General features: G+C 74.2%; 49 protein-coding genes and 2 pseudogenes (1 of these 51 only partly in view). 28 read left to right on the forward strand and 23 right to left on the reverse strand.

The annotated features are described in order from the left end of the window. Window positions 1-61: 61 nt before the first annotated feature. From SM793_RS26450 to SM793_RS26460, 3 genes are read right to left on the reverse strand one after another with little or no spacing between them, the layout of a single operon-like run. Entirely contained in the window at window positions 62-1,279 is a 1,218-nt protein-coding gene (locus SM793_RS26450) for a dipeptidase (RefSeq protein ID WP_320440787.1), read from the reverse strand. Between the two features lie 35 nt (window positions 1,280-1,314). Then, window positions 1,315-1,851, reverse strand: a complete 537-nt coding sequence (purE, locus tag SM793_RS26455) for a 5-(carboxyamino)imidazole ribonucleotide mutase (RefSeq protein WP_320440788.1) — start codon at window positions 1,849-1,851, stop codon at window positions 1,315-1,317. Beyond that, on the reverse strand, window positions 1,848-3,005 hold the full coding sequence (locus SM793_RS26460; protein WP_320440789.1) for a 5-(carboxyamino)imidazole ribonucleotide synthase: 1,158 nt from the start codon (window positions 3,003-3,005) through the stop codon (window positions 1,848-1,850). Before SM793_RS26460 ends, purE begins: the two co-directional genes overlap by 4 nt. A 241-nt stretch (window positions 3,006-3,246) precedes the next feature. Between SM793_RS26460 and SM793_RS26465 the strand changes: the two genes are divergently transcribed. Continuing rightward, window positions 3,247-3,840: a GtrA family protein gene (locus SM793_RS26465; RefSeq protein WP_320440790.1), complete on the forward strand. Its 594-nt coding sequence runs from the start codon at window positions 3,247-3,249 to the stop codon at window positions 3,838-3,840. Between the two features lie 107 nt (window positions 3,841-3,947). Continuing rightward, window positions 3,948-4,238: pseudogene (locus SM793_RS26470) on the forward strand (ester cyclase); the annotation flags it as partial. Between the two features lie 27 nt (window positions 4,239-4,265). Here SM793_RS26470 and SM793_RS26475 read toward each other — a convergent pair. Continuing rightward, window positions 4,266-5,513 carry an ATP-binding protein gene (locus SM793_RS26475; protein WP_320440791.1) on the reverse strand — a complete coding sequence of 416 codons (1,248 nt, stop codon included), beginning with the start codon at window positions 5,511-5,513 and terminating at the stop codon, window positions 4,266-4,268. 51 nt (window positions 5,514-5,564) lie between these two features. Further along, window positions 5,565-6,239, reverse strand: a complete 675-nt coding sequence (locus SM793_RS26480; RefSeq protein WP_030300686.1) for a response regulator transcription factor — start codon at window positions 6,237-6,239, stop codon at window positions 5,565-5,567. A 330-nt stretch (window positions 6,240-6,569) separates the two neighbouring features. On the opposite strand from SM793_RS26480, the gene SM793_RS26485 reads away from it, so the two are divergent. Together SM793_RS26485 and SM793_RS26490 are read left to right on the forward strand one after the other, a co-directional pair. Then, window positions 6,570-8,078, forward strand: coding sequence for an oligopeptide:H+ symporter (locus SM793_RS26485; RefSeq protein WP_320440792.1), 1,509 nt, complete (start codon window positions 6,570-6,572; stop codon window positions 8,076-8,078). A gap of 119 nt (window positions 8,079-8,197) precedes the next feature. Continuing rightward, on the forward strand, window positions 8,198-10,321 hold the full coding sequence (locus tag SM793_RS26490) for a prolyl oligopeptidase family serine peptidase (RefSeq protein ID WP_320440793.1): 2,124 nt from the start codon (window positions 8,198-8,200) through the stop codon (window positions 10,319-10,321). A gap of 61 nt (window positions 10,322-10,382) precedes the next feature. Here SM793_RS26490 and hutI read toward each other — a convergent pair whose 3' ends face one another. The 4 genes from hutI to hutU all read right to left on the reverse strand — a co-directional run bounded on the left by hutI (window position 10,383) and on the right by hutU (window position 16,031). Further along, window positions 10,383-11,552 (reverse strand): imidazolonepropionase, encoded by a 1,170-nt coding sequence (gene hutI, locus SM793_RS26495; RefSeq protein WP_320440830.1) that lies wholly within the window; start codon window positions 11,550-11,552, stop codon window positions 10,383-10,385. A 158-nt stretch (window positions 11,553-11,710) separates the two neighbouring features. Next, window positions 11,711-13,135 carry a formimidoylglutamate deiminase gene (locus SM793_RS26500; RefSeq protein WP_413816035.1) on the reverse strand — a complete coding sequence of 475 codons (1,425 nt, stop codon included), beginning with the start codon at window positions 13,133-13,135 and terminating at the stop codon, window positions 11,711-11,713. Beyond that, complete coding sequence (locus SM793_RS26505) at window positions 13,132-14,316, reverse strand: allantoate amidohydrolase (protein ID WP_320440831.1); 1,185 nt, start codon at window positions 14,314-14,316, stop codon at window positions 13,132-13,134. Before SM793_RS26505 ends, SM793_RS26500 begins: the two co-directional genes overlap by 4 nt. A gap of 29 nt (window positions 14,317-14,345) precedes the next feature. Beyond that, window positions 14,346-16,031, reverse strand: coding sequence for a urocanate hydratase (gene hutU / locus SM793_RS26510; protein WP_320440795.1), 1,686 nt, complete (start codon window positions 16,029-16,031; stop codon window positions 14,346-14,348). Between the two features lie 182 nt (window positions 16,032-16,213). Here hutU and SM793_RS26515 point away from each other — a divergent pair, with 182 nt between their 5' ends. Further along, the gene (locus SM793_RS26515; protein ID WP_320440796.1) at window positions 16,214-16,789 is read left to right on the forward strand and encodes a Uma2 family endonuclease; all 576 of its coding nucleotides are present in this window, start codon (window positions 16,214-16,216) and stop codon (window positions 16,787-16,789) included. Window positions 16,790-16,796: 7 nt separating this feature from the next. Here the strand turns inward: SM793_RS26515 and SM793_RS26520 are convergent, their stop codons facing one another. Next, a complete protein-coding gene (locus SM793_RS26520) occupies window positions 16,797-17,153 on the reverse strand; it encodes a hypothetical protein (protein ID WP_320440797.1) in 357 nt (118 codons plus the stop codon). A gap of 178 nt (window positions 17,154-17,331) precedes the next feature. Then, on the reverse strand, window positions 17,332-18,201 hold the full coding sequence (locus tag SM793_RS26525; RefSeq protein ID WP_320440798.1) for a MurR/RpiR family transcriptional regulator: 870 nt from the start codon (window positions 18,199-18,201) through the stop codon (window positions 17,332-17,334). A gap of 229 nt (window positions 18,202-18,430) precedes the next feature. On the opposite strand from SM793_RS26525, the gene SM793_RS26530 reads away from it, so the two are divergent. Further along, on the forward strand, window positions 18,431-18,844 hold the full coding sequence (locus SM793_RS26530; RefSeq protein ID WP_320440799.1) for a hypothetical protein: 414 nt from the start codon (window positions 18,431-18,433) through the stop codon (window positions 18,842-18,844). A 66-nt stretch (window positions 18,845-18,910) separates the two neighbouring features. Here the strand turns inward: SM793_RS26530 and hutH are convergent, their stop codons facing one another. After that, window positions 18,911-20,494 (reverse strand): histidine ammonia-lyase, encoded by a 1,584-nt coding sequence (gene hutH, locus SM793_RS26535; RefSeq protein ID WP_413816036.1) that lies wholly within the window; start codon window positions 20,492-20,494, stop codon window positions 18,911-18,913. A 174-nt stretch (window positions 20,495-20,668) separates the two neighbouring features. On the opposite strand from hutH, the gene fdhD reads away from it, so the two are divergent. Next, window positions 20,669-21,493 (forward strand): formate dehydrogenase accessory sulfurtransferase FdhD, encoded by an 825-nt coding sequence (gene fdhD / locus SM793_RS26540; protein WP_320440801.1) that lies wholly within the window; start codon window positions 20,669-20,671, stop codon window positions 21,491-21,493. A gap of 66 nt (window positions 21,494-21,559) precedes the next feature. Here the strand turns inward: fdhD and SM793_RS26545 are convergent, their stop codons facing one another. After that, on the reverse strand, window positions 21,560-22,759 hold the full coding sequence (locus tag SM793_RS26545; protein WP_320440802.1) for a macrolide family glycosyltransferase: 1,200 nt from the start codon (window positions 22,757-22,759) through the stop codon (window positions 21,560-21,562). A gap of 172 nt (window positions 22,760-22,931) precedes the next feature. Here SM793_RS26545 and SM793_RS26550 point away from each other — a divergent pair, with 172 nt between their 5' ends. Beyond that, the gene (locus tag SM793_RS26550; RefSeq protein WP_320440803.1) at window positions 22,932-23,540 is read left to right on the forward strand and encodes a TetR/AcrR family transcriptional regulator; all 609 of its coding nucleotides are present in this window, start codon (window positions 22,932-22,934) and stop codon (window positions 23,538-23,540) included. A 12-nt stretch (window positions 23,541-23,552) separates the two neighbouring features. Here the strand turns inward: SM793_RS26550 and SM793_RS26555 are convergent, their stop codons facing one another. The 4 genes and pseudogenes from SM793_RS26555 to SM793_RS26570 all read right to left on the reverse strand — a co-directional run bounded on the left by SM793_RS26555 (window position 23,553) and on the right by SM793_RS26570 (window position 28,860). Continuing rightward, a complete protein-coding gene (locus SM793_RS26555) occupies window positions 23,553-23,948 on the reverse strand; it encodes a hypothetical protein (protein WP_320440804.1) in 396 nt (131 codons plus the stop codon). Between the two features lie 765 nt (window positions 23,949-24,713). Beyond that, window positions 24,714-25,850, reverse strand: a pseudogene (locus SM793_RS26560) (diguanylate cyclase domain-containing protein); the annotation flags it as partial. Between the two features lie 643 nt (window positions 25,851-26,493). Next, window positions 26,494-27,654 (reverse strand): adenylate/guanylate cyclase domain-containing protein, encoded by a 1,161-nt coding sequence (locus SM793_RS26565; protein WP_320440805.1) that lies wholly within the window; start codon window positions 27,652-27,654, stop codon window positions 26,494-26,496. Window positions 27,655-27,948: 294 nt separating this feature from the next. Then, window positions 27,949-28,860: a biotin--[acetyl-CoA-carboxylase] ligase gene (locus SM793_RS26570; protein ID WP_320440806.1), complete on the reverse strand. Its 912-nt coding sequence runs from the start codon at window positions 28,858-28,860 to the stop codon at window positions 27,949-27,951. A 259-nt stretch (window positions 28,861-29,119) separates the two neighbouring features. Here SM793_RS26570 and SM793_RS26575 point away from each other — a divergent pair, with 259 nt between their 5' ends. From SM793_RS26575 to SM793_RS26600, 6 genes are all read left to right on the forward strand, one after another. After that, window positions 29,120-30,709 carry an acyl-CoA carboxylase subunit beta gene (locus SM793_RS26575; protein ID WP_320440807.1) on the forward strand — a complete coding sequence of 530 codons (1,590 nt, stop codon included), beginning with the start codon at window positions 29,120-29,122 and terminating at the stop codon, window positions 30,707-30,709. 35 nt (window positions 30,710-30,744) lie between these two features. Beyond that, window positions 30,745-30,966: an acyl-CoA carboxylase subunit epsilon gene (locus SM793_RS26580; protein WP_320440808.1), complete on the forward strand. Its 222-nt coding sequence runs from the start codon at window positions 30,745-30,747 to the stop codon at window positions 30,964-30,966. A 248-nt stretch (window positions 30,967-31,214) separates the two neighbouring features. Beyond that, window positions 31,215-31,340, forward strand: a complete 126-nt coding sequence (gene mmpB / locus SM793_RS26585; RefSeq protein ID WP_255360215.1) for a morphogenic membrane protein MmpB — start codon at window positions 31,215-31,217, stop codon at window positions 31,338-31,340. Between the two features lie 44 nt (window positions 31,341-31,384). After that, a complete protein-coding gene (locus tag SM793_RS26590; RefSeq protein ID WP_320440809.1) occupies window positions 31,385-31,984 on the forward strand; it encodes a nucleoside triphosphate pyrophosphatase in 600 nt (199 codons plus the stop codon). 318 nt (window positions 31,985-32,302) lie between these two features. Beyond that, window positions 32,303-33,094 carry a hypothetical protein gene (locus tag SM793_RS26595; protein WP_320440810.1) on the forward strand — a complete coding sequence of 264 codons (792 nt, stop codon included), beginning with the start codon at window positions 32,303-32,305 and terminating at the stop codon, window positions 33,092-33,094. Between the two features lie 251 nt (window positions 33,095-33,345). Next, window positions 33,346-35,118, forward strand: a complete 1,773-nt coding sequence (locus SM793_RS26600; RefSeq protein WP_320440811.1) for an acetyl/propionyl/methylcrotonyl-CoA carboxylase subunit alpha — start codon at window positions 33,346-33,348, stop codon at window positions 35,116-35,118. Window positions 35,119-35,311: 193 nt separating this feature from the next. Here SM793_RS26600 and SM793_RS26605 read toward each other — a convergent pair whose 3' ends face one another. Both SM793_RS26605 and SM793_RS26610 read right to left on the reverse strand, forming a co-directional pair. Next, window positions 35,312-36,271, reverse strand: a complete 960-nt coding sequence (locus tag SM793_RS26605) for a DeoR/GlpR family DNA-binding transcription regulator (RefSeq protein ID WP_413816037.1) — start codon at window positions 36,269-36,271, stop codon at window positions 35,312-35,314. 236 nt (window positions 36,272-36,507) lie between these two features. After that, window positions 36,508-37,962, reverse strand: a complete 1,455-nt coding sequence (locus SM793_RS26610) for an NAD(P)H-quinone dehydrogenase (protein WP_320440813.1) — start codon at window positions 37,960-37,962, stop codon at window positions 36,508-36,510. Between the two features lie 78 nt (window positions 37,963-38,040). Here SM793_RS26610 and SM793_RS26615 point away from each other — a divergent pair, with 78 nt between their 5' ends. The 3 genes from SM793_RS26615 (at window position 38,041) to SM793_RS26625 (ending at window position 41,527) form a co-directional block, all read left to right on the forward strand. Beyond that, window positions 38,041-38,478 (forward strand): gamma-glutamylcyclotransferase, encoded by a 438-nt coding sequence (locus SM793_RS26615; RefSeq protein ID WP_030300634.1) that lies wholly within the window; start codon window positions 38,041-38,043, stop codon window positions 38,476-38,478. Window positions 38,479-38,618: 140 nt separating this feature from the next. After that, entirely contained in the window at window positions 38,619-39,440 is an 822-nt protein-coding gene (locus tag SM793_RS26620) for a purine-nucleoside phosphorylase (protein WP_320440814.1), read from the forward strand. A gap of 386 nt (window positions 39,441-39,826) precedes the next feature. Beyond that, on the forward strand, window positions 39,827-41,527 hold the full coding sequence (locus SM793_RS26625) for a phospho-sugar mutase (RefSeq protein ID WP_320440815.1): 1,701 nt from the start codon (window positions 39,827-39,829) through the stop codon (window positions 41,525-41,527). 66 nt (window positions 41,528-41,593) lie between these two features. Here SM793_RS26625 and SM793_RS26630 read toward each other — a convergent pair whose 3' ends face one another. Next, window positions 41,594-42,277: a PH domain-containing protein gene (locus SM793_RS26630; RefSeq protein WP_320440816.1), complete on the reverse strand. Its 684-nt coding sequence runs from the start codon at window positions 42,275-42,277 to the stop codon at window positions 41,594-41,596. Window positions 42,278-42,417: 140 nt separating this feature from the next. On the opposite strand from SM793_RS26630, the gene deoC reads away from it, so the two are divergent. The 5 genes from deoC to SM793_RS26655 all read left to right on the forward strand — a co-directional run bounded on the left by deoC (window position 42,418) and on the right by SM793_RS26655 (window position 47,257). Continuing rightward, window positions 42,418-43,404 (forward strand): deoxyribose-phosphate aldolase, encoded by a 987-nt coding sequence (deoC, locus tag SM793_RS26635; protein ID WP_266269793.1) that lies wholly within the window; start codon window positions 42,418-42,420, stop codon window positions 43,402-43,404. A gap of 5 nt (window positions 43,405-43,409) precedes the next feature. Beyond that, the gene (locus tag SM793_RS26640) at window positions 43,410-44,924 is read left to right on the forward strand and encodes an aldehyde dehydrogenase family protein (protein ID WP_320440817.1); all 1,515 of its coding nucleotides are present in this window, start codon (window positions 43,410-43,412) and stop codon (window positions 44,922-44,924) included. Next, window positions 44,917-45,819, forward strand: a complete 903-nt coding sequence (locus SM793_RS26645) for an aldehyde dehydrogenase family protein (RefSeq protein WP_320440818.1) — start codon at window positions 44,917-44,919, stop codon at window positions 45,817-45,819. The genes SM793_RS26640 and SM793_RS26645 overlap by 8 nt, the downstream gene beginning before the upstream one ends. 335 nt (window positions 45,820-46,154) lie before the next feature. Continuing rightward, entirely contained in the window at window positions 46,155-46,571 is a 417-nt protein-coding gene (locus SM793_RS26650) for a hypothetical protein (protein ID WP_320440819.1), read from the forward strand. A 47-nt stretch (window positions 46,572-46,618) separates the two neighbouring features. Beyond that, a complete protein-coding gene (locus tag SM793_RS26655) occupies window positions 46,619-47,257 on the forward strand; it encodes an ATP-binding protein (protein WP_320440820.1) in 639 nt (212 codons plus the stop codon). Between the two features lie 243 nt (window positions 47,258-47,500). Here the strand turns inward: SM793_RS26655 and SM793_RS26660 are convergent, their stop codons facing one another. Next, window positions 47,501-48,193, reverse strand: a complete 693-nt coding sequence (locus SM793_RS26660; RefSeq protein WP_413816038.1) for a SigE family RNA polymerase sigma factor — start codon at window positions 48,191-48,193, stop codon at window positions 47,501-47,503. A gap of 600 nt (window positions 48,194-48,793) precedes the next feature. Between SM793_RS26660 and SM793_RS26665 the strand changes: the two genes are divergently transcribed. The 4 genes from SM793_RS26665 (at window position 48,794) to SM793_RS26680 (ending at window position 52,388) form a co-directional block, all read left to right on the forward strand. Next, the gene (locus SM793_RS26665) at window positions 48,794-49,471 is read left to right on the forward strand and encodes a response regulator transcription factor (protein ID WP_045938110.1); all 678 of its coding nucleotides are present in this window, start codon (window positions 48,794-48,796) and stop codon (window positions 49,469-49,471) included. 89 nt (window positions 49,472-49,560) lie between these two features. Next, window positions 49,561-51,075 carry a HAMP domain-containing sensor histidine kinase gene (locus SM793_RS26670; RefSeq protein ID WP_320440821.1) on the forward strand — a complete coding sequence of 505 codons (1,515 nt, stop codon included), beginning with the start codon at window positions 49,561-49,563 and terminating at the stop codon, window positions 51,073-51,075. Beyond that, window positions 51,072-51,503 carry a hypothetical protein gene (locus SM793_RS26675; protein ID WP_320440822.1) on the forward strand — a complete coding sequence of 144 codons (432 nt, stop codon included), beginning with the start codon at window positions 51,072-51,074 and terminating at the stop codon, window positions 51,501-51,503. The genes SM793_RS26670 and SM793_RS26675 overlap by 4 nt, the downstream gene beginning before the upstream one ends. A 237-nt stretch (window positions 51,504-51,740) precedes the next feature. Continuing rightward, window positions 51,741-52,388, forward strand: coding sequence for a VanZ family protein (locus tag SM793_RS26680; RefSeq protein ID WP_320440823.1), 648 nt, complete (start codon window positions 51,741-51,743; stop codon window positions 52,386-52,388). Between the two features lie 95 nt (window positions 52,389-52,483). Here SM793_RS26680 and SM793_RS26685 read toward each other — a convergent pair whose 3' ends face one another. Both SM793_RS26685 and SM793_RS26690 read right to left on the reverse strand, forming a co-directional pair. Continuing rightward, window positions 52,484-53,131, reverse strand: a complete 648-nt coding sequence (locus SM793_RS26685; RefSeq protein ID WP_320440824.1) for a PhzF family phenazine biosynthesis protein — start codon at window positions 53,129-53,131, stop codon at window positions 52,484-52,486. Between the two features lie 7 nt (window positions 53,132-53,138). Further along, window positions 53,139-54,824, reverse strand: a complete 1,686-nt coding sequence (locus SM793_RS26690) for a hypothetical protein (protein WP_320440825.1) — start codon at window positions 54,822-54,824, stop codon at window positions 53,139-53,141. Between the two features lie 327 nt (window positions 54,825-55,151). Here SM793_RS26690 and SM793_RS26695 point away from each other — a divergent pair, with 327 nt between their 5' ends. Continuing rightward, window positions 55,152-55,652, forward strand: a complete 501-nt coding sequence (locus tag SM793_RS26695) for a hypothetical protein (RefSeq protein ID WP_320440826.1) — start codon at window positions 55,152-55,154, stop codon at window positions 55,650-55,652. A gap of 138 nt (window positions 55,653-55,790) precedes the next feature. Further along, window positions 55,791-56,370, forward strand: the 5' portion of a protein-coding gene (locus SM793_RS26700) for an FAD-dependent oxidoreductase (protein ID WP_320440827.1). 296 nt of this gene lie beyond the right edge of the window; 580 of the gene's 876 nt are visible here — the first part of the coding sequence; the start codon lies at window positions 55,791-55,793; its stop codon lies beyond the right edge, outside the window.

Here is a 56,370-nt window from a genome sequence, read left to right on the forward strand (position 1 = left end):
GGGGGGGGGGGGGGGGGGCGGGGGGGGGGCCCCCCCCCCCCCCCCCCCGGGCCCGGGGAGGTCAGCCGTCCAGGCCGGTGAGGGTGGCGATGGACGGGGCCCGGCCCCCGTCGCGGAGGCGGGCGGCGGCGGTCTCGGCGTCGCGCAGGACGCGCACCGCGTTGTGCCAGGTGAGCTTGGAGAGGTCGGTCTCGGACCAGCCGCGGCGCAGCAGTTCGGCGATCAGGTTGGGGTAGCCGGCGACGTCGTCGAGGCCGTCCGGGAGGAAGGCGGTGCCGTCGAAGTCGCCGCCGATGCCGATGTGGTCGATGCCGGCGACCTCGCGCATGTGGTCGAGGTGGTCGGCGACGGTGGCGACGGTGGCGACCGGGCGCGGGTTCGCCTCCTCGTAGGCGCGCTGGCAGGCCATCCCGGCGGGGGTGGTGTCGAGGTGGTCGAAGCCGTGGGCGCGCATGTTCTCGTCGGCGGCGGCGGTCCACTCGATCGCGGCGGGCAGGATGAACTTGGGCACGAAGGTGGCCATCGCGACGCCGCCGTTGCCGGCGAGGCGGGCGAGCACGTCGTCCGGGACGTTGCGCGGGTGGGCGCAGACCGCGCGGGACGAGGAGTGCGAGAACAGCACCGGGGCCTCGCTGACCCGCAGGGCGTCGCGCATGGTGTCGGCGGAGACGTGCGAGAGGTCGACCAGCATGCCGAGCCGGTTCATCTCCCGCACGACCTCCTCGCCGAAGGCGGTGAGGCCGCCGGCGGCGGGCTTGTCGGTGGCGGAGTCGGCCCACGGCGTGTTGTCGTTGTGGGTGAGCGTCATGTACCGGACGCCCAGCGCGTACAGGGCGCGCAGGGTGGCGAGCGAGCAGTCGATCGAGTGGCCGCCCTCGGCGCCGATCAGGGAGGCGATCCGGCCCTCGGCGCGGGCGGCCTCCAGGTCGTCGGCGGTGAGCGCGAGCCGCAGCCGCCCGGGGAAGCGGTCGACCAGGGCGTGGACGAAGTCGATCTGCTCGAGAGTGGCGCTGACGGCGTGGTCCCCGGCGAGCCGGCTGGGCACGTAGACGGACCAGAACTGCGCGCCGACCCCGCCCGCGGTGAGGCGGACGAGGTCGGTGTGCAGCAGGGCGCTCTGGTCGGCGGCCAGGTCGAGCGCGTCGAGGTCGTAGCCGACCTGCTCGCGCATCGCCCATGGGAGGTCGTTGTGGCCGTCCACCACGGGGGCGGTACGGAGGACGGCCCGGGCGCGCTCCAGCAGGGCGGCGGGGGTGGAATCCAGCAGCTCAGAGGTCATACGAGCTGTTGTATCCGACCAGACTGCTTTTATGACTACTTTCCGAAGCCGAAGGAGGCGGAACCCGCCACCTTGGCCCTGAGCTTCTTGCCCTTCTCGGTGGCCTGGCTGTTCAGCTCGGCCTGGAACTCGGTCATCCGCTCAGTGAGGTCCGGGTCGAAGGCGGCCAGCATCCGCACCGCGAGCAGGCCCGCGTTGCGCGCGCCCGCCACCGAGACGGTGGCCACCGGGACGCCGGCCGGCATCTGCACGATCGACAGCAGGCTGTCCATGCCGTCCAGGTAGCGCAGCGGCACCGGCACGCCGATCACCGGCAGCGGGGTGACGGAGGCGAGCATGCCCGGCAGGTGGGCGGCGCCGCCGGCGCCCGCGATGATCGCCTTCAGGCCGCGCTTGTGGGCGCTCTCCCCGTACGCGACCATCTCGCGCGGCATCCGGTGCGCGGAGACGACGTCGACCTCGTAGGGGATCTCGAACTCGTCGAGCGCCTGGGCGGCGGCCTCCATCACGGGCCAGTCGGAGTCCGAGCCCATGACGATGCCGACGACAGGGGAGGTGGTGGGGGCCGTCATTCGGTGATCGTTCCTCGCAGGTAGGCGGCCGCGTGGCGGGCGCGCTCACGGACGTCGTCGAGGTCGTCCCCGAAGACGTTGACGTGGCCGACCTTGCGGCCGGGCTTCACGTCCTTGCCGTACATGTGGATGCGCAGGCCCGGGTCGCGGGCCATGCAGTGCAGGAAGGCGTGGTACATGTCCGGGTAGTCGCCGCCGAGGACGTTGACCATCACGGTCCACCTGGCGCGCGGCCGGGGGTCGCCGAGCGGCAGGTCGAGGACGGCCCGCAGGTGGTTCTCGAACTGCGAGGTGACGGCGCCGTCCTGGCTCCAGTGCCCGGAGTTGTGCGGGCGCATGGCCAGCTCGTTGACCAGGATCCGGCCGTCCCGGGTCTGGAACAGCTCGACCGCGAGGTGGCCGGTGATGTCCAGCTCGCCGGCGATCCGCAGGGCCAGCTGCTGGGCCTCGTCGGACAGCGCGGGGTCGAGGTCGGGCGCGGGGGCGGTGACCTCGGCGCAGACGCCGTTCTCCTGGACGCTCTCCACCACCGGGTAGGCGACCGCCTGGCCGCTGGGCGAGCGGACCACGTTGGCGGCCAGCTCGCGGACGAAGTCGACCTTCTCCTCGGCGAGCACCGGGACGCCGGCCAGGAACGGGGCCGCGGCCGCCTCCTCGTCGCCGACCACCCAGACGCCCTTGCCGTCGTAGCCGCCGCGGACGGTCTTGAGGACGACCGGGTAGCCGGTGCCCTCGCCGGCGAACGCGGTCACGTCGGCCGGGTCGGCGACGATCCGGTGCCGGGGGCAGGGGACGCCGATGGAGTCGAGCCTGGCCCGCATCACGCCCTTGTCCTGGGCGTTGACCAGCGCGTCCGGCCCGGGCCGGACGGCGATGCCGTCGGCCTGCAGGGCCCGCAGGTGCTCGGTCGGCACGTGCTCGTGGTCGAAGGTGACCACGTCGCAGCCGGCCGCGAAGCGGCGCAGGGTGTCGAGGTCGCGGTAGTCGCCGAGGACGACGTCGGAGACGACCTGCGCGGCCGAGTCCTGGGGAGTGTCGGCGAGGAGCTTGAACCGGACTCCGAGCGGGATGCCCGCCTGGTGTGCCATGCGGGCAAGCTGCCCGCCGCCGATCATGCCCACCACTGGAAAATTCGCGTTGCCCGGGGAAGTCACCCCGCCAGGATATCCGGGCCGGTCGGAGGGTGTGGAACCACTCCCGCCGCTACCGCGTCCCTACTCCCGGGCTCCGTCCGGCCGTGCCCGGGGGGCTGAGCCGATCGGCGGAACCGGGTAGCCTGGTCGGCCAGGTCCTGTACGCGCGATCCGATCATGTGCGTGCACGCAGGGCTCAAGGGGACCGCGGCGCACCTGCCCCGGCGACCTTTCGTCCGCAGGCACATGGAGGCAGCCCGGTATGGCGACGACCACGGCGTCGGATCCCTCGCTGACGCAGAAGCTGCGCGGCCTGTCGGGCGAGGCGGTGAAGTTCGGCGTCGTCGGCCTCAGCGGTGTCGTGGTCAACTTCGCCGTCTTCTGGGTCTGCATCAACGGCCTGCACCTCGCCTCCCTGCGGTCCAACATCGCCGCGACGCTGATCGCGATCTTCACCAACTACCTGGGCTACCGCTACTGGCTGTACCGCGACCGGGACGCCGCCTCGCGCAAGCGCGAGATCACGCTGTTCCTGCTGTTCAGCGGTGCCGGCATGCTGATCGAGACCGGGGTGCTCGGCTTCTCGGTGTACCTGCTCGGGCTCGACTCGCACTTCGAGCAGCTCGCGGCGAAGGTCGGCGGCCTCGCGCTGGGCACGGTGTTCCGCTTCGTCTCGTACCGGACCTGGGTGTTCAAGGCCGTCCCGGAGCCGGCGGCCGAGATCCCGGCCCCCGCCGCCACCGAGGCCACCACCCCCACCGGGGCCACCGCCACCCCCACCGGGGCCGCCGCGGTGGTCGCCCAGGCCGAGCGGGTCCTGGCCGCCGAGCGGATCCGGCTCGCCAAGGCCGAGTAGAGCGACCCTTCGCCTTGCCGCCCCCGTCGCGGCAGGAGGAGAGTGGTGACCGGGAGCGGGCACGGCCGGCGAACGATCGAGGCCCGGGGGGACGCAGGAGGCTCGCCATGACCTTCGTCCAGATCATCGAATGCCGGACCGACCGGATCGACGAGCTCAACGGCCTGATGGACCGCTGGGCCGAGAAGACCGAGGGCCGGCGGACCGTCGACCACGCGCTGGTCGGCACCGACCGCTCGGACCCCCGGCACGTGGTGGAGATCGTCGAGTTCCCCTCGTACGAGGACGCCATGCGCAACTCGAACCTGCCGGAGACCGACCGGATCTACCGCGAGATGGTGGCGCTCTGCGACGCTCCGCCCACCTTCACGGACCTGGACGTGGTCCGCGACGAGCGGTTCTGACCGCGCCGCCCGGACGGAGCGCTACACCTCGCGCCGGCTGCGGCCGAGGAAGAGCGCGAACACCGCCGGCCGCAGCGAGAGCAGCTCCAGCCGCCCGCCGTCCGCCTCCGCGAGGTCGCGGGCGACGGCCAGTCCGATGCCGGTCGAGTTGCGGCCGCTGACCGCGCGCTCGAACACCCGGTTGCCCAGCTCGGGCGGGACCCCGGGGCCCTCGTCCTGCACCTCGACCACCACGGACGTCCCGGACGGCCGGACCCGCAGGGTGACCGTCCCGGCGCCGTGCATCAGCGAGTTCTCGATCAGGGTGGCCAGTACCTGGGCGACGGTGCCGGGGGTGCCGACGGCGGTGACCCCGCGCAGGCCCTCGACCTGGAGCACCCGCCCGGTGCCGCGCAGCGACGGCCCCCACTCCTCGACCTGCTGCTTGACCACGTGGTCGACGTCGAAGGCGACGGCGGTGGGGCTGCGCGGGTCGCGCTGGGTGGTCAGCAGCCGCTGGACGACGTCGGTGAGCCGCTCGACCTGCTGGAGGGCGATGGTGGCCTCCTCCTTGACCGTCTCCGGGTCCTCGGCCAGCGCGGTGATCTCCTCCAGCCGCATGGAGAGCGCGGTGAGCGGGGTGCGCAGCTGGTGCGAGGCGTCGGCGGCGAGCCGGCGCTCGGCGGTGAGCATCCGGGCGATCCGTTCGGCGCTGACGTCGAGCACCTCGGCGACCCGGTCGAGTTCGGGCACGCCGTAGCGGCGGTCGCGCGGGCGCGGGTCGCCGGAGCCGAGCCGCTCGGCGGTCTCGGCGAGGTCGGTGAGCGGCTGGGCGAGCCGTTTGGCCTGCCAGACGGCGAGGGCGACGGCGGCCTGCACGGCGAGCAGCGCGACCACGCCGAGCAGCAGCAGCATGTTGGCGATCTCGTGGTCGACCGCCGCGCGGGACTGCTCGACGGTGACGGTCTCGCCGCTGGCGCCGCGTTCGACCGCCTTGAGCACATGGTCGCCGTCGGGCCGCTGCCCGCTGGCGACGACCGCCCGGCCGGGGATGTCCACCTCGACGTACTGGCCCTCGGAGACCTGGTTGGCGAACTTGTCGTTGGTGACCGGCTCGTTGGCGGCGAGCCGGTTCTCCACCAGCGCGAGGACCCGGACGGCGGCGGCGTCCACCCGGTCCTGGGCGGAGCTGACGATGGTGCGCTTCTCCACCACCGCCAGCGGGACGCAGAACACCACGACCACCACCAGGACGACGCCCAGCAGCGAGTTGATCATTCGGCGTTTCACGCTGCCGCTCCCGACGGTGGTGGGCGCCCCCGGTCGGGGCGTCCGCTCGGGCTAATTCTTCTCGAAGCGGAAGCCCACCCCGCGCACGGTGGCGATGTAGCGGGGGTTGGCGGCGTCGTCGCCGAGCTTCTTGCGCAGCCAGGAGATGTGCATGTCCAGGGTCTTGGTGGAGGTCCACCAGGTGGTGTCCCAGACCTGCCGCATGATCTCCTCGCGGGTGACCACCCGGCCGGCGTCCCGGACCAGCACCCGGAGCAGCTCGAACTCCTTGGCGGAGAGGGTGAGCTCCTCCTCGCCGAGCCAGGCGCGGTGCGACTCGATGTCGATCTTGACGCCGTGCGCGCCGGTGGTCAGCTGGTCGACGTTGCCGCGCCGGAGCAGGGCCCGGACCCGGGCGAGCAGCTCGGCGAGCCGGAACGGCTTGGTGACGTAGTCGTCGGCGCCGGCGTCCAGGCCGACCACCGTGTCGACCTCGTCGGCGCGGGCGGTGAGCACCAGGACGGGGCAGCTGCGGCCGTCCGCGCGCAGTCGGCGGCACACCTCCAGCCCGTCCATCTCGGGCAGGCCCAGGTCGAGGACCACGAGGTCGACCTCCTCGCCGAGCCCGGCGGCCAGCGCGGACGGACCGTCCTCACGGACGAGCACCTCGTATCCCTCGCGGCGCAGCGCCCGGGCGAGCGGTTCGGAGATCGCGGGGTCGTCCTCGGCGAGCAGCACACAGGTCATGGGCTGATGGTAGTCCGCCGGGGTGCGGCCGTTGCCGCCGTGAGGTAGTTCACAGTGCGTGATCGTTATACGGGGGGTGGTCGAGCCCCAATCAACCCGCCCGGGCCGCGTGTTCGGCGAAGATTCTGCTTCTCAAGCTTGAAAGCGAAGGAATAATCACTGCTCCGCCATGGATAGCGTGGACTGATCTCGCGCGGACTTTGCCATTTCCATACCTGATGCACGGCTTTTGTCAGCTGATGCCGCCAAATATCGCCACGTAGAGTGGTTTGGTCCACGTCCGCCTCCACCCCCCTTGGCGGACGCTGTCAGGCAAGGAACCCACTACACATGGCGTCTACGACCCTGGAGTCCGGCGTTCAGTCGGCCTCTCCCAGCGGCAAGACCTTCCTCGGGCACCCCCGGGGCCTCGCCACCCTCTTCATGAGCGAGATGTGGGAGCGCTTCAGCTACTACGGCATGCGTGCCCTGCTGGTGCTCTACATGACCGCCTCCGTCACCGACGGCGGCCTCGGCATGAAGATGGCCGTCGCGAGCGCCGTCTACAGCGTCTACACGGCGATGGTCTACCTACTCGCCCTCCCGGGCGGCTGGATCGCCGACCGCTTCCTCGGCGCGCGCAAGACCGTCGCCGTCGGCGGCACGATCATCATGATCGGCCACTTCCTGCTGGCCCTGCCGGTCGGTGTGTCGTTCTTCGCCGGCCTCGCGCTGATCGCGATCGGCTCGGGCCTGCTCAAGGCCAACATCTCGACGATGGTCGGCCACCTCTACGACGGGCCCAACGACCCGCGCCGGGACGGCGGCTTCACCGTCTTCTACATGGGCATCAACCTCGGTGCCTTCGCCGCCCCGCTGGTCATCGGCACCGTCGGCCAGGAGGTCGACTGGCACCTGGGCTTCGCCCTCGCCGGCGTCGGCATGGCCCTGGGCCTCGCCCAGTTCCTGCTCGGCACCCGCCACCTGAGCGCCAAGAGCGACGTGGTGACCTCGCCGATCTCGGCCGCCGAGAAGAGCGCGATCTTCAAGAAGGCCGCCCTGTGGCTCGCCGCCGCCGTCGTCTTCTACGGGGTCGTCGCGCTGACCGGCCACTTCACCATCAACTGGGCGATCTGGCCGCTGTCCATCGCGGGCCTCGCGATCCCGGTCTTCGTCTTCGCCAAGGTGAAGCGCGACAAGGACCTCGACGAGACCGAGCAGTCCCGGATGAGCGGCTACATCTGGTTCTTCGTCGCCGCCGCCGTGTTCTGGATGATCTACGACCAGTCCGGCTCGACGCTGAACATCTTCGCGCAGGACAACACCGCGTCCACGCTGTTCGGCTTCGACTTCCCGTCCAGCTGGTTCCAGTCGCTCAACCCGCTGTACATCATGGCCCTGGCCCCGGTCTTCGCCTGGATCTGGGTGGCGCTCTCGCGCCGCTCCAAGAACCCCAGCACCACCGCGAAGTTCTCCTTCGGCCTGCTGATGATCGGCGCCTCGTTCATCGTCATGATGCTGGCGATGGCCGCCGCCTCCGGCGACACCAAGGTCACCCCGCTCTGGCTGGCCTCGGTCTACCTGATCCAGACCGTCGGCGAGCTGACCCTCTCCCCGGTCGGCCTGTCCGTCACCACCAAGCTGGCGCCGACCAAGTACGCCAGCCAGATGATGGGCGTGTGGTTCCTCGCGGTCACCGCGGGCGACTGCGTCGCCGCCATCTTCCAGCTCGTCCTCGGTGACGAGGTGGTCGGCTCCACCTGGTACTTCGCGGTCCAGGGCGGCATGGCGATCCTCGCCGGCGCGGCGCTGTACATGTACCGCCGCAACGTCGTGCGGCTGATGGGCGACGTCCACTGACGTCTGCCCGGACCGGCCACGGGGCCGCCGCGGATCCCTGGATCCGCGGCGGCCCCGGCCGTTCTCCCGCCCGGCCACCTCTCGACAGCACCCGAACGGATCTGCCTATGGTCCCGGGTATGCCGACCGACTCGCTCCCCCGCCAGCTCGCCCGCACCGGGCGCCTCACCCTCGGCGCGCCCGCCGCACCCACCGTCACCGCCGACGGCCGCACCGTGCTTTTCCTGCGCAGCGCCGACGGCGACGACCCGACCGGCCGGCTCTGGGCCCTCGACACCGACACCGGCGAGGAGCGCCTGATCGCCGACCCCGCCGCCCTCGGCGACACCGGCGACACCGGCGACCCCGCCGACCTCGGCGACACCGGCGGCGAGCTCCCCGAGGCCGAACGGATCCGGCGCGAACGCGCCCGCGTCCTCGGCCGCGGCATCACCGCGTACGCCACCGACGCCACCGGCCGGACCGCGGCCCTCGCCCTGTCCGGCACCCTGCTGCTCGCCGACACCGCCACCGGCGAGGTCCGCCGGGTGCCCACCGCCACCGAGGTCCACGACCCCCGCCCCGACCCCACCGGCCGCCGGATCGCCTACGCCGGCGGCGGCGCCCTGCGGGTCGTCGGGGCCGACGGCCGGGACGACCGCGCGCTCGCCGAACCCGAGCACGAGGAGGTCCGCTACGGCCTGCCCGAGCACGTCGCCGCCGAGTCCATGCACCGCCACCGCGCCCACTGGTGGTCCCCCGACGGCACCCGGCTGCTGGTCGCCCGGGTCGACGAACGCCCGCTGCGCCGCCTCCACCACGCCGACCCCGCCGACCCGGCCCGGCCGCCGCGCGCGCACCGCTACCCGCTGGCCGGCACCGACAACGCCGAGGTCACCCTCTGGCTGCTCGACCTCGACGGCGGACGCACCGAGGTCCGCTGGGACCGGGCCGGCTTCGAGTACCTGACCGCCGCCGGCTGGGACGCCCACGGCCCGTACGCCGCCGTGCAGAGCCGCGACCAGCGCACCGTGCTCACCCTCGCGGTCGACCCCGCCGACGGCGCCACCCGCGTCCTCGCCGAACGCCGCGACGAGCACTGGGTCGAACTCCTCCCCGGCCTGCCCGCCCGGACCGCCGCCGGCTCCCTCGTCGACGCCGCCGAGCACGGCGACACCCGCCACCTCACCGTCGACGGCGCCCCCGTCACCCCGCCCGGCCTCCAGCTGCGCGCCGTCCTCGGGACCGACGGCGAGCAGGTGCTGTTCACCGCCTCCGACGAACCGACCGAGACCCACCTCTGGTCCTGGGGCCCGGCCTCGGGCGCCGTCCGGCTCAGCCACGAGCCCGGCACGCACACCGGCGTGCGCCGCGCCGGCACGCTCGTCCACACCGCGCGCACACCCGGCGCGCCCACCGGCCGGACCACCGTCCACCGCGCCGGCCGACCCACCGCGACGCTCGTCTCCCACGCGCAGACGCCCGTCCTCACCGCCCGCCCCGAACTGCTCCGGCTCGGCCCGCGCGAACTGCGCGCCGCGCTCTTCCTCCCCACCGGCCACCGCCCCGGCGACGGCCCGCTGCCCGTCCTGCTCGACCCCTACGGCGGCCCCGCCATGGCCAAGGTCTCCGCCGCCCCGCACTGGTGGGACCTGACCTCCCAGTGGTTCGCCGACCAGGGCTTCGCCGTCCTGGCCGTCGACGGCCGGGGCACCCCCGGGCGCGGCCCGCGCTGGGAGAAGAGCGTCCACGCGGACATCGCCGACCCCGCGCTCGCCGACCAGGTCGACGCCCTGCACGCCACGGCCGCGCTCCGCCCCGGACTGCTCGACCTCGACCGGGTCGGCATCCGCGGCTGGTCCTTCGGCGGCTTCCTCGCCGCGCTCGCCGTCCTGCGCCGCCCCGACGTGTTCCACGCCGCCGTCGCCGGGGCCGCCCCCACCGACCACCGGCTCTACGACACCCACTGGAAGGAACGCTTCCTCGGCCACCCGGACGAGTACCCCGAGCGCTACGAGGCCGCCTCACTGTTCCCCGACGCCCCCGGGCTGCGCCGCCCGCTGCTGCTGATCCACGGCCTCGCCGACGACAACGTGCTGCCCGCCCACAGCCTGCGGCTCTCCGCCGCCCTGCTCGCCGCAGGCCGCCCGCACGAGTTCCTGCCCCTCCCCGGCGCGGGCCACTCACCGGCCGACCCCGGGGTGGCCGAGCACCTGCTGCACCACCAGCTCGACTTCCTGCGGCGGTCGCTGGGACTCGGCTGAGCACGACGGCGGGGCCGGGAGAGGCACACCCTCCCGGCCCCGCACACCGCCCGAAGCCCCGTCAGACCTCGCGCACGCCCGCCCGCCAGACCGCCGCCGTCAGCGGCACACCCGGCCGGTAGGCCAGGTGCACCGGCGAGGGCGCGTCCAGCAGCTGCAGGTCCGCCCGGGCCCCCACCCGCACCGTGCCGACGTCCGTACGCCGCAGCGCCCGCGCGCCGCCCGCCGTCGCGGCCCAGACCGCCTCGTCCGGCGTCATGCCCATCTCCCGCACCGCCACCGCGATGCAGAACGCCATCGAACTCGTGAAGCTGGAACCCGGGTTGCAGTCGGTGGACAGCGCCACCACCGCCCCCGCGTCCAGCAGCCGGCGCGCGTCCGGGTAGACCGCCCGGGTGGAGAACTCGGCCCCCGGCAGCAGCGTCGCCACCGTCGACGAGCCCGCCAGCGCGGCCACGTCCTCGTCCGTGAGGTGGGTGCAGTGGTCGGCCGAGGCCGCGCCCAGCTCCACCGCCAGCCGCACCCCCGGGCCGTAGGTCAGCTGGTTGGCGTGCACCCGGGGGATCAGCCCGCGCTCGATCCCCGCGGTGAGGATCGCCCGGGCCTGGTCGCCGTCGAAGGCGCCCTTCTCGCAGAACACGTCCACCCAGCGGGCGTACGGCGCGCAGGCGTCCAGCATCGGGCCGGTGACCAGCTCGACGTAGCCCGCCGGGTCGTCCGCGAACTCCGGGGCCACCACGTGCGCGCCCAGGTAGGTGGTCTCCGGCGTGTACGAGGAGGCGATCCGCAGCGCCCGCGACTCGTCCTCCACCGTGAGCCCGTACCCGGACTTGCACTCGACCAGCGTGGTGCCCTGGCGCAGCGCCTCCCGCACCAGCCGGGCCAGGTTGGCGTCGAGTTCGGCGTCGGCGGCGGCCCGGGTGGCGGCCACCGTGGTGCGGATGCCGCCGGCCGAGTAGGACTGCCCGGACATCCGGGCGTTGAACTCGGCGGTGCGGTCGCCGGCGAAGACCAGGTGGGCGTGCGAGTCCACCCAGCCGGGCAGTAGGGCGCGGCCCGCCGCGTCGAACCGCTCGTCGGCGGCGGGGGCCCCGGCCGCCGGGCCGACCCAGGCGACGGTGCCGCCGTCGATCACCACCGCCGCGTCGGTGAGCGTGCCGAGCGGCCCGGTCCCGTGCGCGGGGTCGTTGGTGACCAGGGTGCCGATCCCGGTGATCAGGGTGCTCGGCATGGTCGGGCTGCTGCTCGGGGTGCTGTTCGAGCTGCTCACGTCGGAACCTTTCGGGGAGCGGGGGCGGGAGCGGGAAACGGGGCGGAAACGGGGAACGGGGGCGGGGGCGGGCGGTCCGATTCCGCCCGCCCCCGGTCACCCACGGGAACGCCGAGGACTCACCGGCCGAGCGCGGCGATCGAGGACCGCAGCGCGCCCGGCACGTCCGGCACCAGGGTGTGCACGCCGTCCTTGACCACGTGCCGGCCGCCGACCACCACGTGCCGGACGTCCGCCGCGGCGGCCGCGAACACCGCGATCTCCGCGCCCAGCCGGGGCGCCGGACCGGCCGTGCGCACCGAGTCCAGGGCGATCACGGTGAAGTCGGCCAGCGAGCCGGCCTCGATCCGTCCCGCCTCGGGCCAGCCGAGCGAGGCGTGACCGTCCTCCGTACCGGCCCGGAGCAGCGCGTTCGCCGTCCAGTGGCCGCGGGTGCGGGTACGCAGCCGCTCGTCCAGCTCCAGCGCCCGGGCCTCCTCGAACGGGTCGATCACGGCGTGGCTGTCGCTGCCGAGGGTGATCGGGGACCCCCCGGAGGCCAGCTGCCGGGCCGGGCCGATGCCGTCCGCGAGGTCCCGCTCGGTGGTGGGGCACATGCAGACGGTGGTGGAGGAGCCGGTCAGCAGCTCGACGTCTTCCTCGGTGAGGTGGGTGGCGTGCACGACGGAGGTGCGCGGACCGAGCGCGCCGTGGTCGGCGAGCAGCCGGGTCGGGGTGACACCGTGCGCGGCGAGGCAGGCGTCGTTCTCGGCGGTCTGCTCGGACAGGTGGACGTGCAGCGGGGCCTCGCGCCGCGCCGCCCAGTGGGCGACGGTGCCGAGCTGCTCGGCGGGCACGGCGCGCACCGAGTGGATCGCGGCGCCGATCCGGGCGTGCTCGCGGGGCCGCAGGGCGTCGGCCCGCACGGCCCAGGCCTCGGCGTCGCCGTCGCTGAACCGGAGCTGCGGCCTGGTCGGCTCGGCACCGAAGCCGGCGGACAGGTAGCAGGTGTCGAGCAGGGTGATCCGGATGCCGGCCCGGGCGGCGGCCTCGATCAGCGCCTCGCCCATCGCGTTGGGATCGTCGTACCGGGCGCCGCCGGGCGCGTGGTGCAGGTAGTGGAACTCGCCGACGGCGGTGATCCCGGCGAGCGCCATCTCCGCGTAGACGGCGGTGGCGAGCGCCAGGTAGCGGTCCGGGTCGAGCGCGCCGGCGAACCGGTACATGGTGTCGCGCCAGGTCCAGAAGGTGCCGGAGCCGACCTGGACGTGGCCGCGCAGCGCCCGGTGGAAGGCGTGCGAGTGCGCGTTCGCCTGCCCCGGCAGCAGGAGGCCCTCCAGCCGGACGGCGCCGGGCGGGCAGGGCCCGCTGTCCGGCTGCACCCGGGCGATCCGGCCGCCGGACCCGGTGCTGATCAGCACGTCCTGCTCGACCACCGGCCCGTTGGCGTGCGGCAGCCAGGCGTACTGCGCCCAGTACGTCGTCGTCCGCGGGTCTTCGGCACGGCCTGTCGACGGCGCGTCTTCGGCACGGCCCGGCGTCCGCGCGTCTTCGGCACTGCTCACTGACACGCCAGGTCCTCCAGTACGTCGGCGAGGGCGGCGACGCCGGCCAGGCAGTCGGCCGGCTCGGCGTGCTCCGCCGGGGAGTGCGAGACACCGCTCGGGTTGCGCACGAACAGCATGGCGGTCGGGACCGCCGAAGCGAGGATCCCGGCATCGTGTCCCGCGCCGGTGGGCAGCACGGGGACGCCGCCCAGCCGGGCGGCGAGGCGGTCGCGCAGCGGGCCGTCGAAGTCCACCACCGGGGTGTAGGACTCGCGGGTCAGCCCGACCCGGACGCCGTCGCGCTCGCCGCGCTCGGCGGCGGCCCGGCCGATCTCCTCGACCAGCGCGGTGAGGGTGGCCTCGTCGGCCGCCCTGGAGTCCAGCCAGCCGCGCACCAGCGAGGCGATCGCGTTGGTGCCGTTGGGCTCCACGGCGACCTTGCCGAAGGTGGCCAGCGCGCCCGCGAGCTTCGCCTTCTTCCGCGCGGCGAGCACGGTGTTGGCGTAGGTCAGCATCGGGTCGCGGCGGTCCTCGATCCGGGTGGTGCCGGCGTGGTTGGCCTCGCCGTGGAAGTCGAACCGCCAGCGGCCGTGCGGCCAGATCGCGCTCGCCACGCCGACCGGGTGCTCCTCGGTCAGGTAGCGGCCCTGCTCGACGTGCAGTTCGACGAAGGCGCCGATCCGGGCCAGCCGGTCGCCGTCCGCGCCGATCGCGGTCGGGTCCTGCCCGGCCCGTTCCATCGCGTCGGGCAGCCGGACGCCGTCGGCGTCGCGCAGCTCGTACGCCTGCTCCTTGGCGAGCACCCCGGCGGTGAGCCGGGAGCCGATGCAGGCCACCCCGAACCGGGCGCCCTCCTCGTCGCCGAAGTTGACGACCGCCAGCGGCCGGGTGAGCGCGGTCCCCCGGTCGCGCAGTTCGTCGAGCGCCGCGAAGGAGGAGACCACGCCGAGCGGGCCGTCGAAGGCGCCGCCGTCCGGGACGGAGTCCAGGTGCGAGCCGGTGACCACCGCGCCCTCGCCGGCCGGGTCGCCGAGCCAGGCCCACTGGTTGCCGTTGCGGTCCAGCTCGTAGTGCAGGCCCCGGTCGCGGGCCTGCTGCTCGAACCAGGCCCGGCACTCGGCGTCGGCGCTGTTCCAGGCGAAGCGGCGGTAGCCGCCGGACGCGGCGGAGCGGCCCACGGGGAGCAGCTCCGCCCACATCCGTTCGAAGCTCGCGGAGCCCTGGTCGCTCACAGCTCGCCCGTCGAGCCGTGCTCGTTCATCGGGACGCGCACACCGCGCTCGGCGGCGACCTCGTCGGCCCGGTCGTAGCCGGCGTCGACGTGGCGGATGACGCCCATGCCCGGGTCGTTGGTGAGCACCCGGCGGATCTTCTCGCCGGCCAGCGCGGTGCCGTCGGCGACGGTGACCTGGCCGGCGTGGATCGAGCGGCCGATGCCGACGCCGCCGCCGTGGTGGATCGAGACCCAGGACGCGCCGGAGGCGACGTTGACCATGGCGTTGAGCAGCGGCCAGTCGGCGATCGCGTCGGAGCCGTCCAGCATCGCCTCGGTCTCCCGGTAGGGGGAGGCGACCGAGCCGCAGTCCAGGTGGTCGCGGCCGATGACGATCGGGGCGGACAGCTCGCCGGAGGCGACCATGTCGTTGAAGCGCTCGCCGGCCTTGTCGCGCTCGCCGTAGCCGAGCCAGCAGATCCGCGCGGGCAGGCCCTGGAAGTGCACCTTCTCCTGGGCCATCTTGATCCAGCGGTGCAGCGACTCGTTCTCCGGGAAGAGGTCGAGCACGGCCTTGTCGGTCTTGGCGATGTCCTGCGGGTCGCCGGACAGGGCGGCCCAGCGGAACGGGCCCTTGCCCTCGCAGAACAGCGGCCGGATGTACGCGGGGACGAAGCCGGGGAAGGCGAAGGCGCGGTCGTAGCCGGCCAGCTGGGCCTCGCCGCGGATCGAGTTGCCGTAGTCGAAGACCTCGGCGCCGCGGTCCTGGAAGCCGACCATCGCCTCGACGTGCCTGGCCATCGACTCGCGCGAGCGGGTGGTGAACTCGGCGGGCTTCTCGGCCGCGTAGGTCGCCATGTCGTCGAAGGAGACGCCGACCGGCAGGTAGCTCAGCGGGTCGTGGGCGCTGGTCTGGTCGGTGACGATGTCGATCGGCGCGTCCATCGCCAGCAGCTGCGGGAACAGCTCGGCGGCGTTGCCCAGCAGGCCGATGGAGAGCGGCTGCCTCTTGTCGCGGGCGGCGGTGGCGAGCTCCAGGGCGTGGGAGAGGTTCTTGGCCTCGACGTCCAGGTAGCGGTGCTCGATCCGGCGGGAGATCCGGGACGGGTCGCAGTCGATGCAGATCGCCACGCCGCCGTTCATGGTGACGGCCAGCGGCTGGGCGCCGCCCATGCCGCCGAGGCCGGCGGTGAGGGTGATGGTGCCTTCGAGGGTGCCGTCGAAGCGCTTGTTGGCGACGGCGGCGAAGGTCTCGTAGGTGCCCTGGAGGATGCCCTGGGTGCCGATGTAGATCCAGGAGCCGGCGGTCATCTGCCCGTACATGGTGAGCCCGAGGCTCTCCAGACGGCGGAACTCCTCCCAGTTGGCCCAGTCGCCGACCAGGTTGGAGTTGGCGATCAGCACCCGCGGCGCCCACTCGTGGGTCTGCATGACGCCGACCGGCCGGCCGGACTGGACCAGCATGGTCTCGTCCTGCTTCAGGCCCTCGAGCGTGCGCACCATGGCGTCGAAGGAGCGCCAGTCGCGCGCGGCCTTGCCGGTGCCGCCGTAGACGACCAGCTTCGAGGGGTGCTCGGCCACCTCGGGGTCGAGGTTGTTCATGAGCATCCGCAGGGCGGCCTCCTGCTGCCACCCCTGCGTGGTCAGCCCGGTCCCCCGTGCCGCCCGCACCTCACGCGGCCCACTCGCCTGCTGCACCATGTCACGGTCTCCTTGCGGATGAATTCATTCAGGCTCGACTTCGCTGAATATATCCAAACATTCAGCCTTCGGCCAGACCTGGGCACATCCGATCAGCGCCCGTGCGACCGGCACCCCCCGCGCTACGCTGAACCCGGCGAACACCAGCCAATCGGCCCAGGCGCCGACGAATGGAGGACGCGATGACGGCCATCACCGTGCGGCCGGGGAGACTCCGGGACGCGGCGGAGGAGATCGAGCGGAGCACCGGCCTCCGAGTTCAGATCATCGGAGGAACCCTGGTGATGTCCCCGACTCCTCGCGGCAAGCACGCGGGAACCGTGCAGGTCCTTCGCGACCAGCTCGTCCCCGCACTTCCCGGGAGCCACCGCGTCTATGAGGTCTCCTCGATCTGCATGCCGGACGACGAAGACGACTACGCAACCCCCGACCTGGTCGTTCTCCCGAAGGACTGGGGCACCGACGACGAGTGGCTGGCCGACCCGCGCGACGTCGCCCTCGCGCTGGAAGTCATCTCCAGCTCCGAACGCGCCAGCGGAATCGCCACCAAGACGGAGTGGTACGCCATCGCCGGCGTGACCACTCTGCTCACAGCCGATCCGCGCTACGGCACTTGGACGCTCCACACACATCCCCGTGACGGCGTCTACCAGGGCGTACTCCATGGCAAGTACGGCGAGCCCGTACCACTGACCGGCGCACCACTGCCGTCGGAGCTCCGGACTGGCGAACTGCCGTTGTACGGCCCCCGCCACTGACCCCTCCTCAGGCCGCCGCGTCGCCGTCCCAGTCGATGCCGATCTCGGCGAGCCAGCGGCGGTCGGCGTCGTCGGGGACGTCGGCGGCCCGGGCGCCGGACGGCACGGGCGGCGCGGGGGTCCGGGGTGGGCGGGGGATCTCCTGCACCGGGCCGAGGCCGTACTGCTCGGCGGCCGCGGCGGCACGGGCGTCGGGTTCGATGACGCCGACGTGGACGACGGTCTCGTCGCCCGGGTCGAGGACGGTGAGTTCGGGATCGGGCAGACGGCGCAGGGTGACGCGGCGTCCGCAGGTCGGGCAGGACCACTCGTCGGCTCCGGAGGCGAGCCGGCCGACGAACTTCATCTCGTGGATCACGCGCATGGCGGCACCCCCTGACCGGAATGATGCCCGTCCTGGGCGGTCCGCCAACCTGCGGGTACGGTCGCCGGGGCGGCGTTCCGGGCTACGGGCACGAACGGGGAGGCCGAAGGCGTCCGCCCGGGACGCGCGCCCGCTGCTCCTCCTCGAAGTCCGCCGCGCGGATCCCGCCCCCGGGGGACTACTCCAGGAACAGCCCCCGGGCCGCCGCCGACTGCTCGATGGCCTCCAACCGGGCCTCGGCGCCCGGGAGTTCGTCGCACATGGTCTGCAGCAGCACCCGGCCGAGCATCATCGGCGCGCAGGCGGTGTCGAAGACCAGCCCGGTGCCGACGGCGGCCGGCAGCATCAGGTCGGAGAGCTTGGCGACCGGCGCGAAGACGCTGTCGGCCACGGTGACGACGGTCAGTCCGCACTCCCGGGCCACCGCCAGGGCGTCCATCAGTTCACGCGGGTAGCGCGGCAGGGCGAAGCAGAGCAGCACGCTCGCGCCCGCGGCGGCGGCCTGCTCCAGCCGGTCGGCGAGCATGCTGCCGCCCTCGTCCAGCAGCCGGATGTCCGGGTGCACCTTGGCGGCGAAGTACGCGAAGCCGCGCGCCTGCGCGGAGGCGGCCCGCAGGCCGAGCACCGGCAGCGGGCGGGAGGCGGCGAGCAGCCGGGCGGCGCGGGCGATCGGCTCGGGGTCGGCGAGCAGCTCGGCCAGGTGGCGCAGGTGCTCGATCTCGGCGAGCACGGCCTGCTGGTGCTCGTTGCGGACGGCGTCGGCCGGGGTCTCGGGGGCGGCGGCCTCCCCGGCGCCGAGTTCGCGCAGCTGCTTGCGCAGCGCCGGGTAGCCGTCGTAGCCGAGGGCCACCGCGAATCGGGTCACCGAGGGCTGGCTGACGCCGGCGAGTTCGGCGACCTCGACGCTGGAGAGGAACGGTGCCTCGGTGGCGTGCCGGACCAGCGAGTGCGCGATCCGCCGCTGGGTGGGGGTGAGGCGGTGCCCCTCGAAGAGCTGGAGCAGCCGGGCGGAGGGACCGACCGGGCCGGCCTCGTCGGTGGCGGTCATGGCGGTACCTCCGGATGCGAGCTGTTCGGACGACTGTGCAGCAGTGGGCCGCCGCTGGCAAAGACGTCTCGCCCGACGGGACATCGGGCGAGACCCCCCGGAGCGGTCCCCGGGCCGGTGCGGAGGGGCGCGGGCCGTCTCGGGGTGACCCTGAATTCCCCCTGAGACCGCCCTGAATCCCCGTCGGACCGATGGACCGGTGGCCTCCGGAGGGAGGAAGCTGGTGCCCATGGACACTCGTCAGGACGATCTGCGGCGCGATCTGGACGCCTCGCTGCAGGCCCGCAAGGAGCTCGGCCCGGAGTACGAGTCGGAACTCGTGGACTCCTTCCTCGCCCGGCTCGACGCCCGCCTCGACGCCCGGGTGGAGCGCCGGGTGGCCGAGCGGCTCGGCCCGGCCGAGGCGTACGGCCGTCCGGGGTACGGGCCGCGCCGCTTCGGCCGCCGCTCGGCGACCAGGCTCCCGATCATCTCGCTGGTGCTGGGCATCCCGCTGTCCGCGATCGCCGCCGAGAGCAGCGGGTTCTGGGGCCTGCTGGTCTGCTGGGGCGGCATCGTCGGCGTCAACGTCTCCTCCTCGCTCGCCGAGCGAGTCCAGGAGCAGCGCGGCGCGGCGGCCCCGAAGAGCGACTGGGACCGGTGACCGGCGGCGTCACCGGCCACCGGTCACCCGTCCCACCCGCGTTACCCGTTCGGCGCGGCGCGGAGGTCAGGCCAGCGGGCCGGTGACCCGCTCGACGGCCCGCACCAGCTCGCCCGAGGCGACCAGCGCGGCGGCGGCCTCCAGGTCCGGCGAGAGGAAGCGGTCGCGCCCGGCGCCGCCGACCCCGGCGGCACGGGCGGCGGCCATCGCCGCGGCCGTGGCCGGCGCCGGTTCGGCGCCCGTTCCGGCCTGCTGACGGATCTCCAGCGCCCGGGCGGCGGCGGTGAGCTCGACGGCCAGGACGCGGCCGAGGTTCTCCACGGCCTGGCGCAGCTTGCGCGCCGCGGACCAGCCCATCGAGACGTGGTCCTCCTGCATGGCCGAGGAGGGGATCGAGTCGACCGAGGCCGGCACCGCGAGCCGCTTGTTCTCGCTGACCAGGGCGGCCTGGGTGTACTGGGCGATCATCAGGCCGGAGTCCACGCCCGGGTCGTCGGCCAGGAAGGCCGGCAGGCCGTGCGAGCGGGCCTTGTCGAGCAGCCGGTCGGTGCGGCGCTCGGAGATCGAGCCGAGGTCGGCGGCGGCGATGGCGAGGAAGTCCAGCACGTAGGCGACCGGGGCGCCGTGGAAGTTGCCGTTGGACTCGACCCGGCCGTCCGGCAGTACCACCGGGTTGTCGACCGAGGCGGCCAGCTCCCGGGAGGCGACCAGCTGGGCGTGGGCGAGGGTGTCGCGGCCGGCGCCGGCGACCTGCGGGGCGCAGCGGACCGAGTAGGCGTCCTGGACCCGCGGCGCGTCGTCCTGGTGGTGGCCGGTGAGGCCGGAGCCCTGGAGCACGGCCAGCATGTTGGCGGCGGCGGCCGCCTGGCCGGGGTGCGGGCGGATCGGGGCGTGCAGCTCGGGGGCGAGCACCTTGTCGCTGCCGAGCAGCGCCTCCAGGGTCATCGCGGCGGTGATGTCGGCCGTGGTGAACAGCCGCTGCAGGTCCGCGATGGCCATGACCAGCATGCCGAGCATGCCGTCGGTGCCGTTGATGAGGGCGAGGCCCTCCTTCTCCAGCAGCTCGACGGGCTCGATGCCGGCGGCGGCGAGCAGCTCGCCGGCGGGCTTCTCGACGCCGTCCGGGCCGGTGGCGACGCCCTCGCCCATGAGGACGAGCGCGCAGTGCGACAGCGGCGCGAGGTCGCCGGAACAGCCGAGCGAGCCGAACTCGCGGACCACCGGGGTGATCCCGGCGTTGAGGAGCGCGGCCATGGTCTGCGCGACCAGCGGGCGGACGCCGGTGCGACCGCTGGCGAGGGTCTTCATGCGCAGGAACATCAGCGCGCGGACGACCTCGCGCTCGACCACCGGGCCCATCCCGGCGGCGTGCGAGCGCACCAGCGAGCGCTGCAGCTGGGCGCGCAGCTCGGGGCTGATGTGCCGGACGGCGAGGGCGCCGAAGCCGGTCGAGACGCCGTAGACGGGGCGCGGTTCGGCGGCCAGGGCGTCGATCCGGGCGCGCGCGGTCGCCATCTCGGCGATCGCGTCGGGGCCGATCTCGACCCGGGCGTTGCCCCGGGCGACGGCCAGCACGTCCTCGGCGCCGACGTGGGCCTTGCCGACCTGGACGAGCGGCGTGTGGGCGGCCGCAGCACTGTGCATATCCATATGCATCATCTCAGCAGGTGAATGGAGATATGACAACCATCTCGGCCCAGTCGGAACCTCCCGACCCCGGACCGGCCGGTCACCAGGATTTTCGAATACCCGGGCCGGTGCCGCACGCTGTGGGGAGGCGGACGGCGCAACGCCGGGCGCGGCGGCGGGAAGGCGGGCGGCACGATGACGCGGGCGACGGCACGGCGGCGGGTACTCCGGCTGCGCGGGGACGGGCGCAGCACCCGGCCCGACGCGCTGGCCGCCGAGGAACCACTGGAGATCCGGCTCGGCGGCGAACCCCTCACCGTCACCATGCGCACCCCCGGCCAGGACTTCGACCTGGTGGCGGGCTTCCTGGTCGGCGAGGGCCTGGTCGCCACCGGCGAGGAGCTGACGGCACTGCGCTACTGCGCCGGAACCGACGCGGACGGCGCCAACACCTACAACGTGGTGGACGCGACGCTGCGCGACACCGGCCGCCCGCTGCCGCTCTCCGCCCACCGCAACCTGCTCACCACCAGCGCCTGCGGACTGTGCGGCCGCGACACCGTGGACGCCGTGCGCACCCACGTCCGGCACCCGGTCGGCGAGGACCCGCTGAGCGTCCCGCCCTCGCTGCTCTACGCCCTGCCGGACCGGCTGCGCGCCGTCCAGCGCACCTTCGACTCCACCGGCGGCCTGCACGCGGCCGGCCTGTTCGACGGCCGGACCGGCGAACTGCTGTGCGCCCGCGAGGACGTCGGCCGGCACAACGCGGTGGACAAGGTGGTCGGCTGGGCGCTGCGGGAGGGCCTGCTGCCGCTGACCGGCCAGGTGCTCCTGGTCAGCGGCCGGGCCTCGTTCGAACTGACCCAGAAGGCGGCGCTGGCCGGCGTGCCGCTGCTGGCCGCGGTCTCGGCGCCGTCCTCGCTGGCCGTGGACCTCGCCGAGGAGCTGGGCCTGACCCTGGTCGGCTTCCTGCGCGGCGAGGGCGCCAACGTCTACACCCGCCCCGACCGGATCGCCTGAGCCCGCGCGCGCCCCGCCCCGCGTCAGCTCGGCCTCACTCCAGCTCGGCCCCACGTCAGCTCGGCCTCACTCCAGCTCGGCCTCGACCAGGTCCGCCGCCCGCGCCGTGCCGCCCTCGGCCCGGGCCGCGGCGCGCTCCTCCGCGAGCCGCCCGGCCACCGCCGGGTCCCCGGTCAGCTCCAGCAGCGCGGAGCGGAGCGCCGCGGGGGTCGCGTCCTCGGTGTCCAGCCGCCGGGCCACCCCGAGCGCCACCAGCGAGTCCGCGTTGGCGAACTGGTCGACGGCCTGCGGCACCGCGATCATCGGCACCCCGTGGAAGAGTCCCTCGCTCGCGCCGCCGGTGCCGGCGTGGGTGACGAAGGCGTCCGCCTGCGCCAGCACGTCGAACTGCGGCACCCAGCGGTGCACCTCGACATTGGCCGGAACCTCGCCCAGCGCGGCCGGGTCGGTGTGCCGGCCGATCTGCAGCACGACGTGCCAGCCGGGCAGGCCGCCGAAGGCCTCCAGGCAGGCCCGGTAGAAGGCCGGGCGGTCGGTGAAAGCCGAGCCGAGCGAGACCAGCAGCACCTTGTCCGCCCCGGCGGGCCGCTGCCAGCGGCCCTGGTGCGAGCGGTCGCCGAAGCACTGGCCGACGAAGGTGATCCGGTCGGTGTCGACCCGGTCCGCGTGGGGCTGCAGGGCCCGCGGGATCAGCGCCAGCGCGCGGTCCGGGCGGTTCTTGAACCGCTCGACGTCCCGCTCGAGGTCCCGGACGGCGACGCCGTTGCCGGCCAGCCACTCGCCGAACCGCCGGTAGTGCTCGGGGCCGCCGGGCCCGGTGCGGAGCGCCTCGAACATCGGCGCCATGTCCTCCTCGATGCCCTCCCAGCCGACCATCGTGGGCGACAGCTGCACCGCCGGCACGCCGTGCCCCTCGGCCACCGCCCGGGCGGCGAAGGCGCCGATGTCGTACAGCACGAGGTCGGGCCGGTCCTCGGCGAAGAGCTTGCGCAGCACCGGGGTCATCGCGAGGGCGTCGTCGAGGAAGACGTCCTGGATGGCGACCGGGTCCTCGGGCCACCCGGCGGGGTCGCCGTCGAGCGGCAGCGCGGTGTCGTACGGGACGGGCGTGGCGCCGGTGGACGCGACCGTGTCGGCGAAGGACGGCGCGTTGACGTAGCTCACCCGGTGGCCCCGGGCGACGAGCTCGGTGATCAGGGCGAGACTCGGGTTGACGTGGCCGTGGGCCGGGATGGAGGCCATGGCGACATGGGCGGAGCGGGTCATCCTCGTGGTCCTCTCGGAGGCTGCGGAACGGGAGCTGCGAATCGGGAGCTGCACATCGGGAATCTATCGAGACGAGACGGTTCGTCTCGCTGACGTCCCACCAGAATGCACCGATGGGTCCGGGCTGTCAAGACGATACGGATCGTCTCGTCGTCTCGTTAGACTGGCGCCCATGACCGGACCGCAGACCGCCCCCGACCCGAGCCGCCGCAACGAGCAGAGCCGCGCGGCCATCCTCACCGCCGCCGCCGAACTCGTCGCCGAACTCGGCTTCGGCAAGCTGACCATCGAGAAGATCGCCGCCCGCGCCGGCGTCGGCAAGCAGACCATCTACCGCTGGTGGCCCTCCAAGGGCGCCGTCGTCTTCGACGCCTTCCTCGCCGCCAGCGAGAACCCCTCCGGCAGCCTCGCCCTCCCCGACACCGGCGACCTCGGCGAGGACCTGCGGACCGTCCTGCGGCTCACCGCCCTCGAACTCGCCGACCCCGCCTTCGACCGGACCGGGCGCGCCCTCACCGCCGAGGTGCTCACCGACCCCGCGCTGCTGCGCGACTACCGCGAACGCCTCCTCGACCCGCTGCTGACCGTCACCCGCGAACGCCTGCGGACCGCCCGCGAGGCCGGACAGCTGCGCGCCGACGCGGACCTCGACCTCGCGGTCGAACTCCTCTACGGCCCGCTGTACTACCGCTGGCTGCACGGCCTCGGCCCGCTCGACCCCGGCTACGCCGACCAGGTCGTCGCGGCCGTCCTGGGCGCGCTCGGCCCCACCCGGGACTGAGCACGCCCGGGCTCAGGACCGGTTGCGGCGGCGCAGCACCAGCACCACGACGACGATCACCGCGATCACCACCAGCACCACGCCGATGCCGATCACCAGTCCGATGATCTTGCCGAGGCCCTTCTTCTTCTTCTTTTTCTTCGACTTGTCCTTGGACACGGCCAGCTGCGCGGCGCCGTGGCGCTCCGCCACCGCCCCGGCCTGCGCGGCGCCCTGCCCCGCCGAAACCTGCCGGACGGCACCACCGCCGGCCGCCGGCCGCGACCCGGCATCGGCCCCCGAGGCCACCGGGGCCACCGAGACCGCCGGGCCGGCCGAGGCCGCCGAGGCAACCGGCGCGGCGGCCAACGCCGTCCCGCCGAACGCGAGCACCGCGGAGAGCACCAGCCCCATCACCCGAGCGCGCACAGGAATCAACCCCCGTCATCGATCCGGCGCGACCCCGACGGCCCGCCGACCGCCGACACCATCCCACGCCCGCCCCGCCCCGCCCACCCCCATGACCGGACCGCGACCCGCTCGGAACCAACCGGTCACCGAAGCACCACACTCCCCGCCCCGACGCCCCGACGGCCGGGCTCCGGGTCAGGTGCCGGGCGGGGAGGCGGGGCCGGCGAGGGCGACGGCGACGAGGGCGCGGAGGGCTGCGGCGACCTGGCCGAGCGGGAGGGTCGCGTCGTCGGCGAAGAGTTCGAGGAGCCAGCCGCCCGCCGGGTTCTGGCCACCGGCCGCGACCATGCCGCGGTAGCCGGAGACCACCAGCATGGCCTCCTCCGCCGGGTCGTTGCCCGCCGCTCCGGCGCGCAGCGCGAAGGCGCCGCCGCGCACGGCGGTCCGGGTCAGCGGGTAGTGGCGGAGGTCGAAGACGGCGTCCGGGGCCTCGATCTGGGCGCGCTGGGTCTCCGCCCGGGTACTGCTCGGCCCGCTGGTCATCCGGTAGACGGCGTGCCGCGCGGTGTGCATCAGCTGCGACCCGGGCGGCACGTAGGAGATCCACCAGCCGACCGCGTCCAGCAGCCGGGCCGTGGTCTCGGCGACGACGGCGAGCTTGCCCATGGTGTCGGCCGGGTGGACGGCGCGGGCGGTGCCCTGCCGGTCGAGCGCGGCGAGCACCGCCGTGAGCAGCTGCCCCGGGTCGGCGCTGTGCGCGGCGCCGCGGAACCGCCGGCGGTCGCCGGTACCGGCCCGGCCGCCGGGCCGGGGGCGCCCGTCGGCGCGGTACTGCGGGTCGGCGGCGTCCGCGAGCAGCACCGTCGGGTCGGGGGCGAAGCCGGGCCCGTGGCTGCGGCCGGCGACCACCGGGTGCGCGGCGCGGGCGGCCTTGGCCCGGTACTGGGCGGCGTCGGCGAGCCGGAAGAGCCGGTCGGGGGTGGTGACGGGGCCGATGGAGTCCCCGGTGGAGGCCACCCCGCAGGCGACGCCCTCGCCCTCGGCCAGGGCCAGCGCCCGCGCGCACAGCTCCTCGGCGACGGCGACCACCTCGTCCGCCTTGCGGCCCTCGACGAGCAGGCAGAACTCGTCGCCGCCGAGCCGGGCCGCGAGGCTCCCGGGGAGTTTCGCGGCGGCCAGGGACAGCTGGTGGGCGAAGCGCTCCAGCAGCCGGTCGCCCACCTCGTGCCCGAGCTGGTCGTTGACCCGTTTGAGGCCATTGACGTCGCACACCACCAGGGACACCACGGTGTTGTCCCGGTTGTGGGCGGCCAGCGCGCTCTCCAGCCGGGCGTCCACCGCGCGCCGGTTGGCGAGGCCGGTGAGCGGGTCGGAGAAGGCGAGCTTGCGCAGGTCGGCGAGGCGCTCGGTCTGGGCGAGACCGGCCGAGATCTGAGCGGCGAGCAGGGTCGCGTACTCGGCGTCGGCCTCGGTGAACTCGGCCGATCCGGCGCTCCGGGCCAGGTAGAGCTCGCCCCAGGCCTGCCCGTGCAGCACGATCGGGGCGACCACGCAGCAGGCCCGGCCGCGCCGGCGCAGCGCGGCGGCGCGTTCCTGGCAGTACGCGCCGGCGGTCGGGTGGGCGTGCCCGACGTGCGACTGGGAGTTGTCGGCGGTCTGCACCCAGGCGCGCGGCAGCCGGCCGGTGGTCCAGCGCTCCTCCAGGTACGTGACGATCTCGGGGAAGTCGGCGACCGGGTAGGACTCGTCCTCGGGCAGCTCCTCCTCCCCGGGGGAGAGTTCGCCGTGGTTGACCAGGACCCGCAGCCGGCCGGACTCGCGGTCCCAGACCGAGACGGCGGCCATGGCGGCGCCGAGCGCCCCGGTGGCGCGGGCGGCGGCGGCCCGGACGGCCTCCAGCGGGGTGAGGGCCCCCGCCATGTCCTGGGCGAGCTCGACCACGGCCGTCAGCCGCGCGTCGGTGGCCGCGCCGCCGACGGGCGCGCGGGGCACCCCGGGGGCGGGGGGCGCCGACGCGGCGGCGGCCGGCTGCCGCGTCCGGTCGCAGTCGCGGTCCGTCATGATCGCCTCACTGCTCACCGGCTCGCCTCGCTCCCTGTGCCCGGTCCTGCCGTGGTCGGCGGACGACCGCCGTGCCCGCACCGTCCGTGCCGGCGTGACCACCGAAGGCTCCCGAAGGTCCTACCCGTCCGACATCGGATACCCGCTCGACGGTTCGCCACTCCGGCCGCCCGGACCGGAGCGCCTCCACCAAGACTATGGCGGTTTCGTTCGGTTATGCCCCGTTTGGGAGTCGGATTCGCCGGACCGTGCACCGTTCAACCGTTCGGCGTGGCGCGACGGGCCACCCGTCGGAACGCGGCGGGGCGGTGGCAGGGCGCCGGCGGGGCGCCGCCCGGGCGGCGACAGAGCGGCGACAGAGCGGCGAAGGGCCGCGACCCGGGCGGTGGCGGGCTGTGACGGGGCCGCGGGCCCGGGAGGGTGACGGGGCGCCTGCGGCGGGGGGCGCGGAGCAGCGGCGGAACGGCTTGCGGGCGGCCGTGGGGCGCGCCCCGGCCGCGCGCTACTCGCCGTGCGGCCGCCGGGAGAGCAGCCACGGCTCGACCAGTCCGAGCCCCCGCACCGGGCGGCGCCACATCGGCTGCAGATTGAACCGGTGCCCCGCGTCCGGCAGCGGACCGTACGGCCCGTGCTGCCCGGCGGGCGGCAGCCCCGCGGCCAGCGACAGCGCGTCGGCCAGCCCCGACGCGTCCTCCCCGGCCGGCGCGACCCTGCCGTACTGCTCCAGCGCGGCCGCGAACTCGCCGTCGATCAGCACCGCGTCCTTGGGCGCGATCGAGGTGAGCCGGCTGGCCAGGTTCACCGTGGTGCCGAACACGTCGCCCATCCGTGAGGTGACCGTGCCGAAGGCCATCCCGACCCGCAGGGCGGGGATGCTGTCGTCCTCGGCCAGCGCCTCGATCAGGCTGAGCGCGATCCCGGCGGCGATCACCGGGTCCTCCGAGACGAAGAGGATCTCGTCGCCGAGCGTCTTGATCACCCGGCCGCCCCGGCCGACGATCAGGTCCGAACAGGTGTTCTCGAAGGTCTCGACCAGCTCGCCGAGCTCCTCCTCCTCCAGCCGCCGGGACAGCCGGGTGAAGCCGACCAGGTCGGCGAAGCCCACCGCGAGCCGGCCGCTGGTGATCTCGTTGTCCTCGGCGGCCTGCACCACCCGGCCGGTGACGGCGGCCAGCTGCCGCCGCCAGACGTACACCAGGAACTGCTCCAGCTCCGGCAGCAGCAGCTCGACCAGCGGATAGGCGACATCGGCGCGGGTGAGACCGGGCTCGACCGACTGGGTGAGGTTCTCCAGGAAGGTGTCCATCTGCCAGCCCGCGAGCCGGGCCGTGGTCTGCCCGGTGGAGCGGGCCACCTGGATCGCCATCGACTCGCTCAGCAGGCCCGACTCGACCAGGCCCGCGAGCCGGCGCAGGGCGATCACATCGCCGTCGGTCAGGGCCCGGGACTGGCCGATGTCCGGGAAGCCCATCGCCCGCCAGAAGCGGGTGGCCAGTTCCATCGGGACGTCGGCGGCCCGCGCGGCCTGGTACGGGGTGTAGCGGCGTGGCGCGTCGAGGATCAGGCGTTCGAGGTCGAGGGCGACGGTCTGGTCGTCGGAGCCCGCCGGGCCGCCGTTGCCGTCGGCGCCGTCGCCGCCGCCGTTGCTGCCGTCCTCTGCCACCGGTCCGTCCCCGTGCGGTCGCCGCACTCGCCTCGTGTCGTGCCAGTGCGGGCGCGGCCGCCCGTTCGGGCAGTGGCGCGCCTCACACTGCTGCCAGGTGGAATGTTCGCACGGAATCGCGCGATCCGGGGCATCCGCCCGAGTCAAGGGGAGGTAAGGGGAGGCACTGTGACCCGCCCGGCGCACGGCGCGCGACCCGTCCGGCGCAGGGCCCGGCGGCGGGCCCCGCGCACGCCCCCGCCGCCGTCGCACCGCGCCGCCCCGGCCGTACTGCCGGTCGTACCACCGGCCGTACTACCGCCCGAGCCACCGGCCGTCGCGCGGCTCCGGCCGCACATGGACGACGTCCCCCGCGCCGACCGCCTGCCGGCCACCGTCCGGGGTGCGGACCACCAGCCGCCCGGCCCCGTCCACCGCGACCGCCTCGCCGACCAGCTCACGGTCACCGGGCAGCAGCACCTTCACCGGCCGGCCCAGCGTGGTGCAGCGCTGCGCGTACGCGCGCAGTAGGCCGCTGGTGTGCGGGTCCCCGCCGGCGGCCGTCCACTCCCCGTAGAGCTCCGCGAACTCGCGCAGCAGCGCGCGCAGCAGGGTGGGCCGGTCGGTGACGGCGGCGCCGGCCAGGGCGAGCGAGGCGGCGGTGGGGACGGGCAGTTCGGCGGCCCGCAGCGACACGTTGAGGCCCAGTCCGGCGACCACCGCCCCGCCGCCCAGCTCCGTCAGGATCCCGCCGATCTTGCGCTCCGCGCCGTCGACCTCCACCTGCAGGTCATTGGGCCACTTCAGGCCGACCTCGACCTCGGCCACCCGGCTCAGGGTGCTCGCGGCGGCGACGCCGACCAGGATCGGCAACCAGCCGTACCGTTCGACGGGTACCTCGTCCGGGCGAAGCAGCAGGGAGAGGAAGAGGCCGGAGCGGGCGGGCGCGGTCCACTGCCGTTCCAGCCGGCCGCGGCCGGAGCTCTGCGACTCGGCGAGCAGCACCGCGCCCTGCGGGGCGCCCGCCCGGGCCCGGGCGGCGAGGTCGGTGTTGGTGGAGCCGGTCTCCTCGACGACGTCCAGCGAGGTCCAGAGCCCACCGGGGCGCACCAGGTCCCGGCGGAGCGTGGCGGCGTCCAGCGGCGGGCGGTCCAGGTCGGTCCACGGCGACGGTCCGGCGTGGCCGAGGCCGCGCAGTCCACTGCGGCGGGGAGTGTCGGAGGTCATGCAACTCACCCTAGAGTCCGTCGTCGAACCCGCGCCCGCGGACGGGAGGTCGCACGCCGTCCCATCGTCTCCCAGAACGGGCGCCGACGACACTGTGTCGCTGACCATAACCGCCGGACATTACGTCGGGCCCTCGGCCCTGGCTACGCTACCCAACGGTAGTTCGTTGTGCCGCCCTGCACCCCTCGTCCGCGCCGCCCCCACCCGGCCCGCGCCACCGAAAACAGGTCGCGGCCCAGGATCAGGGAGAGCCACCGGAATGACCGAGGCGTCGCACGACCCGCACACCACCGCCGGCAAGCTCGCCGACCTCCGGCGAAGGATCGACGAGGCGGTGCACTCCGGCTCCGCCAAGGCGGTCGAGAAGCAGCACGCCAAGGGCAAGCTGACGGCCCGCGAGCGCGTCGTCGAGCTGCTGGACGAGGACTCCTTCGTCGAGTTCGACGAGTTCGCGCGGCACCGTTCGATCAACTTCGGCCAGGAGAAGAACCGGCCGTACGGCGACGGCGTGGTCACCGGCTACGGCACCGTGGACGGCCGTCAGGTCGCGGTCTTCGCCCAGGACTTCACGGTCTTCGGCGGCTCGCTCGGCGAGGTCTTCGGCGAGAAGATCGTCAAGGTCATGGACTTCGCGCTGAAGACCGGCTGCCCGGTCATCGGCATCAACGACTCCGGTGGCGCCCGGATCCAGGAAGGCGTCGTCTCGCTCGGCCTGTACGGCGAGATCTTCCGCCGCAATGTGCACGCCTCCGGGGTGATCCCGCAGATCTCGCTGATCATGGGCCCCTGCGCGGGCGGCGCGGTCTACTCCCCCGCGATCACCGACTTCGTGGTGATGGCCGACCGGACCTCGCACATGTTCATCACCGGCCCCGACGTGATCAAGACCGTCACCGGCGAGGACGTCGGCATGGAGGAGCTGGGCGGCGCGCGCACCCACAACACCAAGTCCGGCAACGCGCACTACCTGGCGGCGGACGAGAAGGAGGCGATCGAGTACGTCAAGAGCCTGCTCTCGTACCTGCCCTCCAACAACCTCTCCGACCCGCCGGCCTTCCCGGAGGAGGCGGACCTGTCCGTCACCGACGAGGACCTCGAACTCGACACCCTGGTGCCGGACTCGGCGAACCAGCCGTACGACATGCACCACGTGATCGAGCACGTCCTCGACGACGGCGAGTTCCTGGAGACCCAGCCGCTCTACGCCGGCAACATCATCACCGGCTTCGGCCGGGTCGAGGGCCACCCGGTCGGCATCGTCGGCAACCAGCCGATGGACCTGGCGGGCTGCCTGGACATCGCCGCCAGCGAGAAGGCCGCGCGGTTCATCCGCACCTGCGACTCCTTCAACGTCCCCGTGATCACCTTCGTCGACGTGCCCGGCTTCCTGCCCGGTACCGAGCAGGAGTGGGACGGCATCATCCGCCGCGGCGCCAAGCTGATCTTCGCCTACGCCGAGGCGACCGTCCCGCTGATCACCGTGATCACCCGCAAGGCCTTCGGCGGCGCGTACGACGTCATGGGCTCCAAGCACCTCGGCGCCGACCTCAACCTGGCCTGGCCGACCGCGCAGATCGCCGTGATGGGCGCCCAGGGCGCGGTCAACATCCTCCACCGGCGGGAGATCGCCGAGGCCACCGCGGCCGGCCTCGCCGACGAGAAGCGGGCCGAGCTGATCGCCTCCTACGAGGACACCCTGCTCAACCCCTACCTGGCAGCCGAGCGCGGCTACGTGGACGCGGTCATCGCGCCCAGCGAGACCCGCCGGCACATCGTCCGCGGACTGCGCGCGCTGCGCGGCAAGCGCGAGGTGCTGCCCCCGAAGAAGCACGGCAACATCCCGCTGTAGTGGCTCCTCCCCGGAGGATCGCGAGAGGATTGAGCATGGCCCCGATCCATGTGCTGCACGGGCAGCCGACCCCCGAGGAGCTGGCCACCGTCCTGGCGGTGGTCCAGTCCCGGGCCGCCGCCGCGCAGGCCGCCGCCGAGGCGGCCCGCCGCGCGGGCGCCGGCCCGGACTCCGCCTGGAACGACCGCGCGCGCCGGCTGCGCGCGACCCCGCGCACCGGCGTCAACGCCTGGCGCACCTCCGGCTGGGCCGGTTAGGACCGCTCGGCCACTGCCGTCCCCCCGGTGCCGCCGCGTCGGCGCCGGGGGGACGGAGCGGGAACGGGAACGACCGCTCCCGGGCCGTTTCCCCCGTGGGCGCACTTCGCAAAGTCCCTGAGAACTTTGCAAAGTGGGCACTTTGCAAAGTGCGGCGGGAAGGAGCACCCCGAGCGGAGCCCGGATTGCCCGAAAGCTGAGTACGGATACTCAGGCGCCCCGCAGACCCGGGGGCGCACCCTGGAACGATGCTCTGGTCAGACCCCCGCGACGAGCCCTCCCCGGAAGCCCGGCGCATGCAGCGGCGGTTGCACCGGGCCGGTCATGTGCTCGCCGTCCTCGCCCTGGTCATCGCCGTCCTGCTGATGGTCTGACGACCGCGGAACGACCGCCCCGGGCCGCCCTCTACCCTGGTGGCATGACCGACCGTCGCTCCCTCGTGCTCGCCTCCGCCTCCCCCGCCCGGCTCGGGCTGCTGCGTCAGGCGGGCCTCGACCCGCACGTGGTGGTCAGCGGTGTCGACGAGGACGCCCTCACCGCCGCCACCCCCGCCGAACTCGCGCTCGTGCTCGCCGAGGCCAAGGCCAAGGCCGTCGCCGCCACCCTCACCGAGGGCGAGCTGGTCATCGGCTGCGACTCGGTGCTGGAACTGGACGGCCAGGCCCTGGGCAAGCCGGCCGACGAGGCCGAGGCGCTGGCCCGCTGGCAGGCCATGCGCGGCCGGTCCGGCGTGCTGCGCACCGGCCACTGCGTGATCGACACCGCGACCGGCCGGCAGGCCTCCTCCACCGCCTCCACCACCGTGCGCTTCGGCACCCCGGACGACGCCGAGATCGCCGCGTACATCGCGACCGGCGAGCCGCTGCACGTGGCCGGGGCGTTCACCCTGGACGGCCGTTCGGCCCCGTTCGTCGAGGGCATCGACGGCGACCCGGGCAATGTCATCGGGCTCTCGCTGCCGCTGCTGCGCGGGCTGCTCAGCGAACTCGGCGTGCGGATCACCGATCTCTGGGTCTGACGGGGCGACCGACCCGCGTCCGCGCGACGAACCCGCGCACGCCCCGGGCCCCGTACCCACACCGGGCCCCGCACCCACACCCGACCCTGCGCGTACGACAGGCCCGCGCGCACTGCGGGACCGGTCGCGGCGGGGCTCCGCCCACGCACCGGGAGCCGGCCACCGGAGCGCTGCAGAAGCGCCGCCGGGGCGTCGCCCACGCGCCAAAGAGCGGCACAATTGTCGCCATCCCGCCCGCCGGCAATCCGATCTGATGCACGCTAGAGGAGCGCCCGGACGGCGCCGACGCTCCAAAACGACGGGGGAGATGGCGAGCGGATGACCGACAGTCTGCTCAACGTCGTGCTGGGCCTGGTGGCCAGCGCGATCAGTGCCGTCCTCGGCTGGCTCGGTCAGAGCCTGCGCCGAAGACGCCGGCTGGAACGGACCAGGGACTTCCTCGGCCTGCCGGCCGGCAGCGAGTGCCTGATCGTGGTCAACCGCAGCATCGGCACCGGCGCGCACCCCCGGACGGTCACCCGGCGCGACGCCTACGCGCTGATGGAACTGGCCGCCCTGGTGAAGGAGTGCGGTGCGCACACCGACCTGGTCGCGCACGACGCCGCCCCGCGCGGCCTGGGCGCCAAGACCGAGTTCTGCTTCGGCGGCCCGGTCTCCAACGAGCGGATGGCCGCCCACCTCGCCTGGGGCCTGCCGGGGGTCGCGATCTCCAACGACCGGGCGGCGCCGGACAACACCATCACCGTCGGCGGCCGGTCGTACGCCGCCGACCTCCAGGCCGGGGAGTACGTCCTGCTCGCCCGGCTGGCCACGCCCGGGCCCGGCCGCCCGGTCTTCCTGATCTCCGGCCAGACCGGTGTCGCCAACCACGCCGGCGTCCGCCACCTGGTCGCCCACCACCGCCGGCTGGTCCGCCGGTACGGCACGGACGGCACCTTCGCCCTGCTGCTGAAGGTGGTCAACCCGGGCGCCTACGGCCCGGACGTGGTCGAGCAGATCGCCGACGTCACCGCCCTGGCCCTGGAGCGCGCGCCGACCCCGCCGGGCGGTCCGGACACCACCGCCGGAACCACTCCCGGCCCGGCCCCCGCGTCCGCCCCCATTCCTTGAACGGCACGCGCACCGACGGCCGGTGCCACCTGGCCCACCGGACCCACCGCGCCGCCACGCCGCCCCGTCACCGAGCGCAGTCGCCGCACCACCCAGGCCGCATGCGCCATCACCTGCACATACTCCCGTCGGGCCGCCCACCACCCGCCCGGGCGCATCACCCTCTGTGTGGGATAGTTCACAACCTGGGGCTACTCGCCGGTACTGCCCAGGAATCCATAAACTCAACGAGGTTCAAGAAGGGAGCCACAGTGCGCAAGGTGCTCATCGCCAACCGCGGGGAAATCGCTGTCCGCGTCGCCCGGGCCTGCTCGGACGCCGGTATCGCCAGCGTCGCCGTCTACGCCGAGCCGGACCGGGATGCGCTGCACGTCCGCGCGGCCGACGAGGCTTATGCGCTGGGCGGCGACACCCCCGGCACCAGCTACCTGGACATCGCCAAGGTCCTCCAGGCCGCCGCCGACTCGGGTGCGGACGCCGTCCACCCCGGCTACGGCTTCCTGTCGGAGAATGCCGAGTTCGCCCAGGCCGTCCTCGACGCGGGCCTCACCTGGATCGGCCCGCCCCCGCAGGCCATCCGCGACCTGGGTGACAAGGTGACCGCCCGGCACGTGGCGCAGCGCGCCGGTGCCCCGCTGGTCGCCGGCACGCCGGACCCGGTCACGGGTGCCGACGAGATCGTCGCCTTCGCCCGGGAGCACGGCCTGCCGGTCGCCATCAAGGCGGCCTTCGGCGGCGGCGGTCGCGGCCTGAAGGTCGCCCGCAACCTGGAGGAGATCCCGGAGCTGTACGACTCGGCGGTCCGGGAGGCGGTCGCCGCCTTCGGTCGCGGCGAGTGCTTCGTCGAGCGCTACCTGGACAACCCGCGGCACGTGGAGACGCAGTGCCTCGCGGACAAGCACGGCAACGTGGTGGTCGTGTCCACCCGTGACTGCTCGCTGCAGCGCCGGCACCAGAAGCTGGTCGAGGAGGCGCCCGCGCCGTTCCTGACCCCCGAGCAGAACGCCGAGCTGTACCGGGCGTCGAAGGCCATCCTCAAGGAGGCCGGCTACGAGGGTGCCGGCACCTGCGAGTTCCTGGTGGCGGTGGACGGCACGATCTCCTTCCTGGAGGTCAACACCCGTCTGCAGGTGGAGCACCCGGTCACCGAGGAGGTCACCGGGATCGACCTGGTCCGGGAGATGTTCCGGATCGCGGACGGCGAGGAGCTCGGTTACGGCGACCCGGAGGTGCGTGGCCACTCCTTCGAGTTCCGTATCAACGGCGAGGACCCGGGCCGCAACTTCCTGCCGGCGCCGGGCACGGTGACGCTGTTCGCGCCGCCGTCGGGTCCGGGTGTCCGGCTGGACTCGGGTGTGGAGACCGGTTCGGTCATCGGCCCCGCCTGGGACTCGCTGCTGGCCAAGCTGATCGTGTCCGGCCGGGACCGCAAGCAGGCGCTGGAGCGGGCGCGGCGCGCGCTGGCCGAGTTCAGGGTCGAGGGCATGGCGACGGCCATCCCGTTCCACCAGGCGGTCGTGACCGACCCGGCGTTCGCGCCCGAGGTGCACGGCGGCGAGGGGCCGTTCACGGTCTACACCCGGTGGATCGAGACCGACTTCGAGAACACGATTCCCGCGTTCGCCGGTGCGGCCGGCGAGGGCGAGGAGGCGGAGGGCCGGGAGACCGTGGTCGTCGAGGTCGGCGGCAAGCGGATCGAGGTCTCGCTGCCGTCCTCGCTGGGTGTCGCCGCCGCTCCGGCGGCCGGTTCGGGGGCCGCCAAGGCCAAGCGCCGGGTCGGCGCCAAGAAGGCCGGGTCGGCGGTCAGCGGTGACACGCTGGCCTCGCCGATGCAGGGCACCATCGTGAAGGTCGCGGTGGAGGAGGGTCAGGTCGTCGCCGAGGGCGAGCTGATCGTCGTCCTGGAGGCGATGAAGATGGAGCAGCCGCTGAACGCGCACAAGGCGGGCACGATCGTCGGCCTCAAGGCCGAGGTGGGTGCGAGCGTCTCCAGCGGCGCGGCGCTCTGCGAGATCAAGGACTGAGTCGGGGCCCCATCGGGCACTGACGGGTCCGCCGCCGGTCCGTACACCTCCGGGTGTGCGGACCGGTCACGTTTCGGCGGTGACGCGGTGCCGCGTCGGTGCGGAGACGCGGCGGTACGGCGACACGTTGGTACGGCGACGCGGCGCTACGGTGACACGGCGCCGCGCCGGTGCCGCCCCCGCCGCACGGGCCTCAGCGCCCGCGCGGCAGGCCCAGCTCGGCGAGCCTGGCCGGCAGCGGTCCACCGGGCCCGCCGGGACCGCCGTGGGTGCCGGGCCGACGCTGGCCGGGCAGCGGGGCCCCGCCGGGCGGCGGCGCGCTGCGGCGGGCCAGCGGGCCGGGCTGGGTCTGGTGGACGGGGCCGCTGCCGGTGCCGTGGACCGGGGCGTCCCCGGGCGGCGGGGCACCGAGCGGGGCGAGGTCGATCTGCACCCCGCAGTCGGCGAGCGCGTCCAGCTCGCGGGCGGTGGCGTCGTCCGCGGCGGCGTGCTCGTCGGTGACCAGCCGGGTGATGGTCTCGGTGGGGACGGTCTGGAACATGGTGTCCGCGCCGAGCTTGGTGTGGTCGGCGAGGATGATCACCTCGGCGGCCGACTGCACCAGTGCCCGGTCCACGCTCGCGGAGAGCATGTTCGTGGTCGAGAGTCCGCGTTCGGCGGTGAGCCCGCTGCCCGAGACGAAGGCCTTGGTGACCCGCAGCCCGTGCAGCGACTGCTCGGCACCGCTGCCGACCAGGGCGTAGTTGGAACCGCGCAGGGTGCCTCCGGTCATCACCACCTCGACCCGGTTGGCGTGCGCCAGTGCCTGGGCGACGAGGAGGGAGTTGGTGACCACCGTCAGCCCGGGCACCCGGGCGAGGCGGCGGGCGAGTTCCTGGGTGGTGGTGCCTGCGCCGACCACCACGGCGTCGCCTTCCTCCACCAGTCCGGCGGCGAGATCGGCGATGGCGCTCTTCTCGGCGGCGGAGAGGTGGGTCTTCTGCGGATAGCCGGGTTCGCGGCTGAAGCCGCCGGGGAGCACCGCGCCGCCGTGCCGGCGGTCGAGGAGCCCTTCTGCCTCCAGGGCCCGTACGTCGCGGCGTACGGTCACTTCGGAGGTCTGGACGACGCGGGCCAACTCCCGGAGCGAGACGGCTCCGTTGGCGCGCACCATTTCGAGGATCAACTGGCGACGTTCTGCTGCAAACACAGAACCGACGGTAACCTGCGTGACCGTCTGCTTTCAGGCGTTTGCTGCTAGTAGCGGGAATTGCTCACGCCGGAGCGGCGCGTGACCGTACAATTCGCGCCGCCGGTACGCCGGGACTGCGCCCGCCGTCCGAGTGACACTCCGGGACGCGCGAAGGGCGGCCGCCGATCGGCGACCGCCCTCAACTGGGCACCCGAGGCTCAGGATTCGCCCGCGTCGCGCTTGCGGATGTGGAGCTGGCGGGCGGCCTCGGCGGTGGAGCCGGAGACCGACGGGTAGACGGTGAAGGCGCTGGCCACCTGTTCGACCGTCAGATTGGCGTCCACCGCGAGCGCGATCGGGTGGATCAGTTCGCTGGCCCGCGGGGCGACGACCACACCGCCGACCACGATGCCGGTGCCGGGGCGGCAGAACAGCTTCACGAAGCCGTCCCGGATGCCCTGCATCTTGGCGCGCGGGTTGCCGCGCAGCGGGAGCTTGACCTCGACCGCGTCCATCTTGCCGCACTTCACGTCGGCCGCGGTGTAGCCGACGGTGGCGATCTCGGGGTCGGTGAAGACGTTGGAGGCCACGGTCTTGAGGTTCAGCGGCTGCACCGCGTCGCCGAGCGCGTGGTACATCGCGATCCGGCCCTGCATGGCGGCGACCGAGGCGAGCATGAAGACGCCGGTGCAGTCGCCGGCGGCGTAGACGCCGGGGGCGGTGGTGCGGGAGACCCGGTCGACCTGGATCTGGCCCCAGTCGTTGAGCTTGACCCCGGCCTCCTCCAGGCCCATCCCGGCGGTGTTCGGGATCGAGCCGACCGCCATCAGGCAGTGGGTGCCCTCGATCACCGTGCCGTCGGAGAGGGTGACCTCGACCGTGTCGCCGATCCGCTTGACCGTCTCGGCGCGGGAGCGGCTCATGACGTTCATGCCGCGGCGGCGGAAGACCTCCTCCAGCACCTCGGCGGCGTCCGGGTCCTCGCCCGGCAGCACCCGGTCGCGCGAGGAGACCAGGGTGACCTTGGAGCCGAGCGCCTGGTAGGCGCCGGCGAACTCGGCGCCGGTGACGCCGGAGCCGACGACGACCAGCTCGCGCGGCAGCTCGTCCAGGTCGTACACCTGGGTCCAGGTGAGGATCCGCTCGCCGTCCGGCTGGGCGTCCGGGAGTTCGCGCGGGTGGGCGCCGGTGGCGATCAGCACCGCGTCGGCGCGCACGGACTGCACGCTGCCGTCGGGGGCGTCGACCAGTACCTCGCGGGAGCCGTCCGCCGCCTGCCCGCCGGTGCCCAGCCGGCCGCGGCCGCGCAGCACGGTGACGCCGGCGCGGGTGACGGACTGGGTGATGTCGTGGGACTGCGCGATCGCGAGCCGCTTCACCCGGCGGTTGACCTTGCCGAGGTCGACGCCGACGACCCGGGCCGGGGAGTCGATGTGGGGGGTGTCGTCGGCGACGATGATGCCCAGCTCCTCGTACGAGCTGTCGAAGGTCGTCATCACCTCCGCCGTCGCGATCAGCGTCTTCGACGGCACGCAGTCCGTGAGCACCGCCGATCCGCCCAGGCCGTCGCGGTCGACGACGGTCACCTCCGCGCCGAGCTGGGCCGCGACGAGCGCCGCCTCGTAGCCGCCTGGTCCGCCACCGATGATCACGATCCGAGTCACGTCACCCATTGTCCCGCACGCCGGGAGGACTGCCACGCCGGGGTCGGGGCTTCTGTCGGATCGGCCGGTGAACGTAGGCTTCGCCCCATGCCCCTTTACGCCGCGTATGCCACCAACCTCGATGCCCGGCAGATGACCCGCCGCGCCCCGCACTCGCCACTGCGCGGCACGGGCTGGCTGTCCGGCTGGCGGCTGACCTTCGGCGGCGAGCACCTCGGCTGGGAGGGCTCGCTGGCCACCGTGGTGGAGGACGAGAAGGACCAGGTCTTCGTCTCGCTGTACGACGTGGCACCGATGGACGAGGAGGGTCTGGACCGCTGGGAGGGCGTCCAGCTCGGCATCTACCGCAAGACCAGGCTCCGGGCGCAGACCCTGGACGGCGACGTGCCGGTCTGGACGTACGTGCTCAACGACTACGAGGGCGGCCTGCCGGCGGCCCGCTACCTGGGCCTGATCGCGGACGCGGCGGAGAGCGCCGGGGCCCCGGACGACTACGTGCTGGACCTGCGCCGCCGTCCCTGCTGAGACCTCTTTGGAGGTTGCTCCGGGTCGCGGCGCGATTCCGCCGCCCCGGAGCTGTACGTTCACGCCATCCGGGTAACGATCCGGCACGTCGTACCAGGATTTTCTACGCGCGTAGCCATTTCCCGTCTATCCTCGGACGTGTGAACGCATCTCCTCAGTCGGTCGTCTCCGCCGACCCCTACGCCGCCGCCCAGGCCGCCGCCGAGCGCCTGCGCGAGCTGACCGGTGCCGAGCGCCACGACGTCGCCCTGGTGATGGGCTCCGGCTGGGTGCCGGCCGCCGACGCCCTCGGCGAGACCGTGGCGGAGTTCCCGGTCACCGACCTCCCGGGCTTCCCCGCCCCCGCCGTGGCCGGTCACGCCGGCACGATCCGCTCGGTGCGGATCGCTGAGAAGCGGGCCCTGATCTTCCTGGGCCGCAACCACTACTACGAGGGCCACGGCGTCGCGACCGTCGTCCACGGCGTGCGCACCGCCGCCGCGGCCGGCTGCGGGACCATCGTGCTGACCAACGGCTGCGGCGGTCTGCGCCCGACCTGGGTCCCCGGTCAGCCGGTCCTGATCAGCGACCACATCAACCTGACGGCGGACTCGCCGATCGTCGGCGCCAACTTCGTCGACCTCACCGACCTCTACTCCAAGCGGCTGCGCGAGCTCTGCCGCGAGGTGGACCCGACCCTCGACGAGGCCGTCTACGTCCAGTTCCGCGGCCCGCACTACGAGACCCCGGCCGAGGTGCACATGGCCCGGGTGATCGGCGGCGAGCTGGTCGGCATGTCCACCACCCTGGAGGCCATCGCCGCCCGCGAGGCCGGCGCCGAGGTGCTGGGCATCTCCCTGGTCACCAACCTGGCCGCCGGCATGACCGGCGAGCCGCTCAACCACGCCGAGGTGCTGGAGGCCGGCAAGGCCTCCGCCGAGCGGATGGGCGCGCTGCTGGCCAAGGTCCTCGAGCGGATCTGACGCCGGGGGCGACAGCGGTATGAACGACGGGGCCCGCGGACGGGCGTGATCCGGTGATCACAGCCGCCCGCGGGCCCCGTCCGCGTGCCCGGGCCCGACACGCCGCCGCCCGGGGGCGCCGGACGCCGCGTCCCGCCGCCGGCGGGCCGTACGTTTCGTCCCGCACCCCCCGCACCCTGCATCCCGCCCCCCTGCATCGCACCGCCCGCCCGTCCGTCCGATCCACCACGTCCCGTCCCGCGCCCGGCGTCCCCGTCCGAGGACGCCCCGCGGCACCCTCCGGCCACCGCCGGCCGGCCCGACCGAGACCCACCGGGCCCGGCCCGGCCCGGCCCGGAGCAACCTCCCGGCCGACCACCGACGCACTTCCCGATGGAGCTGCAGCCATGACGCAGGCAACCACCACCGACCTCCTCGCCCGGGCCCGCACCTGGCTCGCCGAGGACCCGGACCCGCAGACCCGCGAGGAGCTCGCCGCGCTGCTCGCCGACGCCGAGACCCCGGACGCCGACGCCAACGCCAAGCTCGCCTGGTCCGAGCTGGCCGACCGCTTCGCCGACCGCCTCCAGTTCGGCACCGCCGGCCTGCGCGGCGAGCTCGGCGCCGGGCCGATGCGGATGAACCGCGCCGTGGTGATCCGGGCCGCCGCCGGCCTGGTCGCCTACGTCAAGCGGCAGGGCCTCGGCGACCTGGTCGTGATCGGCTACGACGCCCGCCACAAGTCCTACGACTTCGCCCGCGACACCGCCGCCGTGGTGGTCGGCGCCGGCCTGCGCGCGCTGCTGTTCCCGCGCCCGCTGCCCACCCCGGTGCTCGCCTTCGCGGTCCGCCACCTCGGTGCCGCCGCCGGAGTGACCGTCACCGCCAGTCACAACCCGCCGCAGGACAACGGCTACAAGGTCTACCTGGGCGACGGCTCGCAGATCGTGCCGCCGGCGGACGCGGGCATCGCCGCCGAGATCGACGCGATCGGCTCCCTCACCGAGGTCCCGCTCGCCGCGGACGGCTGGGAGACGGTGGACGAGTCCGTCGTCGAGGCCTACCTCGACCGCGCCGCGTCGATCGTCGACCCGCACAGCCCGCGGGAACTCGACGTCGTCTACACCCCGATGCACGGCGTCGGGCGCGACACCTTCCTGGCCGCGATGGACCGGGCCGGCTTCCCGGCGCCCACCGTGGTCGCCGAGCAGGCCGAGCCGGACCCGGACTTCCCGACCGTCGCCTTCCCCAACCCGGAGGAGCCGGGGGCGATGGACCTCGCCTTCCGCACCGCCGCCGCGGCCGGCCCGGACCTCGTCATCGCCAACGACCCGGACGCCGACCGGTGCGCGGTGGCCGTCCCGGCCGACGGCGCGGACGGCTGGCGGATGCTGCGCGGCGACGAGGTCGGCGCGCTGCTGGGCGCGGCGCTGGTCTCCAAGCGGGCCGCCGGCACCTTCGCCACCACCATCGTCTCCTCCACCCTGCTCGGCCGGATCGCCGAGGCCGCCGGGCTCGGCTACACCGAGACCCTCACCGGCTTCAAGTGGATCTCCCGCGCCGAGGGCCTGCGCTACGGCTACGAGGAGGCGCTCGGCTACTGCGTCGACCCGCAGGGCGTTCGCGACAAGGACGGCATCACCGCCGCCCTGCTGGTCGCCGAACTCGCCGCCACCCTCAAGCGCTCCGGCCGCACCCTGGCCGACCTGCTGGACGACCTGGCGCTGGAGCACGGTCTGCACGCCACCGACCAGCTGTCCGTCCGGGTCGAGGACCTCTCGCTCATCGCCGACGCCATGCGCACCCTGCGCGAGCGGCCGCCGACGACCCTGGCCGGGCTCACCGTGACCCGCGCCGACGACCTCGCCGCCGGGTCCGCCGAGCTGCCGCCGACCGACGGCCTGCGCTACTACCTGGCGGGCGACGCCGTCCGCTCGGCGCGGATCGTGGTCCGCCCCTCGGGCACCGAGCCCAAGCTGAAGTGCTACCTGGAGGTCGTCCTCCCGGTCGCCTCGGCCGCCGACCTCGCGGACGCCCGCGTCCGGGCCGCCGGGCTGCTCGCCACGATCAAGCAGGACCTCGCGGCCGCCGCCGGCATCTCCGGCTGACAGCGGCGGGACGACACAGGGCCCGCCGGCGGTGCCGGCGGGCCCTGCTCGTGCGCCGGAAGCCGGTCAGACCGCGATCACGGTGATCAGGGCGATCAGGCCGGCCACGGTGGGGGCGATGATCCACCAGCACCAGCGGACCTCGACCGGCCCGGCCGCGCCGGGGCGGGAGGCGTTGCGCTCGGCCATGTCCTGGAGGACGCCGACCACCTGGTCGGACCAGGCCCGGTTCGGGTCCGTGGAGCCCTGGACCCCGGCCCCGGACGGGGTGCCGCCCGCGCCGAAGACCATGCCCAGCCGGGAGCTGTGCGTCTGGCCGCCGCGCTCGCGGGCCCGGGCGGCGCGCTTGCGCTGGCGCAGCGACACCGGCACCGCCCACACCTGGTACTTGTTGCCCTCGGCGAGGAGTTCGACCGAGTACCCGGCGCGCAGCGCGTCCACGGCGGCCCAGGGCGCGGTGATCGTGCGCAGCGGGTTGCGGACGACCAGGCGGCGCTCGTCGGCCCGGACGGCCGGGCGCAGGGTGTAGGCGATCACCGGGAGGACGAACACCGGGACGGCGGCGAGCGCCACCCAGGGTGTCTTGCCGCTGCCGTTGACGGCCGCGTCCCCGATCAGCCAGGCCGCGACGGCCAGCAACAGCACCCCGGAGATCACGCCGGGAACGGAGCGGTACACGCGGTCGGCGTACACGGGCTCCCCATCGGAACCGGCCGGGCCCGGTCGGGGCTCGCCGTGGGATTCGGTCATGTCGACGATTCTGCCCCATGGGCCGCGCGATCCACAGGGGTGACGGAGGGGGCGCCGGGGATCCGGAGATCTCGGTCCGGCATCGATGCGTGGCGCCCCTGGCGATTGACTACGCGCGTAGATATGCTGGTGTGGTGACTATGTCCACTCTTGCAGCCAATGCCCCCGGCGTCGCGGGCAGCGGTCTCGAGGACGTCGCGGCGTCCGAGGCCTCGCTCCGTCGCTTCCTGCACGGCCTGCCCGGTGTCGACCAGGTCGGCCTGGAGGCGCGTGCCGCCACTCTCGGTACTCGTTCGATCAAGACCACGGCCAAGGCGTACGCCATCGACCTGGCCATCTCGATGATCGACCTGACCACGCTCGAGGGCGCGGACACGGTCGGCAAGGTGCGCGCGCTGTGCACCAAGGGCAGGACCCCCGATCCCACCGACCCGACCACCCCCCGCGTCGCGGCGATCTGTGTCTACCCGGACATGGTCGCCACCGCGAAGGCGGCGCTCCGGGGCACCGACATCCAGGTCGCCTCCGTCGCCACCGCCTTCCCCGCCGGGCGCGCCGCGCTCCCGGTCAAGCTCGCCGACACCGCGGACGCGGTCGCCGCCGGCGCCGACGAGATCGACATGGTGATCGACCGGGGCGCGTTCCTCTCCGGCCGCTACCTGGACGTGTACAACGAGATCGTCGCCGTCAAGGAGGCCTGCCGCCGCCCCGACGGCAGCTCCGCCCACCTCAAGGTGATCTTCGAGACCGGCGAGCTGCAGACGTACGACAACGTGCGCCGCGTCTCCTGGCTGGCGATGCTGGCCGGCGCCGACTTCATCAAGACCTCGACCGGCAAGGTCGCCGTCAACGCGACCCCGCCCGTCACCCTGCTGATGCTGGAGGCGGTCCGCGACTTCCGCGCGGCCACCGGCGTCCAGGTCGGCGTGAAGCCCGCCGGCGGGATCAAGACCACCAAGGACGCGATGAAGTACCTGGTGATGGTCAACGAGACCCTCGGCGACGACTGGCTGAGCCCGCACTGGTTCCGCTTCGGTGCCTCCAGCCTGCTCAACGACCTGCTGATGCAGCGCCAGAAGTTGACCACCGGACGGTACTCCGGTCCCGACTACGTGACGGTGGACTGAGAATCATGGCCAAGAACACCAAGAAGACCGAAGCGCCCGCGGCCGCGCCGCAGGCCCCGGCCGAGCCGGCCGGCAAGCCGGCGGGTGGCCTCTTCGGGTACGCCCCGGCCCCCGAGTCGCCCGCCGCGGCCGGTGACATCGCCAGCTCCTACGGCCACTTCATCGGCGGCCGGTTCGTCGACTCCTCCGGCAGCGAGGCCCTGAAGACGGTCAACCCGGCCACCGAGCAGGTGCTCGCCGAGTTCGCCCGGGGCACCGCCGAGGACGTGGACCGCGCGGTCGCCGCCGCCCGGGCCGCCTTCGCCGACTGGTCGGCGCTGCCGGGCAGCGAGCGCGCCAAGTACCTGTTCCGGATCGCCCGGATCATCCAGGAGCGCAGCCGCGAGCTGGCCGTGCTGGAGTCGATCGACAACGGCAAGCCGATCCGCGAGACCCGCGACGTCGACCTGCCGCTGGTCGCCGCCCACTTCTTCTACTACGCGGGCTGGGCCGACAAGCTGGACTTCGCCGGCTACGGTCCGAACCCGAAGCCGCTGGGCGTGGCCGGCCAGGTCATCCCGTGGAACTTCCCGCTGCTGATGCTGGCGTGGAAGATCGCCCCGGCGCTGGCCACCGGCAACACGGTCGTGCTGAAGCCGGCCGAGACCACCCCGCTGACCGCGCTGCGCTTCGCCGAGATCTGCCGCCAGGCGGGCCTGCCGGACGGCGTCGTCAACATCGTCACCGGCGACGGCGGCACGGGCGCGGCGCTCACCGCGCACCCGGACGTCAACAAGGTCGCGTTCACCGGGTCCACCCCGGTCGGCCGGGCGATCGCCAAGCAGGTGGCCGGCACCCGCAAGAAGCTCTCGCTGGAGCTGGGCGGCAAGGCCGCCAACATCGTCTTCGACGACGCGCCGCTCGACCAGGCCGTCGAGGGCATCGTCAACGGCATCTTCTTCAACCAGGGCCACGTCTGCTGCGCGGGCTCGCGCCTGCTGGTCCAGGAATCGGTCCAGGACGAGCTGCTGGACGCGCTGAAGCGCCGGATGGGCACCCTGCGGGTCGGCGACCCGCTGGACAAGAACACCGACATCGGCGCGATCAACTCCGCCGAGCAGCTGGCCCGGATCACCGCGCTGACCGACGCCGGCGAGGCCGAGGGCGCCGAGCGCTGGTCGCCCGCGTGCGAGCTGCCGGGCACCGGCTTCTGGTTCAGGCCGACGCTGTTCACCGGCGTCAGCCAGGCCCACCGGATCGCCCAGGAGGAGATCTTCGGCCCGGTGCTGTCGGTGCTGACCTTCCGCACCCCCGAGGAGGCGGTCGCGAAGGCCAACAACACCCCGTACGGCCTCTCCGCCGGCATCTGGACGGAGAAGGGCTCGCGCATCCTCTGGACGGCGAGCAGGCTCAGGGCCGGCGTGGTCTGGGCCAACACCTTCAACAAGTTCGACCCGACCTCGCCGTTCGGCGGCTACAAGGAGTCGGGCTACGGCCGCGAGGGTGGCCGGCACGGTCTGGAGGCCTACCTCGATGTCTGATGTCGTGAGCCGTCTTGATGTCCTCAAGACCTACAAGCTGTACGTCGGCGGGAAGTTCCCGCGCTCCGAGAGCGGGCGGGTGTACGAGGTGACGGACGCGAAGGGCGAGTGGCTGGCCAACGCGCCGCTCGGTACCCGCAAGGACGCCCGCGACGCGGTCGTCGCCGCCCGCGCGGCGGTCAAGGGCTGGTCCGGCACCACCGCGTACAACCGCGGCCAGGTGCTGTACCGGGTCGCCGAGATGCTGCAGGGCCGGCGGGAGCAGTTCGCCGCCGAGGTGGCGCTCTCCGAGGGCGTCGGCGCGAAGAAGGCCGCCGCCCTGGTGGACGCCGCGATCGACCGCTGGGTCTGGTACGCGGGCTGGACCGACAAGGTGGCCCAGATCGCGGGCGGCGCCAACCCGGTCGCCGGTCCGTACTTCAACCTCTCCACCCCGGAGCCGACCGGCGTGGTCGGGATCGTCGCGCCGCAGGCCGGTTACGGTCACTCGCTGCTCGGCCTGGTCTCGGTGATCGCCCCGGCCGTCGCCACGGGCAACACCGTGGTGGTGGCGGCCGCGGCCGACGCGCCGCTGCCCGCGCTGTCCCTGGGCGAGGTGCTGGCCACCTCGGACGTCCCCGGCGGCGTGGTCAACATCCTGTCCGGCCGGACCGCCGACATCGCACCGACCCTGGCCTCGCACCAGGACGTCAACGCGCTGGACCTGACCGGCGCGATCGCCGCCGACGGTCCCGGCGCGGCGGGCGGCCTGGAGGCCCTGGCCGCGGATACGCTGAAGCGGGTGATTCGCCCGGAGCCGGACCCGTTCGCCCAGGACTGGACCAATGCTCCCGGAACGGACCGGCTACTCTCGTTCCTGGAGACGAAGACGGTCTGGCACCCGATGGGTATCTGACCAACGGATCCCCGGAGCTGCTACGCTCCGTGACCGCGAGTCGGTGACAACTCCACAGACTGGCCGTCCCCCGTGCCCTCACCCCCCCAGGGCCCGGACGGTCACAGGACGGACCCGCGCCTCTCCCCCCCTGGCGCGGGTCCGTCGTATTTCCCGGGCCCGTCCCGTTTCCTGGGCCCGTCCCGTTTCCTGGGCCCGTCCGAGGCCGCCGGGCCGACATCGGCAGCCTCGGCCCTCGACTTTCGTCGCGCCCGGTCGAGCCGTTCGACGCTGCCGGCGCCCGGGACGGCCCGCGCAGACTGGGGCGACACCGCGCACCGAGGGGGAGAAGGTCCATGGGAGAGCTGGCCGGCGAGCTGATGGCACTGGTCGCGGACGGGTTCCTGCGCACACTGCGGGTGGCCCGCGCCAAGCGCCGGCTGGCCGCCGGGCGCCCGGTCCGGATCCCCTGCTCGGCCCGCGCCGAAGGGCCCGACCGGCCCGACCGGCCCGGCTACGTCGCCGGGCGGCTGCGGCTCGCCCCCGGCGCTCCGGCCGCCACCTTCACCGCGCGCGACCGCGACCGGCTCGAACTGGCCGTCGGCGGCACCTTCGAGGCCCCCGAGCCGGACGCCTGGCACGACCAGGACTGGGCCGCCACCGCGTACCGGGCGCCCGGCGCCGATCACCCGGTGTACCTCCAGGTCGACAGCCGGTACCTGCCGCTGCTGCACGCCGCGCTCCTCGCTCCGGCCGCCGCGCGGACGGTGTGATCCGCGGGGTTTCGGCATCGGGCCCCGATGCGTCAGACTGGTGTCCCGTGAGTGACTCCCCGCTGAACCCTGTGCCGATAGCCCCTGCCCGGGTGGTCCTGCTGTCCGGGCCCTCCGGCTCCGGGAAGTCCTCGCTCGCCGAGCGCAGCGGCCTGCCCGTGCTCCAGCTCGACGACTTCTACAAGGACGGCGACGACCCCAGCCTCCCCCTGCTGCCTGACGGCTCGGTGGACTGGGACTCCCCGCTGGCCTGGCACCGCGACCAGGCCCTGGCGGCCATCCGCGCCCTGTGCGACACGGGCAGGGCCGAGGTGCCGGTGTACTCGATCCCGGACAACGGCCGGGTCTCCACCAGGGTGCTGGAGCTCGATGGGGCCGCCGCGTTCGTCGCCGAGGGCATCTTCGCGGCCGAGATCACGTCCGACTGCGCCGCCGCGGAGCTGCTGGGCGACGCGCTGTGCCTGCGCAACGGCGCGCTCACGACCGCCTGGTGGCGGCTGCGCCGGGACGTCCGCGAGGGCCGCAAGTCGCTGCCCGTGCTGGTGCGGCGCGGCTGGCGGCTGATGCGGGCGGAGCGGGGCATCATCGGCCGCCAGGTCGCGCTGGGCGCGCGTCCGTGCGCCGGGCCCGAGGCCGAGCGGCGGATCCGCGCGGCGGCCCGGGCCGGGGAGCTCTCGGCGGTCTGAACGGCGGCCCGAAGCGACGCACGAAGCGACGGCCCGGCGCAGCGGCCAGGAACGGCGGCACGAACGGCGCGGTGCGCCGGGCACGGGGAACGGCGGGCCCGGTGCGTCTCCCCCGCACCGGGCCCGCCGCCTTCCCCGGACGGTCACGGTTCCCCCCGACGCCGCCGCTCCCCCGAGCCGGCGCCGCCTGGACCGTGTCCGTCCTGCTACCCGTCCCCCGACGGGAGTCCTGTCCCGGTCGCGTTACGCGACCAGCTCGCCGAACGCCCGGACCGTGTCGCCCGAGGTGTTCAGCTGCTCGTCGTCGCGCAGCCGGCGCAGCGCGCGCCAGATGCTGCTCTTGACGGTGCCGACGCTGATGCCGAGCACGTCGGCGATCTCCGGGTCGGTCTTGCCCTCGTAGTAGCGGAGCACCAGCATGGTCCGCTGGTTCTCCGGCAGCTTGGCCAGCGCCTGCCAGAGCACGGCGCGCAGCTCGGTGCCGCCCATCGCGTCGGTGTCGCCGACCGTCTCCGGCAGCTCCTCGGTCGGGTACTCGTTGACCTTGCGGCGGCGCCAGGCGGAGATGTGCAGGTTGGTCATGGTGCGGCGGAGGTAGCCCCCCACCGCGGCCTTGTCGGTGATCCGGCCCCAGGCCCGGTAGGTGCTGAAGAGCGCGCTCTGCAGCAGGTCCTCGGCCTGGTGGCGGTCACCGGTGAGGTGGTAGGCGGTGGCGTAGAGGGAGGCGCGGCGCTCACGCACGTATGCGGTGAACTCCGTGATGTGGTCCTCCGTGGCCGCCGGGCGCTCCCCCTGCGCCGCGGTGAACGCCGCCCCGGCCGCCGCCCGCTCGGTGGTGCGGGCCGCCGCGGGGTTCAGCCGCAGCAGCGTCGCACCGGCGGCCTCGCGGCCGGCCGACTCCCCCGAGTCGGCCTTCCGCAGGCCGGTTCCCCCGATGCCCCGGTTCCCCGCCGGGGCGTCCGCGCCCTCGACGCGGACGGGGAGGATCCCCCGCAGCGTCAAGGTCGCGGCGGAGTCGGCCGCGTTCCCCCGGTGGCCGATCCCGTACAGCTCCCCCGTCCTGCCGCCGCCGCTCACCCGGCGGACGACAGTGCTCGCACCGGTGCTGTGTGCGCACCCCCGTGCGATCACGGCACCCGAGGTCTCCTCGCCCCCCGTCTCGAACCGGCTCCGGTGGGCGGTCGCTGACGAACGCGCGGTCCGGACGGCCGGGTTGGTCCGGGTCTGAAGCGTGGCGTTCATCGTGCGCCCCCTCGGGTTCGGTACGAGCGTTCCGTTGCCGCCGTCCAGTGGGCCGATTGGCCCGCTGTCCTGCGGCGACATGGAAAATCCTGCCCGCCGGTTGTGATGGCGCTGTCCGTCGACTGTCACAGGGCTGTCACAGGGCCGGGGCTTTCGTCCCGAGTGCTGTCCCGCCGTTGACGGACGCCGGTAGCGGGCGTTCCGGTTCCCGCCCGCGCGGCGGGTGGGGCGGGTGCGGCCCCCGGGCGGACGGTAGGGGGTGATTCACCGCTCCGGGTGAGCCAGAATGAGGCCGTGCCATTCCTCCTTCTGATCGAGGACGACGACGCCATCCGCACCGGCCTCGAACTCGCCCTCACCCGCCAGGGCCACCGCGTGGCCACCGCCGCGTCCGGCGAGGACGGCCTGAGGCTCTTCAAGGAGCAGCGGCCGGACCTCATCGTGCTGGACGTCATGCTGCCCGGAATCGACGGCTTCGAAGTGTGCCGCCGGATCCGCCGCACCGACCAACTGCCGATCGTCCTGCTCACCGCCCGGTCCGACGACATCGACGTCGTGGTCGGCCTGGAGTCGGGCGCGGACGACTACGTCGTCAAGCCGGTACAGCCCCGCGTCCTGGACGCCCGGATCCGGGCCGTGCTGCGGCGCGGCGAGCGGGAGAGCTCCGACTCGTCGGTGTACGGGACCGTGGTGATCGACCGGGCGGCGATGACGGTCACCAAGGACGGCGCGGACCTCCAGCTCACCCCGACCGAGCTGCGGCTGCTGCTGGAGCTCAGCCGGCGGCCCGGCCAGGCCCTGTCCCGGCAGCAACTGCTGCGCCTGGTCTGGGAGCACGACTACCTCGGCGACTCCCGGCTGGTGGACGCCTGTGTGCAGCGGCTGCGGGCCAAGGTCGAGGACGTGCCCTCGGCGCCGACGCTGATCCGCACGGTGCGCGGGGTCGGCTACCGGCTGGACCCGCCGGCGTGACCGGCCCGGCCGGCGCGCCGGCCCACCTCCGTCCGACGCCGGCGATATCCCGCCGCGCGCGCTGCTGACCTCCGTAATGACAGGCTCCTGTGACTGACCAACAGACGACGGCCCGGTTCTCCTCGGGCCCGTGGCGCCGGCTGCGCTCGCTGCGCGTGCGGCTGATCGCGGTGTTCGCCGCGGTCGCGCTGCTCACCGCCGTCTCGGCGTCCGGCATCGCGTACTGGCTCAACCGCGACGCGGTGCTGAAGCGGGCCCAGGACACCGCGCTCAACGACTTCCGGGTCTCGCTCAGCCGCAATGTGTCGAACCTGCCGCTGAACGCCACCTGCGAGGACCTGAACGCGCTCGCGAGCACCGTCGCCAGCTCCGGCCTCAGTTACGACGTGGTGGTGGCCGATCCGGTGCTGCCGGACTGCGTCGCCTCGTCCAGCCCGGCGCAGTACACGGTCGCCAGTGTGCCGACCGCGCTGCGGACGGCGGTCGGCAAGCCGCGCGAACTCACCGAGTCCAACCGGTACACCTACCACCTGTACTGGCAGCGGCAGAACCTCGACGGGCGGCCGTTCGTCATCGGCGGCACCAAGGTGGTGACGACCGGTCCGACCGCGTACATGTTCAAGTCGCTGGAGAACGAGCGGGCCGACCTGAACACGCTCGGCTGGTCGCTGGCGATCGCCACCCTGCTGGCGCTGATCGGCTCGGCGCTGCTGGCGCAGGCCGCGTCGGCGACGGTGCTGCGGCCGGTCAAGCGGCTGGGCGACGCGGCCCGGCGGCTCGGCGAGGGCCATCTGGACACCCGGCTGGAGGTCGAGGGTTCGGACGAACTCGCCGATCTGGCGCGGACCTTCAACCGGACCGCGGAGTCGCTGCACGGGCAGGTCGAGGAACTGAGCGCGCGCGAGGCGCAGAGCCGGCGGTTCGTCGCCGACATGTCGCACGAGCTGCGCACCCCGCTGACCGCGATGACCGCCGTGACGGACATCCTGGAGGACGAGGCGGAGTCGCTGGACCCGATGATCGAGCCGGCCGTACGCCTGGTGGTCAGCGAGACCCGGCGGCTCTCCGACCTGGTGGAGAACCTCATGGAGGTGACCCGCTTCGACGCGGGCACCGCCAGGCTCGTCGCCGACGAGGTGGACATCGCCGACCTGCTCATGTCCTGCATCGACGGCCGGGCCTGGTACGACGCGGTCGAGCTGGACGCCCCGCGCGGCATCCTGGCGGTGGTCGACCCGCGCCGGCTGGACGTCGTCTTCGCCAACCTGATCGGCAACGCGCTCAAGCACGGCGGCTCGCCGGTGCGGGTGCGGGTGCGCGAGGAGGGGGACACGGTGGTCGTCGCGGTGTCGGACAGCGGCCCCGGCATCCCGGAGGACGTGCTGCCGCACGTCTTCGACCGCTTCTACAAGGCCGACAAGGGGCGGGCGCGCTCGGAGGGCAGCGGCCTGGGCCTGTCCATCGCGATGGCCAACGCGCAGATCCACGGGGGGTCCATCACGGCCGCGAACGGCGAGGTGGGGGCGGTGTTCACGCTGACCCTGCCGCTGACCCAGCCGCCTCCGCCGCCGTCCGACGACACCGCCGAGGAGAGTGCCCGGTGACCCGAGGAGCGAGCCCGCTGCGGCGCCCGTTCGCCGCCGCCGCGCTGGTGGGGCTGGCCTTGCTGGCCGCCGGCTGCGGCATCCGTCCGACGGCCGTCCCGGTCGACGCGGGTGCGCCGGCCAGCCGGACGGCCTGTCCGACGGTGGCGCGGATACCCACGGCCCCGAGCACGCCGTCCGGGGTGGTCGGCGGCCCGCCGCAGGCCGCGTCGGCGCACGGCGCGCCGCCGGCTGCCGCGCCCTCGCCCGCGGCCACCGCCCCGGTGCGCGCGACCCCGACGGGCGGCTCGTCGGCGGCGGCGCCCTCGCCCGCCGGGGTGTCTCCGGCGGCCCCGACGGGGCCGGTGACGCCGACGGGTCCGGCGGACAACGTGTTCGGCGCGCTGCCGTCGCCCTCCGCCTCGACCACGGCGCCGCCCTGCCGGTAGGGGCGGTCGCCGGTGGGGGGCGGTGCGGACCGGCGGGGACCGGTCGCCGGTCCGTCCGGGAGGGCCGCCCGGGAGGGCCGCCCGGGGGCTCACCCGGCGGTTCCGCCGGGTGCGGGGGGCGGGGCCCCCGGCGTGCGACGCAAAGTTCCCGCCGGGTGTGGAACCGTCACGCCGCCGGTGCACGTCCTTCCCCCCGTGCAGCGAGATGGCACCAGGACACGCGGGGAGCGTGCCGACGTGCGGACCGAGACCGGACGGGCGACGGCCGTCCAGCACCACCGGCGTCGACTACGGGCGGTGGGACTGTTCGGCCTCGCCCTCCACCTGCTGCTGCTGGGCTGGCTGGTGCTGAGACCGCTGCCGGTGGCCTGGGTCGACGACGCCAACCTGACGCCACTGGCCTCGCTCCGCTTCTCCTCCGCGGGCCGGCTGCTCGGCGAGCTGCTGCTGCCCGCCCCGCTCGGCGTCCTCCTCCCGCTCGCCGGCGGCCGGCTCGGGAGCCCCTGGTTCCCGTCCTTCCTGCGCACCACCGGTGCCTCGGCCCTGCTGGCCACGGCACTGGAGTTCCTCTCCTCGTGGGCGCCCGGGCACGTGCTCAACGTCGACCACATACTGCTCGCCGTCGTCGGCGTCGCGGCCACCCACCTCGCCCTGGTACCCGTCGGCCGGGTCCTGCTGCTGCGGCGCGACGCGGACCCCCGCGGCCCGATCGGCGACCTCCCGTGGACGGCCCCCGCCCCGGACGGCGCGCCCGTCATCGCCCCGAACGGCGCGCCCGTCACCGCCCCGAACCCGCCCAGGGCCGCCGCCTCGGCCGCGCACCCCGGGCGGAAGGCCGAACCGCTGCTCAGCCTCGGCTCGCCGGGCCCCGCCCGGCGGGGCTGACCACCGCTCGGTCCGCGTTCCCGGATCGCACTACCTGATCGCGCTGCCGGATCGCCTTGCCGGACCACGTTCCCGGACCACGTTCCCGGACCTCGCTACCGGTCCGCCCGGCGGACCCGGCCGCCGACCTCGACCAGCCCCTCCGCCGTGATCCCGGTGACGAGCTGCGAGCCGAGCCCCTGGGTGACGGTCAGCCCCCGGCCCAGCTCGGCCGTCAGCAGGAGCGCGGCGGCGCCGGTCGCCTCGTCCTCGTCGATGCCGTCGCCCCGGCCCGGGAAGGCCCGGGCGCGGACAGTGCCCGCCGCCTCGTCCTGCCAGGCCCAGGCGTAGATCCACTCGCCCGGCGGCGGCACCGCCAGCCCGTCGACCTCGGCCGCCGTCGCGTACCGGCGGAGTGTGCGCGGCGGCGCCCAGGCGGCCGGCGCCGCTACCCGGGTGAACCCGCCGTCGTGCCGCACCCCGACCACGCCCGCGGCGGTGACCAGTCGGTCCACGCCGAGCAGCCACGCGGCGCCGACGCACGGGTGGCCGGCGAACGGGAGGCGCAGGCTCGGGGTCCAGATGTCGATCGCGCCGCTCTCCGGGTCGTCGACGAACACCGTCTCGCTGAAACCGAGCCGCCTGGCGATCGCCTGCCGGTCCGCCTCGGCGGGCACGGCCGCGCCGTCCCGGACGACGCCCAGCGCGTTCCCGTGCGCGCCGTCCGGGCCGCAGAACACGTACAGCACCTCGTGGTCGGCCATGCCGCGGTCACTCCTGTCCGGTCGGGCCCGCGCGGCGGTCGCGCGGGCCGGGGGTCACGCCCGCGCCGGGGCCGGTCCGGCCGTCCGGTTGAGCCGCCGGACCACCCGGCGCCGGGTACTGGCCCGGCCCCGCCGCCGGCCCCCCGACGGGGAACGGCGTCCGGACGGCGGCCGGGCGGGTCCGCTGCCGCCGGCGGGCCACCACCAGGGTGCCGATGCCCATCGCGATCGAGGTCGCGCCGGTGATCGCCATCGGGGTGTCGGTGGACGAGCCACCGGTCGAGGCGAGGTCCACGGACGGCGCCGGGGGCGCCGCCACGGTCACCGTGACCGCCGGAACCGGGGCGGCGGCAGCGCTCGGCGGCGTCTGCGTGACCTCCGAGACCGGGACTGCCGCCGGCGTGCCACTGGGGTCCGCGGACGGTGTGACCGCCGCCAGCCCGACCCCGGGCGCGGTGGTGGCGGGTGCGGGCGGCTCGGCCGCCGGGAGCGCGGCCGGGGCGGACGGCGAGCCGCCGGTCTCGGCGGGCTGGGCGCTCGGCACGGCGGACGGGGCGGACGGAGCGGGGGCGGCCACGGTGATGTCGACCGCCGAACCGGCGGCGGGCACCCCGGTTCCGGTCCCGACCAGCGGGAGACTGTTCCCCGCCGGCAGCAGCGAGACCAGCCCCGTCGGGGCGTCCTGGGCGAACGCGAGCCGCACGTTCAGCGTCCGGGACTCGCCGTCGCGCAGCCGCACCAGCGAGGCTTCCTTGTCGCCCGTGCGCAGCGTCAGCGTCAGCCGCCCGGATCCGCCCTGGCCGCTGTCCACGGCCGGCAGCCACTCGCCGTCGGGTGCCCGGAACTCCAGCCTCACCGCCTCGGCGGCGGGCAGGGCCTTGCCCCGGAAGGTCAGTTCGGGCAGGAAGGCGACATCCTTGCCGCTGCGGTTGGTGAGCGTCAGCCGGAACGGCTTCGGCTCGGCGCCCGCGGTGAAGGAGCCGGGCACCGCGTCCAGGCCGAGGTAGGGCACGCCGGGCGCGGGGGCCGTCGTCGGCGTCCCGGTGGGGGTGGCCGCGGCGACCGTGAACTCGCGCTGCGGGCTCGCCGCTTCGGTGATCCGGGTCTCCGGCGGCAGGGTCGGGTCGGCGACCACCGCCGTGAACCCGCCGGTGGCCCGGCCGGCGGGCGCGTCGGCGGTGGCGGCCAGCCGCAGCCGGTACGTCGCGGAGGCGCCGGCGGGCAGGCTCAGCCGGGTGGCGAAGGTGTCGAGGTTCCAGGTGGCGCCGGTGCCGGCGCCGGAGCCGGGGGCGGCGGGCTTCCAGGAGGCTCCGCCGGGGGACTGGTAGTCGAGCGTGAGCTGGTTCCCGCGGATCCCGGCATCGACGTTCGCGACGACGAAGCCGGTGGTGACGTCGACCGCGTGGTCGGCGGAGTTGCGCAGCGTGGCGGTGAACTCGGCGGCCGGACCGCCGGCGGTCAGGGTGCCGGGGAAGCCCGCGACGGTGACCGTCACCGGGCTGCGCCGCTCCGGGGTCCCGACCGGCCCCGGGGTGCCGACCCCGCCGAGCGCGCCGAGGACGACACCGCCGTTACCGCCGTTACCGCCGGAGCGCGACAGTGCGGCCGCACCGGGGGCGGCGGTCAGGGCCGCGCCCGAGACCAGGGTGGCAGCGGCGGCGAGGGCCAGGGATCTGCGGTGCTGAGTACGCAAGGGAGACCTCACGGGAAGAAAAGGCGGGCGAACCCGACGAACCCGGCAGCGGGCCGTTTCGCCGAAGCGGGAGGCCGCTCCGGGACTCTCACCCGGGTCGCTGCTTCGCCCCCCAACCACCAGCGACGGGCGCATCATATCCGAACGCACGGCCGCTTCCTGAGCGGTTTTCAAGGGGTGGAAGGGAGGTTCGCCGGGCGGATTCGGCGATGACACCGTGATGAAATCGTGAGGACGGATGTCATCGCGCTCCAGTACTCTCGCCACTCGTCCCCCGGCGGCCGCCCGTTCGCGCCCGCCCGATCCCGGCAACAACAGGAACCACTCGTGAACCTCGACTTCGACGTCGACCCGCTCTTCTCCTGGTACGTCGTCCTGCTGGCCATCAGCGGCATCGCCCTGCTGGTCATCGGCGCCGTCAACCTCGGCGGCCTCAAGGCCGGCTGGCGCTTCCTCAACGTGCTCGTCGGCCTCGGCTTCGCCGGCTACGCGTACTACCTGGCGTTCGTCTTCGACGGCGCCAGCTATGTGCTCTTCTTCAAGGCGTTCATCCTGCCGGTGGTGCTGATAGCCAACGCGGTGAAGGCACTGGTCACGCGCTCCCAGACGCCGGCCGCCCCGCCGTACCAGCCGAACGCGCCGTACCCGCAGCAGGGTGTTCCGTACCCGCAGGGTGCGCAGTACCCGCCGCAGGGTGGCCAGTACCCGCCGCAGGGTGCGCCGTACCCGCAGGGTGGCCAGTACCCGCAGCCCGCGCCGTACCAGGCCGCCGCCCCGGCCGCTCCCACCGCCGCCCCGTACCAGCCGCCGGCCCCGCCGCAGGGCTGACCCCGACCGGCCGGCGCCCCCTCACCAGGGCGCCGGCCGGGTCCCCTCCTTTACTCTTCCCGCCCGCACTACGCTGCGCGGTGCGGGCGGGATCGGGCGACCGGGTGTCGGTCGCCGACGGCGGAGGGTGTTCGGACCGTGGTGACGTACGACCTGGTGATCGTGGGCGGCGGGCCCGCGGGCTGTGCGGCGGCGGTGATGGCGGCGAGCGTCGGGCTGCGGTCGGCCCTGGTCGAGCGGCGCGAGCCCGGCGCCACCCTGCGGCGCGTCCCGGCGGTGAGCAATGTGCTCGGCTTCGCGACCGGCACCGCCTTCGCGGACGCCGTCGCGGCGGACGTCCGGCGGGTCGCCGACTCCTGCGACCTCCTGCTCGGCACCCCGGCGACCGAGCTGCACGCCGACGACGAGGGCGTGACCGTCCACCTCGCCACCCCGGGAGCCGCCGTGCGCGGCCGGTACGCGATCGTCGCCACCGGCGTCCGCGCGGCCCGGCCGGAGGAGGCCACCTGGCTCACCTCCGCCGTGGACGCGCCACCGCCGCTCTGGGAGGCGGACGCCGCACTCCTGACCGGCCGCAGGACCCTGGTCCTCGGCGCCGACCGGCCCCTCGGCACCCTGCTGCGCGCCCACCCCGATATCCCGCTCGACCTGCTCGTCCCGCACCCGCCCGGCGACGCCTACAAGGCCGAGGAGGTCCGCGACGATCCGCGGGTCACCC

Source organism: Kitasatospora purpeofusca, assembly GCF_034043715.1.
Lineage (GTDB): Bacteria > Actinomycetota > Actinomycetes > Streptomycetales > Streptomycetaceae > Kitasatospora > Kitasatospora purpeofusca_A.

What these genes read in the sequence shown, in the direction of transcription:
- SM793_RS26450 (WP_320440787.1), bottom strand. Translation starts at nt 1,279, where the DNA reads ATGACCTCTGAGCTGCTGGATTCCACCCCCGCCGCCCTGCTGGAGCGC.
- purE (WP_320440788.1), bottom strand. Translation starts at nt 1,851, where the DNA reads ATGACGGCCCCCACCACCTCCCCTGTCGTCGGCATCGTCATGGGCTCG.
- SM793_RS26465 (WP_320440790.1), top strand. Translation starts at nt 3,247, where the DNA reads ATGGCGACGACCACGGCGTCGGATCCCTCGCTGACGCAGAAGCTGCGC.
- SM793_RS26480 (WP_030300686.1), bottom strand. Translation starts at nt 6,239, where the DNA reads ATGACCTGTGTGCTGCTCGCCGAGGACGACCCCGCGATCTCCGAACCG.
- SM793_RS26485 (WP_320440792.1), top strand. Translation starts at nt 6,570, where the DNA reads ATGGCGTCTACGACCCTGGAGTCCGGCGTTCAGTCGGCCTCTCCCAGC.
- SM793_RS26490 (WP_320440793.1), top strand. Translation starts at nt 8,198, where the DNA reads ATGCCGACCGACTCGCTCCCCCGCCAGCTCGCCCGCACCGGGCGCCTC.
- hutI (WP_320440830.1), bottom strand. Translation starts at nt 11,552, where the DNA reads ATGCCGAGCACCCTGATCACCGGGATCGGCACCCTGGTCACCAACGAC.
- SM793_RS26505 (WP_320440831.1), bottom strand. Translation starts at nt 14,316, where the DNA reads ATGTGGGCGGAGCTGCTCCCCGTGGGCCGCTCCGCCGCGTCCGGCGGC.
- hutU (WP_320440795.1), bottom strand. Translation starts at nt 16,031, where the DNA reads ATGGTGCAGCAGGCGAGTGGGCCGCGTGAGGTGCGGGCGGCACGGGGG.
- SM793_RS26515 (WP_320440796.1), top strand. Translation starts at nt 16,214, where the DNA reads ATGACGGCCATCACCGTGCGGCCGGGGAGACTCCGGGACGCGGCGGAG.
- SM793_RS26520 (WP_320440797.1), bottom strand. Translation starts at nt 17,153, where the DNA reads ATGCGCGTGATCCACGAGATGAAGTTCGTCGGCCGGCTCGCCTCCGGA.
- SM793_RS26525 (WP_320440798.1), bottom strand. Translation starts at nt 18,201, where the DNA reads ATGACCGCCACCGACGAGGCCGGCCCGGTCGGTCCCTCCGCCCGGCTG.
- SM793_RS26530 (WP_320440799.1), top strand. Translation starts at nt 18,431, where the DNA reads ATGGACACTCGTCAGGACGATCTGCGGCGCGATCTGGACGCCTCGCTG.
- hutH (WP_413816036.1), bottom strand. Translation starts at nt 20,494, where the DNA reads ATGGATATGCACAGTGCTGCGGCCGCCCACACGCCGCTCGTCCAGGTC.
- fdhD (WP_320440801.1), top strand. Translation starts at nt 20,669, where the DNA reads ATGACGCGGGCGACGGCACGGCGGCGGGTACTCCGGCTGCGCGGGGAC.
- SM793_RS26545 (WP_320440802.1), bottom strand. Translation starts at nt 22,759, where the DNA reads ATGACCCGCTCCGCCCATGTCGCCATGGCCTCCATCCCGGCCCACGGC.
- SM793_RS26550 (WP_320440803.1), top strand. Translation starts at nt 22,932, where the DNA reads ATGACCGGACCGCAGACCGCCCCCGACCCGAGCCGCCGCAACGAGCAG.
- SM793_RS26570 (WP_320440806.1), bottom strand. Translation starts at nt 28,860, where the DNA reads ATGACCTCCGACACTCCCCGCCGCAGTGGACTGCGCGGCCTCGGCCAC.
- SM793_RS26575 (WP_320440807.1), top strand. Translation starts at nt 29,120, where the DNA reads ATGACCGAGGCGTCGCACGACCCGCACACCACCGCCGGCAAGCTCGCC.
- SM793_RS26580 (WP_320440808.1), top strand. Translation starts at nt 30,745, where the DNA reads ATGGCCCCGATCCATGTGCTGCACGGGCAGCCGACCCCCGAGGAGCTG.
- mmpB (WP_255360215.1), top strand. Translation starts at nt 31,215, where the DNA reads ATGCTCTGGTCAGACCCCCGCGACGAGCCCTCCCCGGAAGCCCGGCGC.
- SM793_RS26590 (WP_320440809.1), top strand. Translation starts at nt 31,385, where the DNA reads ATGACCGACCGTCGCTCCCTCGTGCTCGCCTCCGCCTCCCCCGCCCGG.
- SM793_RS26595 (WP_320440810.1), top strand. Translation starts at nt 32,303, where the DNA reads ATGACCGACAGTCTGCTCAACGTCGTGCTGGGCCTGGTGGCCAGCGCG.
- SM793_RS26605 (WP_413816037.1), bottom strand. Translation starts at nt 36,271, where the DNA reads ATGGTGCGCGCCAACGGAGCCGTCTCGCTCCGGGAGTTGGCCCGCGTC.
- SM793_RS26610 (WP_320440813.1), bottom strand. Translation starts at nt 37,962, where the DNA reads ATGGGTGACGTGACTCGGATCGTGATCATCGGTGGCGGACCAGGCGGC.
- SM793_RS26615 (WP_030300634.1), top strand. Translation starts at nt 38,041, where the DNA reads ATGCCCCTTTACGCCGCGTATGCCACCAACCTCGATGCCCGGCAGATG.
- SM793_RS26625 (WP_320440815.1), top strand. Translation starts at nt 39,827, where the DNA reads ATGACGCAGGCAACCACCACCGACCTCCTCGCCCGGGCCCGCACCTGG.
- SM793_RS26630 (WP_320440816.1), bottom strand. Translation starts at nt 42,277, where the DNA reads ATGACCGAATCCCACGGCGAGCCCCGACCGGGCCCGGCCGGTTCCGAT.
- deoC (WP_266269793.1), top strand. Translation starts at nt 42,418, where the DNA reads ATGTCCACTCTTGCAGCCAATGCCCCCGGCGTCGCGGGCAGCGGTCTC.
- SM793_RS26640 (WP_320440817.1), top strand. Translation starts at nt 43,410, where the DNA reads ATGGCCAAGAACACCAAGAAGACCGAAGCGCCCGCGGCCGCGCCGCAG.
- SM793_RS26645 (WP_320440818.1), top strand. Translation starts at nt 44,917, where the DNA reads ATGTCTGATGTCGTGAGCCGTCTTGATGTCCTCAAGACCTACAAGCTG.
- SM793_RS26650 (WP_320440819.1), top strand. Translation starts at nt 46,155, where the DNA reads ATGGGAGAGCTGGCCGGCGAGCTGATGGCACTGGTCGCGGACGGGTTC.
- SM793_RS26685 (WP_320440824.1), bottom strand. Translation starts at nt 53,131, where the DNA reads ATGGCCGACCACGAGGTGCTGTACGTGTTCTGCGGCCCGGACGGCGCG.